The organism is Pseudoalteromonas sp. ATL1 (assembly GCF_058933015.1).
This window is the reverse complement of the sequence record NZ_JBZYXL010000001.1, coordinates 1-57,671: the sequence shown is the minus strand read 5'-3', so window position 1 is coordinate 57,671 and position 57,671 is coordinate 1. Positions and strand designations below refer to the sequence as shown.

Genomic DNA, 57,671 nt, shown 5'->3' with positions numbered 1-57,671 from the left:
TGATGAACGCGTTGCGATTGTGAAGGTGAAAATTGTCGAAGCGGGTAAACCGGATATCAAAATTGATTTTAAAGTTCGTCGTGACTCTGACAATGAGTGGCGCGCCTTCGACATGATTGCTGAAGGGATCAGTTTATTAGACGCAAAACAAAGTGAGTTGCATGGCATATTGCGCCAGCAAGGCATTGAACATGTGATTGAGTTATTGGATAAGAAAAGCCAACTTCCTATTCAGTTTAGGGGGGACGATGGCAGCAACTAAGCTTGAATTTGTTCGCCAAGATGAGCAGCTCATTTCCATTAAGGGTGAGTTGACAAGAAATAGCTTGGTGGATGAACGCCTTCTTAATCGACAGATAGAAAATGTGCAGTCAACACGCTATTTTGACCTTTCTGAGGTCTCAAGGGTTGACACGGCGGGCTTAGCTTGGTTAATTCACTCTTTAGGTCAATTACAGCATCAAGGTAAGCGCCTTGAGCTTAAAAATATCCCTGAGCAGCTCCATAATTTGATGGCGCTGGGCCAGGTATCCAATTTATTTGAGTGAGTCTAATGGAAACAAACCAAGTCGAAACTTTATTACGTGATGCACTATCACTTGAAGAAGTTATAGTAAAAGCGAATGGCAACCACTATGAAGTGATTGCAGTCGGAGAGTGTTTTGACGGTTTAAGTCGAGTGAAAAAGCAGCAGCTTGTGTACGGGCCATTAATGAACACTATTTCAGATGGCACAATTCACGCGGTGAGCATTAAAGCTTTTACACCGACAGAATGGCAGCGCGAGCGCAAATTTATTCTTCCACAATAATGGAGCCACGATGGATCAGTTTGTTATCCAAGGTGGCACCACTTTAGCCGGTGAAGTCACTATTTCAGGTGCCAAAAATGCGGCACTGCCTATTTTATTTGCCGCTTTGCTTGCTGATGGGCAAAGCCGCTTTTCTAACGTGCCGCAACTTCGCGATATTGGTACCACTGAAGCGCTTTTGAAAACGCTCGGTGCAGGTATTAAATGGCAAGGCGATGTATTAATAGTTGATGGTAGTACGGTTAATAAAGTGCTAGCACCATATGAGCTTGTTAAGCAGATGCGTGCTTCTGTATTGGCGCTAGGCCCGCTTTTAGCCAGATTTGGAGAAGCGCAGGTTTCTTTACCTGGTGGTTGTGCAATCGGTGCTCGCCCGGTTGATATTCATATTAGTGGACTTGAACGCATGGGCGCTCAGATCAGCGTAGATAACGGTTACATCAACGCACAAGTTGATGGCCGATTAAAAGGCGCAGAGATCTATATGGAAACGGTGAGTGTCGGCGCGACAGAAAACCTACTTATGGCAGCAACGCTTGCTGAGGGCACAACTGTACTAGAAAACGCTGCTCGAGAGCCGGAAATTATTAACTTAGCCGAGTGCTTGGTGGCAATGGGCGCAAAGATTTCGGGAGCAGGTACAAACCGGATTGAAGTGCAAGGCGTTGAAAAATTGATGGGGTGTGAGCATAAAATTCTACCCGATCGCATCGAGACGGGCACGTTCTTGGTAGCAGCTGCGATGACGCAGGGTGAAGTGTTGTGTAAAAACACCGATCACACAAGTCTTGAGCCTGTGTTAGATAAGCTTAGAGCGGCTAATGCCAAGCTGGAAGTTACCGAGGACAGTATCTATCTTGATATGCGAGGCCGTGAGCTTAAAGCCGTAAATATTAAGACGATGCCGCACCCAGGTTTTCCAACAGATATGCAAGCGCAATTTACGGCAATGAATGTGGTTGCGCAGGGTAGTGCAACAATCACAGAAACCATCTTTGAAAACCGCTTTATGCATGTCCCTGAGCTACAGCGTATGGGGGCAAACATTCGCTTGGAAGGTAATACCGCTATTTGTGGAGACACCGAAAAGCTAAGTGGTGCGCAAGTGATGGCAACGGACTTACGCGCGTCGGCCAGTTTGATCCTAACGGGGATTGTGGCCAGCGGTGAAACGGTTGTAGATCGTATTTATCATGTGGATCGTGGATATCAACGTATCGAAAACAAGCTCAGTCAGTTGGGCGCGAAAATAAAACGTAAGCATAACTAAGCAGCTGAAATATCGAAAAAGCGAGTAAGGTGTTTACTCGCTTTTTTTGTGTTCGGTTGGTTGAGTTTGGCAGGTCAATTTGCTCTGGTTTCAAGCTCTGCTACCACCAAGGTAAAAGTGCGCAGTTCATCCCCTCGATACACTTGGAATTCAAGGCGCGTTCCTGGTCTTGTATTACCAATAAACTTTAATGTGCGTTGTGGATTAGTCACAGGCTCACCCGCGACTTTGACTATAATATCTCCCTCTTGCATGCCCGCTTGCCAAGCTGGCCCTAATGGGTCTAAATCACTGATCCTCAAGCCGACAATACGGGTATATAAGTCTGTCACTTCTTTTCCTGTGTTATCAACGGCAGACCCTGTAAAGCCGAGATAGCCGCGCACAACGCGCCCATCTCGAATTAATTTTTCCATCACTTCCTTGGCGAGTTTATAAGGTACCGCAAATGAGATCCCTTGAATATCGATGTTATACCGCGTTCTGAATTGGGCCGAAGTGATACCAACAAGCACGCCGTTTGAATTGACCAGCGCGCCACCAGAGTTACCGACATTCACCGCGGCATCCATTTGCAACAAGTTATTATACGGGCTATCCGTGAGTGCTTGTTTGCCTGTTGCACTGATCACCCCTTGAGTAATTGTCTGACCTAAATTGAGTGGATTACCAATGGCAAGTACCACATCGCCCACACGAGGGCTGAATGTATCATCAATAGGAATAACGGGTAGGTGCTGCGCATCAATTTTCAGCAAGGCTAAATCCGAAATGGTGTCGTAACCAATCACCTGCACATCATCAAAGCGACGTCCATCAGTTAAGATCACCATGATCTGATCGGCATCATTCACCACGTGGTAGTTGGTCAGAATATAACCGTCATGCGTCATAATCACGCCTGAGCCGAGTTCCTGGGTCGTGTTGGCTCGCATGTAGCGTGGTACCGATGTGATACTTTCAGAAAAAATGGTTGCGACAGCGGGCGATGCTTTTTGCACCGCATCGGCAAAACTCATGTGCCGACTGGTGTAGTGGCTAGCAACATCCAACTTAGGTAAGACTGAGTTTTTCAAATTGGGGGTAAACCAAATGATCAAAAATGCGATAAAAAGGCCACCAATAAAAGGGGGTAATAGAAAACGAATTAGCTTAAACACGAGCGCAGTCTTTATGAATAAAAGTTTGTAGTTTTATGATGCACAAAGAAAAACACAGCGGCAAGGGGCCACTGTGTTTTTAATGTAAATTAATCTTACTGGATGAGTAAGAATACAGAGTCACGACCGCGTTTAATACCTAACACGATGTTACCCTGAATGTCTTCGATAAGATTACTCATATCACGAATACTATCGACGCGCTGACGGTTCACTTGCATGATCACGTCACCTTCTTCTAAACCAACGCGCGCAGCAGGTGAGCGAGGCTCTACCGAGGTGACAACAATGCCCTTATTGCCATTTCGTTCACCGCTTTCAAGAACTGCGCCACTTAGCATTGGATGTACTTTGTCAGCCGGTGCCTGTGCTTCACCTTGGCCTTTGAGGGTCACCTTAATCGTGCGCTCTTTACCATCGCGATATACGCCAAGTTTTACGGTGCGGCCTTCGCCAATGGTGGCTATTTTACTCGCCAGTTCCGCAAAGCTGTGAATTTCATCGCCATTCACACTCACAATGACATCATTTGCAAGAATACCCGCTTCTGACGCCGCAGAGTCATTAACAACGCGCGCAACATAGGCGCCCTGTTTCACATCAAACCCTTGGGCTTTCGCGATACCGGCATCTAATGTGCGGCCTTCAATACCTAAAGAACCTCGTCGAACTTGTCCAAACTCAACAATTTGGTCAACCAGATTCTTCATCATGTTAGATGGGATCGCAAATCCAATACCCACGTTGCCACCGGATGCACCTAAGATAGCCGTATTGATACCGATCAGTTCGCCTCGCAAGTTAACCAGCGCACCGCCTGAGTTGCCTTGGTTAATTGCCGCATCGGTTTGAATAAAGTCTTCATAACCTTCTATGTTTAATCCACTTCGACCTAACGCACTGATGATCCCTGAAGTTACAGTGTGGCTAAGGCCAAAAGGGTTACCAATTGCGACAGAGAAGTCACCCACGCGTAGCTTGTCAGAGTCGGCCAATTTCACTTCTGTTAGATCATCTCCGTCGATTTCAAGTAATGCAATATCAGATTCTTTGTCTGTACCAACAAGCTTGGCTTCAAACTCTCGGCCATCTTCCAAAGTCACAATGATTTTTTCAGCATCGGCAATAACGTGGTTGTTGGTAACGACATAGCCTTCATCTGCATCGATAATAACGCCTGAACCTAGACCACTAAATTGGCGCTTTTGGCTACGAGGTTGTGGATTGCCAAAGAAGTAATCAAACGGGTCAACGCGACGTCTTACTTCTTTTGCGCCTGATACTTGAATGCTCACAACGCCTGGTGTGACACGTTCAAGCATAGGTGCTAATGTTGGAAGACTTTGCCCATCTACAGCAACAGGCAGTTTTGCTAGCGCAACGTTAGAGCCTAGTAATAATGAAGTAGAAAGAATAGCTGCTGTTAATAACGAGTGTTTCAATTTCATAGTCAGTAAATACTCCGCAAAAGCGTTAATGCATTGAAAAGGCAGGCGTAACTAAAGTGAGCTACGCGCCATTTCGCTATTGTAAAAATCTATATTTACTGACTATGGGGTCAAAAAAAAGTTCATCAAGAGGCTTTTGATTGCTCAACGTTTAACCGCTCACCCGAAAATAAGCCACTTTCACCGTCTACATAATCGGTTGGCTGAGCAACGCCTTCATTGTTTCTGTCATTGCGACGGCGTTCAGGACGGCTTTTTAATGACGCGTGAAGTTGCTCAGTGGTTTCTTTTGAGAAAAAAGGCTCACTAGGATGGCTTGGTTTTTCAGTAAGCAACACCTGATTAGTTTCTTCAAAGTGATTCAGCAATTGGCTATAGCTGTCTTGCATCTTGTTCATCAGCTTTTTGGTACTGGCCAAATGATCGGCTACTTCTTGGCGATATTGCTCTAGTTCATGCTTTGCTTGCTGTGCTTGTTGCTCAAGTTCACCATGCTTGAACTGCTTTTTAGTCCACACAGAACCCAGGAAAAAAGCCGCTGCGGCAACGATGATGATAAGTCCTATCCAAGCTAATGAAGTCATATATTTCTCCTAAAAATCGCGAAGCGCTGTGAAATGCAGGGCGGGGATGCGATAAATTCCAAATTCAATTGATAACCTAAATATACGCCTAGAATCGATGCGTGTTAATATAGCAAGCAAATAAAAACGTAGAACTATGTAAATTGCTATGACACCGTGGGAAAAATATCAACAAGACTTGTTACGTGAAGACTTTCAATATGACGCAGCCCAAGAAAATGCTGTAAAACATTTACAGCGTTTATATGATGATTTAACTGCGCCTAGTATTAAGCCGAGCGGATTGTTTGCAAAGCTATTTGCAAAGCCAAAAGAAGTGAAGGTAAAAGGGCTGTACTTTTGGGGTGGTGTGGGTCGCGGCAAAACCTACTTAGTTGACACTTTTTATGAAGCCTTGCCTACTGAGCGTAAAATGCGTGTGCATTTTCATCGTTTTATGCATCGAGTACATGATGAACTTAAGTTGCTTAAAGACGTTAAAAACCCGCTAGAAACGGTTGCAGATAAATTTAAGCAAGAAACGGACATTATCTGTTTTGACGAATTTTTCGTCCAAGACATCACCGATGCCATGTTGCTTGGAGGCTTGATGCAAGCTTTGTTTGCTCGAGGCATTGTACTGGTTGCAACGTCTAATATCGTGCCAGATGAGTTATACCGAAATGGTTTACAGCGCGCTCGTTTCTTACCCGCTATAGAACTGGTTAAGGCCAATACGGAGGTTGTGAACGTTGACTCGGGCATTGATTACCGTTTGCGTACACTAGAGCAAGCTGAAATTTTTCATAGTCCATTAGATGCGCAAGCAGATAAAAACTTGTTTGAGTACTTTGATAAGCTTTCTCCTGAACCAGGCCGATTGGATGAAAAAATAGAAATAGAAGGGCGCCTGATCCAAACGCGTAAAGTGTCTGACTGTATCGTGATGTTTGATTTTACTCAGCTCTGTGAAACTGCGCGTTCACAAGTCGATTATATGGAAATTAGCCGCCTTTATAACACGGTGATTTTATCGAACGTTAAGCAATTGGGGCAACACAACGATGATGCCGCAAGACGATTTATTGCACTGGTAGATGAGTTTTATGAGCGTAATGTGACTCTCATTATTTCGGCTGCAGCACCTATTACCGAATTGTATAAGCAAGGTACACTCAATTTTGAGTTTAAGCGCTGTATTAGTCGCCTTCAAGAGATGCAATCACTCGAATATTTGGCTCGCGAACACCTTGCATAGTCGATAGCCAGTTAATAGATAAACACTTAACAATTAATTTGTAGAAAAAACAGTCTCGCGCTAGTCAAGCATAGATTGAGTTGCTATAATCCGCGACCTGCCACGTTGCGTTCTATTGCCCTCGTCGGCTTAGCCACTGACTTGAGCGGCAAAAAAGTCTTAAACTCGAAGGGGTTAAAGCACTCATATAGTAAGCGGTAATCATTCGATTACCTGTGGTTTTAAATAGAAAACATTGGATTTTTAAATGAAAACGTTTGTTGCTAAACCAGAAACTGTAAAACGTGACTGGTACGTAGTTGACGCTGAAGGTAAAACTTTAGGTCGCATCGCTACTGAAATCGCTCGTCGCCTTCGCGGTAAGCATAAAGCTGAGTACACTCCTCATGTAGATACTGGTGATTACATCATCGTTATCAACGCAGAAAAAGTTACTGTAACTGGTAACAAAGCGAAGGATAAAATGTACTACGCTCACACTGGCTTCCCTGGCGGTCTTAAGTCTGTGAACTTCGAGAAACTTCAAGCTAAAAAGCCTGAAATGATCATCGAAAAAGCGGTTAAAGGCATGTTACCTCGCGGTCCTCTAGGTCGTGAAATGTACCGTAAACTTAAAGTTTACGCAGGTAGCGAGCACAACCACGCGGCACAACAGCCGCAGGTTCTAGACATTTAAGGAGCACACTCATGGCAAATCAATACTACGGTACAGGTCGTCGTAAAAGTTCAAGTGCTCGCGTATTCTTACGCCCAGGCACTGGCAGCATCGTAATTAATCAGCGTTCTATCGAAGAATACTTCGGTCGTGAAACTTCTCGCATGGTTGTTCGTCAGCCTCTAGAGCTAGTTGAAATGACAGAGAAGTTTGACCTTTACATCACTGTTGAAGGTGGTGGTATGACTGGTCAAGCTGGCGCAATCCGCCACGGTATCACGCGTGCACTAATGGAATTCGACGAGTCACTTCGTCCAACTCTTCGTAAAGCTGGCTTTGTTACTCGCGACGCTCGTAAAGTTGAGCGTAAGAAAGTTGGTCTTAAGAAAGCACGTAAGAAGACACAGTTCTCAAAACGTTAATTTTTTACGTTTCAAGAATTCAAAAACCCAGCTTATGCTGGGTTTTTTGTTTTCTAGCTGTTTTTTAACGTTTTTAATTACAGTGAGAAATATTTCTCAGACTCTTCTTGCATTGCTCAATTAACCATCGTTTTTGCTAATCCTCAGATTTGCTGATAAAAAAAGTGCAATATTTAGCGTATTTAGTGCAAATGGGGCGATAACTCGGCGTATTTTTTTGCTACAATTGCAGGGCAAGTAAAGTGAGCGAGTTCAAACCTACTCATTTGATGGGTTCCAGCCTCAGTTGAGGTTGATCTTGGTCAGTATATTGTTTTTTAGATTAGCGTATCATATGCCATCGGCCTCATGCTCAAAGTAACCTAGCCAAGTTTTGGCTTGGGTTTATTAGGGCATGGGTCTGTAATAACCTTGTTTTAATCAAGGGATTTATTTATGATCGCTTCTATTTTGTAGTTTCTTAAAATTAACCTGCTGTAACTGATGTTCTCAATATAGCAAGTGTTGAGAATCATAGTGGAGATAAGTGGATGAGCAATGCGCCTGTAGACAATGGCCGACGTCGCTTTTTAACCATAGCTACCTCTGTTGTTGGTGGTGTTGGTGCGGCTGGGGCTGCTGTTCCTTTTATTGCGTCTTGGAATCCAAGTGAGCGAGCTAAATCTGCAGGTGCGCCTGTAGAAGTAGATATCAGCAAACTTGAACCTGGACAATTAATTCGTGTTGAGTGGCGAGGCAAACCGGTTTGGATTGTATCTCGTACGCCTAAGATGCTTGAGCAAATGAAAGCTCACGAAGACAAACTTCGTGACCCAGCGTCTGAAGAGCCTCAACAGCTGGATTCAGCGAAAAACCCATATCGTTCTAAGCGTCCAGAAATATTTGTGGCGGTTGGTATTTGTACTCACCTAGGATGTTCACCGGGCTTTTTACAAGGCGGATTCGGTGAGAAGGTTGAAGGCACTGATGATGGTTTCTTCTGCCCATGTCATGGCTCTAAGTTTGATATGGCTGGCCGTGTTTTCCAGTCGGTACCAGCACCATTGAACCTTGAAATTCCTCCGTATACCTTTATTGATGACACAACCATTATGGTTGGTGAAGAAGAAGGGGTTGCGTAATGTTTGGTACTATTATCAACTGGATCGATGAACGTATTCCAATGACTCGTGTTTGGAATATGCACATTGCTCAATATCCTGCGCCAAAAAACTTTAACTTTTGGTATTTATTTGGCTCTCTTGCCATCCTTGTTTTAGTTAACCAAATTTTAACTGGTATCTGGCTTACAATGAACTTCGTTCCTTCAGCGGAAGGTGCGTTTGCTTCAGTAGAATACATCATGCGTGATGTTGAATACGGCTGGTTACTTCGTTACTTGCATTCAACGGGTGCGTCAGCATTCTTTATCGTTGTTTACTTGCACATGTTCCGTGGCATGATCTACGGCTCTTACCAAAAACCACGTGAGCTATTGTGGTTATTCGGTATGTTTATCTTCTTAGCACTAATGGCTGAGGCATTCATGGGATATTTACTACCTTGGGGACAAATGTCATTCTGGGGTGCTCAGGTAATTATCTCACTATTCGGTGCTATTCCGGTAATTGGTGATGACTTAACGCTGTGGATCCGTGGTGACTATGTTATCTCAGGAGCTACACTTAACCGCTTCTTCGCACTGCATGTTATTGCACTACCATTAGTCTTAGTTATCTTAGTATTCTTACACATTGTGGCATTACACGAAGTGGGTTCAAACAACCCTGATGGTGTTGAGATCAAACGTAAGAAAGGCACGGTTGCTGAAGAAGACAAGCCTAAGTTCCAATTCCATGAGTATTACACCAGCAAGAAAGACATTGTTGATGCGATTCCATTCCATCCTTACTACACAGTAAAAGATATTTTAGGTGTAGCTGGTTTCTTAATTATCTTCTGTTGGATAGTGTTCTTTGCGCCAGAAATGAATGGTTTCTTCTTAGAAGCGCCAAATTTTGAAGCGGCTAACCCGCTGAAAACGCCAGAGCATATTTTCCCTGTTTGGTATTTCACGCCTTTCTATGCAATCTTACGCGCGATCCCTAATAAACTATTAGGTGTTGTGGCAATGGGTGCATCAATTGTTGTACTTGCGCTATTGCCTTGGATTGACCGTGGTAAAGTGAAGTCAATTCGTTATCGTTGTGGTTTGCACAAGCTTAATATCGCGCAGTTCGTAGTTACTTTCGTGATCTTAGGCTGGATCGGTGCGACGCCTCAAACAGACTTTAAAACGCTGTTGTCGCAAATTACCACAGTAACGTACTTCATGTTCTTCGTGTTACTATTCTTCTACTCGAAGAATGAGAACACTAAACCATTGCCAACGAGGTTGACGAAATGATGAAAAAGCTAATTATCGGTTTATTCGCATTGTTGCCAACGTTTGCGATGGCATCAGGCCCAACTGTACCACTTATGCATGCTGGTAATGATTTAACAGACAAAGCGTCGTTACAGCGTGGTGCCAAGTTGTTCATGAACTATTGCTTGGGTTGTCACCAGATGCAATATCAGCGTTATGAACGTACTTTCAGAGATATTGGTATTCCTACCGATATCGGCCTAGAGCAATTGATTTTTGACGGCTCAAAAGTGGGTAGTCATATCAAAAACTCGATTAAGAAAGATGATGCTGCTAAGTGGTTTGGTGCTGCGCCACCAGATCTAACATTGGTTGCACGTGTTCGCGGTGCTGACTGGATTTACACTTATCTTAAATCTTTCTATAAAGATGAGTCTCGTCCGTTCGGTGTCAATAACATTATCTTCCCTTCGGTAGGTATGCCTCACGTACTACAAGAGTTACAGGGTTTGCCAACGCCTATCACTGAAGAAGTGGAGGAGCATGGACATACTGTAACTAAAGTAGTGGGTACTGAAACAGATGGGTCAGGTGAGATGAGTACTGATGAATATGATCAAGCAGCTCGCGACCTAACTAACTTCTTGGCATATGTAGGTGAGCCATCTCGCCTTGAGTCAGAAGCTATCGGTATCAAGGTGCTAGGGTTCTTAGTGATCCTATTTATCTTGGCATTCTTATTGAAGAAAGAATACTGGAGAGATGTTCACTAAGCTGAGCAAATCTAAGGTAATTTTGTAATAGGGGCATTAGCCCCTATTGCTGTTTAAAGTGATTTATTACTTTTGTAATTATTAATGGAGGTAGGCATGGCCGTTGCTGCCAATAAGCGCCCTGTAATGACTCTTTTCTCTGGTGCAAACTGCATGTATAGCCACCAAGTACGTATCGTATTGGCTGAGAAAGGGGTAAGTGTTGATATTCACCTTGCGGAGAAGGATAATCTGCCAGAGGCTTTGCACGAGATTAACCCGTACGGCACAGTGCCAACGCTAATCGATCGTGAGCTGGGTCTATATGAAGCGAATATCATCAATGAGTACCTTGATGAGCGTTTCCCGCATCCACCACTTATGCCTGTCTACCCAGTAATGCGTGGCCGTAGCCGTCTGATGATGCACCGTATTGACACTGACTGGTATAGCCTTGCTGCGAAAATTATCGAAGGTGGCGCTGAAGAAGCACAAGCACGTAAAGAACTAACAGAAGCTTTACTTGCGGTTGCACCAATCTTTAATGAAGCACCTTACTTTATGAGCGAAGAATTCAGCTTAGTTGATTGCTACTTAGCTCCGTTACTATGGCGCTTACCTCAATTAGGTATTGAGCTAGCAGGTGCTGGTGCTAAAGAATTAAAAGACTACATGTTACGCCTTTTTGAGCGCGATTCATTCCAAGCTTCACTCACAGAAGCAGAACGCGAGATCCGTGCATAATGACACCAAACCGCCCATATTTACTGAGAGCCTTTTACGACTGGATTGTAGACAACGAGTGTACACCACATCTTGTTGTTAATGCTGAATACCCAGCGGTTCAAGTACCGACGCAGTTTGTGCAGGATGGGCAGATTGTGTTGAATATTAGCCCGTCTGCGGTTACACAGTTTGCGATGGATAATCACCAGCTTAGCTTTAATGCGCGCTTTAGTGGTCAGCCAATGCAGGTCTATGTACCAATCGGTGCGGTATTAGCGATTTATGCTCGTGAAAATGGTGAGGGTACGGTCTTTACTCAAGAAGAATTTCCTGAGGACGAGCAACACACACCAGAGATCGAAGAGGAAGCGCCATCGAGCGATGAACCTGAAAAGAAAAAGGGTTCTCATCTACGCGTAATTAAGTAAGTTTTAAACTTAGCTAAGAATAAAAAAACCTGCCAATTGGCAGGTTTTTTTATTTCATATTCTTTTACTAGAGGTATTCAAAGGCTTTTACGACTCGCGTAACACCATTGATATGGCGGGCAATCTCTACCGCTTTATTGGCCTCCTCTTTACTGACGAGGCCCATTAAAAACACTTCACTGTTTTCAGTTACCACTTTAATGTTATTGCCACTGACTTCCTCATTTGTGAGTAAGCGAGTCTTTACTTTTGATGTAAGCCATACATCATGAGTTTGCGTGGTAATACCGATATTGCTGCCGATGCGGATTTGATTGTGTATCTGACGAATGGCCGGTACTTGCTTGAGCGCACTTTGCGCCTTTTGGCGCATTTCTTCGTTGGCCACTTGCCCAACTAACAATACAATGCCATTCACACTGATCAAATTAATGTTGGCGTGATCTTTTAAGCGTTCAACGCCTCTAATGGCCATCATACCTTTAATTTCGATGTTGTTATCGTCAATTTGAGTGCCAATAGTACGGCGGTCATCGGCGGCTGAAATGGCGCCAGCCGTTCCAGCTACTACCGCTGCGGCACAGCCTTGGAGTAAAGAAACACATAACAGCAGCGCTACTGGTTTTATACTCATTACTGCTCCCCTTGTGGAAATAGAGTATTGTCGATTAATTGGCTTAAACAGTGGGTGATGAATAAGTGTGATTCTACAATGCGGCTTGGGCGTTTGCTTGGTACGCGTATCTCTACATCATTAGGACCCAGTAACCCGGTCAGTTCACCGCCATCATCGCCCACCAATGCTATCACTTTCATATCTTTGGTGAGGGCAGCTTCTGTGGCACTCACCACTTCTTTTTCGTTGCCGTTGACGGCTATGACCAGCAATAAGTCACCTTGCTGTGCAAAAGCCCTCACTTGACGAGCAAACCGATCACCATCATCAGAGTTTGTTTGTCCGCCTAATTGCACACTAGACTGAGTTAAGGCCACCGCTGGTAAGCACGGGCGTTCTGTTTCATAGAAGTTCACTAGTAAGCCAGCCATGTGCTGTGCCAGCATATGGCAGCTTTCAACACCACAGCACAGTAGTTTGTTGCCATTAATTAAACCTTGCACTATGGTGAGTGCAGCTGACTCTAGTGCATCGGGAAGTACTTCGCCAGCGGCGATCTGTGCTTGAATGCTTTCTGTAAAAATGCTTTTAATAGATTCTTGCATACTAAAAAACGCTCTTAATCCATTGTATATTTGGAGGATTTTGGCCCTCAATTGCGATAAAGTCTACGCGTAATGGCACATTATGCAACTTTTGCTCGGTGAGGTAATGATAAATACTGCGTTTCAGTCGCTGTTGCTTGGTATACCCCAGTGCTGATAAGACACCACCAAAGTGGTTGGATTGCCTGTATTTTACTTCAACAAAGACCCATAGCTCAGCGTCTTTCATAATCAAATCAATTTCACCAAATTTGCAATAATAATTACGTGCAATGCAACGTAGTCCGTGTTTTTTTAAGAAGGACTCTGCGAGTTGCTCATAATAGTTGCCTTTCTCTTTACTGTTATTGAATAATCCCTTAAACATTGGCGTCCTGCCTTAATCAAGTAATTGCTCCTTAGACAGCGTTTGTTTCATAAACAACGGTGTAGGAGGGGTTTCGTCTAAATTGACAAGACGGATCTGGTTCTTTTGATATCGAGCCCAACGAAGCTGTCTTGTTAATGTATTATTTTGCTTAATGCTTAGCTGGCCAGTTAGACCTTTAAACTCTTTACCTGGGATTTGGGCCAATTGCTTTATTTCAGGAATGAGTTTGAGCGCATCGTATGCCATTGCGAACAGACGCTGCTCAATATCAGCTTGCTCGGGCCAAAGTGACACATATTCGTCGCGTAGGGTTTTATTTTGCAGCGCTTCGGGTAGCATCCATGGCTGCTCGGTAAAATACAAACCTTCTAGGTCGCCCTTATCAGTGCTATCAATTCGACGACTATAGCTTCTCGAAGTAGCATACAGAGGAATGCGTGGCGCAAAAGTACTCACGTTGACATCTAAGTATGGTTTGAGCAAACGAGTTTCTATGGCGTCACCAAGAATGTATACCACATCAATATCGCCTCGAGAGCGAGTTTCACTTTCAACCTCTTGTGTGAAGAGTTGTTTAACCGTTTTGATTCGTTGTTTTGACTCGTCTACCTCTAGCAAGTCTGCGACAACTTCAGCCATATTTTTGCTATCGGTATATAAGCCAACTTCGGGCTGCACTTCACTATAACGTTGCCATTGCTGTTGAAAATGCGCGATCAGGCGATGCCCCGCATTGTTGTCGGGAGCGAGCAACATCGGCTTTTGATACTCTTTGGCAAGGAAGTGGATCAGTGCTTGCTCAACCTCATGTTCAGGGTTGAGCGCAAAAGAGTAATGTTCGCTCGCTTGAATCGTACTGCTTGGTGTATTTAAGAATATTGTAGGTAAGGCATTTAGTACGGCACTATGCGCCAGTTTATCAATATTGCTTTTTAACAATGGGCCTATTACAAAATCTGCATGATGCAAGGCAAGCGCTCGTTCTATTTCTTCGACACTTTGCATTTCGTCGATAAAAAACACCTCATCAACCGCGTTATTGTCCAATGCCGCCAAAAAGCCGTTTTTTAATGCGGTGCCAAAACGTTCACTGCTGCCTGATTGCGGTAGTAAAATAGCCAGCTTTTGGGCCTGATAAGGGACTAAACTGACGGAACTTGCCACTTGCTCTGGCAGCAAATAGCTTGCCGGGTGATTGATGAATCGACGTTGCCAGTTATTTAATGCTTGATGTAATTGTACGCCTGCACCCAAATAAATTTGCTGATATTTAGCCAGCTTAACCCACCCTTGCTGGATCACCGTCCCGGTATCAATGCGTTCGAGCGCATATGAGGAAAGTTGCTGTAAGGCATGCCATATATCGTCATTGAGGTTAGGAATATTCAAGTTATTTTGCGCGCTAATGTCTGCGGCATTAAAAAAGTATTGCAGAGCTTGACTTGGAAGCTGCTCATTGGCGTATATGCTGCCCGTAAGATACTGATGCCAAGCTTCGTGTTCTGGCAGGCTGAGCTGCGTTTCAATGGTGCTGAGAATGGCTAAAGCGGCACTCGCTCGCCCTTGCTCTTTTCTTGCGAGCGCGGCGTAAAGTTTGTTTTGAACGTGGTCAACACTGGCCTTACTTTCAAGCGCCAAACAAACTTGCTCAAGAATTTGCCAGTCTTTGTTTTTAATTGCCGCTTCTCGGGCCAAGTAGAGCAGCTGAATTTTATCAATGCCTTGTTTTAATAACGCTTTTTCATACAAGGCATGGGCGTTAGAGGTATCCAAGGTTTCCTGAACTTGTACTTTATTTAGCTTAGCATTTGTCATGGGGGCTTTTTCGGTTGTACTACAAGCCGATAACCCCGACAATATGGCAATTACAAGACTAATTTTTTTCAGTCGCACAATAACGCCCTAGTTGAATTATGTTCTGAGGGCTATCTTACCTGACTGAACTTGGAGAGCTCAATGATAAAAGCACAGAACCCGGATAAAATAGGCACACTCTATGTGGTCGCAACGCCCATTGGCAACCTTGCTGACATCAGCGAGCGTGCATTGAGCACCCTAGCAGAAGTAGACTTAATCGCCGCTGAAGATACGCGTCATACGGGTAAGTTGTTGAGCCACTTTAACATTAAGGCAAAGACCTTCGCTTTGCACGATCACAATGAAAAACAAAAAGCCCAGCAAGTTGTTGATTGGTTGAATGAAGGGTTAGACATTGCGCTGGTATCTGATGCGGGCACGCCGCTGATTAGCGATCCCGGCTATGCCGTGGTGAACTTATGCCGTGAGCAAGGTGCCAATGTTACACCTGTACCGGGCGCTTGTGCTGCGATCACCGCGCTCAGTTGTTCAGGGTTACCGACAGACCGTTTCCAGTTTATAGGCTTTACTCCTGCAAAAAGCCAAGCAAGACAGCAATTTTTCCTCGATGCGTATGAAAGTGGTATCACCAGTATTATGTACGAAAGTACCCACCGTATAATGGCTAGCCTCAATGATTTACAAACGGCACTCGGGGAAGAGCAACAGGTTGTTTTTGCAAAAGAACTGACTAAAACCTATGAGACTTTTTTTAGTGGTTCGGTTGCTCAGCTTATTACTTTTCTTACTGAAGAGCCCGAAAAACAACGTGGAGAGTTGGTGCTGATGCTACCGGGCAAGCCAAAGCAACAAGAAGAAATACCGGCCGATGCAAAGCGATTGTTGTCACTGCTAGAGCATGAAATGCCCCTCAAAAAAGCATGTGGCGTTGTAGCGGATTACTTTGATCTTAAGAAAAACGCGCTATATAAAGCGGCAATTGCAGAAAAAGACGCGTAAAAAGCGTGAGCTTTGCTCGATATTCCTGTATTATCGCCGCCCTGAGTCAGCCGGATAATCGCTGCCTGTGACGAAAATGATCAGGGGGAGGAAAGTCCGGGCTCCACAGGGCAGGGTGCCAGCTAACGGCTGGGGGGCGTGAGCCTACGACAAGTGCAGCAGAGAGGAGACCGCCAACTTTCGAGTTGGTAAGGGTGAAAGGGTGCGGTAAGAGCGCACCGGGCCACTGGTAACAGTTGGTTGCAAGGTAAACTCCACCCGGAGCAAGACCAAATAGGGTTCCTTATGGTGTGGCCCACATCGGAACCGGGTAGGTTGCTTGAGCCTAGGAGCGATCCTAGGCCTAGACGAATGATTATCGCTCGCAAGAGTACAGAACCCGGCTTATAGGCTGACTCAACAATTTTTAGCAGCCGCTTGCTTTACTGAGGTGAATCAAGCGGTTTTCTAAAACCTTTTGCTATCAAACCTCGAGTGCAAAAGTCACAATACTTCTTGAAAATCATTTCTCATTGAAACACTTATGGTGTCTATTACCCATATTACGTAAGTTGTGCCAAATATTTAGAGTAATTGCTTCCAAATGGCTTAGTTCATAACGCGCGATTTTATGAGATGCAGAATTAAAGTGGCGCGATAGACATCGCGGGTATGCACTGCGCCAACAACATATCGTCATTTCCTAGCTACACTTAGCCTTATCCTATGGGTTTTTCTCTCGCGTAATGTGGATCAAGCTATGGCAACAATTACATTTTATGGTGCCGCTCAGGAGGTAACTGGGTCATGCCACGTTATTCGTTCTACTGAGCTTGGCGATGTCATGCTAGATTGTGGAATGCATCAAGGGATGAGAGCCAAGCATTTGATTTCTCGTGAACAGTTTGCGTTTAATCCAGCTAGTATTGATGTGGTTATCCTATCCCATGTGCATTTAGACCATTCTGGCAGGTTACCTTCTTTACTCCATGACGGATTTTCCGGCCCGATTTATTGTACCGAAGCATCGGCACAACTATTGCCCATTATGTTGTTTGATGCTTTGAGCTTGTATGAAAACGATTTACGTCGCGAAAACCGCAAGCGAGCACGTAAGGGGCTTGCTGACATTGAAGCACAATATTCAAAAGAAGATGTACTTGATGTACTGGATTGTTTAAGACCCATCGCATATCAGCAGCGTGTGCAAATTGGGCCAGATGCATTTTTATGTTTTCATGATGCAGGGCATATATTGGGGTCTGCCATTGTCGAACTTGTTATGACTGACAATGGTAAACAGAAAAAGCTCGTTTTTTCAGGCGATCTGGGTAATACCGATACAGTGCTAATGAAAGACCCTGCCTATTTGGATGAGGCTGATATTGTGTTGATGGAAGGCACTTATGGCGATCGTGAACATCGCTCTTTAGGTGATACACAAACGCAACTTAAGGACGTGCTCCATGATGCCTTTGTTAAAGGTGGCAATGTGATGATCCCGGCATTTGCGCTAGGACGAGCTCAGGAACTCTTGCTCTATCTTGGCAAGTTACAGCAGACCGGCGATCTTGATAATTGGCAGGTTTTTTTAGATAGCCCAATGGCGATTGAGGTGACGGAGGTTTATGACCAATGGTTGCCAACGCTTGACTGTGAGGGCGTTAAAGCGTTGTGCTCAGGAGAGCAAACGCTACTCAAGAACTTTCTTTCGACTTTGCATTTGATGGTCGATGCAGAGGACTCTATGGCAATCAACAAGATCAGTCGTGGCGCTTTGATTATTGCTGGCAGTGGTATGTGTTCCGGGGGGCGTATCACTCATCACTTTAAACATCGAATTTGGGATAACCGAAATACCGTTATTTTTGTTGGTTATCAAGCCAATGGCACGCTGGGCCGATTATTGGTTGACGGTGCGCAACACATAAAACTATTTGGTGATGACATTATTGTCAAAGCGAATATCGAAACCTTGAATGGCTTTTCAGCGCATGCTGGGCAGGTTGCACTGATTAGTTGGATTAGCCACTTTAAAGGTCACCCTAAAGTTGTGTTGTTACACGGTGAACCGGATGCTTTAACTGCCTTGGCGGCAAAATTAGAGCAGTTGCATGGTATTAAAGCTGATATTCCGATCCTTGGCGATACTATTGAGTTTTAGTCAGTGGTTGTTTAGCTTAATTGCCCCTGCTATTGGCTGTTAGGCCTCAATAAAATAAGTGAGCGCAGTCAGACACTTTCTAACAGATTTATGAGGATTATTGCATTTTTGTTATGGTAGACTGTCCAAGTTAACTTGCTCTTGGTTTAAGAGCGCAGTATGGATAATGGAAGTCTTATGAATAAAAATTATAAATCTCTCTCATCAATTATTTGCTCTAGCACAATTCTTGGTTTGTCACTTGCATCGTCGCTTGTAAATGCCGATCCCATTGATGATCTCATCAAAAGTAAAATGAGTGAAAGGCATATCCCGGGTGTACAGCTTGTTGTTGTTAAAGACGATAAAGTGGTGAAGCAAGCTGAATATGGTTTTGCAGATCTGCAACATCAAGTGCCTGTCACGAAAAAAACGCTTTTCCCGATAAACTCAATGACCAAAGCCTTTACAGGTGTGGCAATTGTACAGTTGGCTGAAAAAGGTGTTTTGAAAATTGATGATGAAGTGGGCAAGCACCTGCCTGATTTACCTGAAACTTGGAAAGCGCTAAAAATTAATCAATTGATGGGGCATAGCACGGGCCTACCCTATATTTTAGAATCAAATTATCCAGTGGATACCATCATAGCCAATGATGCCGAAGCATCTTGGTTAGAAGTACAAAAACGGCCGTTTCAGTTTAAGCCAAATTCTCGTTTTGCATATAACCAAACAGGTTATGTGATCTTAGGTAAAATCATTGATAAATATGTGCCCGAAGGCTTTCCTAATTACATCACAAACATGCAGTTCAAACCTTCAAGCATGACACAGACTGCTCAGGCTGGGTTTGATAATCTAGAACTCATGGTACCGCATCAAGCTCGCCAATATATGCATCTCGGTGACGGCAAATATAAAAATGTCTACATAGAGTTCCCGTATATATTGAGAACCGCAGCAGGTATGAGTTCAACGGCAACTGAATTGGCAAATTACCTGACGACTTTACAACAAGCAAAGCTGGTCAAAAACCTCGATTCGTTATGGACCCCAGTTAAGTTAAATAGTGGTCGTACCGAAGGGTTTAACAATTTCGAAAATGGTTATGCCATGGGCTGGCAGGTAGTTCAACGTAAATATCATCCAGCGATTAGTGCCAGTGGCGCCAATGCGGCCACGATGATCACTTATCCGCAAGATAAGGTGTCAGTTGTTGTACTGACTAACTTGTTAGGCGGTATGCCTATTGAATTTGTTGATGAAATCGCAGCACACTATATTCCCGACTTTTCTTCTGAAGTTAAGAAAAAAGCCTACCAGCCAATGGATTACCTTAAAGAGTTGACGAAAAAGCAAGGCTTTGAACATTTTGCTCAGACGTTTGCGCAAGCGCAAGCCGATACTGGTGTGATGTACGACTTAGAAATGGTGGTTGGCTGGGGTAATCAATTGCTTGAAAAAGGTCAAGTTGATGATGCGATTGCCGTGTTTAAGGTGGCGCTTTCATTCAACGAAACGCAGCCTTATTTCCTTAGCAGCTTGGCCGAAGCTTATGAAATGAAAAAAGAATACGATGTGGCGCTCAACTATTATCAGCGTATTTTGAACATTAACCCCAACAGCAAGTACGCCAGTGAGCAAATTGCGAGAGTAAAAGGCCTTTTATAAGTTTTTAATCAGTGCCAATAAGTTGCTTATTGGCACTGGTTTGCTGGTGTGAATATGGCTTAAGCGAAGCTAACGGCTACCATAGTCACGGTTAATATTGCCAACCCTTATTCGATAACTTTCAAATAGTTGTGTTTTTCCTAGTTGTTGTGCCGTTTGATGCGCTTCAAACTCGCGCCACGTTTTGATGGCTTGCTCCGTTTGCCAAAACGATAAAGAAAGAAATTTGTCAGGGTCGGTTAAACTCTGAAACCGTTCAATACTAATAAAACCATCAATTTGCTCTAGTGCGCTTTTGAGTGAGTGTGCGAGTTGAAAATAGTCTGTTTTGCCTGTGGCCGTTGGTGTTACTTCAAAAATAACGGCAATCATTTTTTGGGCTCCGTCAGTTTTAAATAACTCTCTGGCAGCGCTCTTAAAAAAGAGCGTTTTTCGCTGATGATAAAACGAGCTTGCTTGGCGAAATCGAAGTTATTTGCACCCTGCGTAGATTGACGTAATGTTGTTCGATATTGCTCGTAATGGGCCAAAGAGTCGAAGCTGATCAATCCATAAGCGGTATCGTTAGTACCTTCATGGGGAAGAAAATAGCCCAATAGCTCACCGCCACATTGAGGAATGATCTGTCCCCAGTTTTTGGCATACTCTTCAAATTGCGCGATTTGAAAAGGATCGATTTGGTATTCAATAAAGCATGTGATTTTCATAATAGTTGTCTCTTGTGTTGTTTTACGTCAGTCTACGGAAAATCAAAATGCTTGCTTCGATGATGGTCGAAGTATGGAGTCAAAGTTGGAACCAAACATTGCTTTTGTTGCGAGCCTAATAGCCGATAACGCACGCGCTAAAATGCTGACTGCGCTGATGAGCGGTAAAGCCTTAACCGCCACTGAGTTAGCTTTGGAAGCGGATATAACCGCGCAAACGGCAAGCAGCCACTTATCAAAACTGTTGGATGGTGAACTACTTATCGTCAGAAAGCAGGGACGACACAAGTATTTTCAATTGAAGAATAGTCATGTCGCCGAGTTAATAGAAAAACTACTTAATGTCGGTGCAACGCTTGTAAATGAACGGGCGAAAACTGGGCCTCAAGACCCAAGCTTAAGAAAGGCGCGGGTATGTTATGACCACTTGGCGGGTGAAATGGGTGTCGCTTTATTTGACGCTTTGATTGCACGTGAAGTTTTACTCGAGCAAGATGAACAGATCATGGTGACGCAAAAAGGCGTGGATTTTTTTAGCCAGTTAGGTGCAGATTTTGATGAGATTTATAAGTCGCGTAGACCGGTTTGTAAGGCGTGTTTAGATTGGAGCGAACGCAGAAGTCATCTTGCTGGTAGTTTAGGTAAGTGGATCTTGGATGAAGTGTTACAACAACGATGGGCGTCACAAAACTTAGATTCTAGGGTCCTGGAATTTACGCCAAATGGCATACGGTCATTTTGTAACGCATTTGGGCTGACTCACAATGCATTCGTTAAGTAGTGGCTTGGTAACGAGTACCAAGCCAGCAAAATTAGCAATTAATTGCCTTGATTGAGTTGTGTGAGCTTATCACCCACAGGCTTAGAGAAGTTGTAGCCGTCAAATTTATCCCAGTTAATCGACCATGTCATTACACCACCAAAGTTCGGGTAGCGTTTACTAGGTACAATCGACGAGCAATTTGTACCTTTGATAAGACAGTCTAAAGCTGCCGTGATATTACCAATCGGTGCTTGCCCCGAGTTGGCCGATTTAGGGCCTGATGGTAGGCCAATAGCTACTTGGTCGTCACGCAGTGGCATAAAGCGTGAACCGTCAGCTAAGTCGAATCCTTCCACAAGCATTTTTGCATGGGCAACCATCATGTTGATAGAGCCTTCAGGCGCACTGCCTGACTCATAAGGGTTCGGTAAACCGCCGTTGTTGTAAAGCTGAACATGCAATAGATCTAGGGTGTCTCTCAGTTCGTTGATCAGAGGAATGTAAGCGCCCCAAATTCCTGAATAAGCAATCATGCCACCGTGTACATAAGGATGCTCAGGTGCCATGGTGAGGACCATATCACCGCCAATGTTTTGTTCAATTTGTTTTAATGCGCGAGGTAAACGAGCCTGTATTTGCGAACCATGGACCATGTTTGAACCGCTTTCAAGGTCGATGTCTAGGCCGTCAAATCCCCACTCTTTAATGATGTCAGTTAGGCTAGCCACAAAGTTGGCTTCGTCACTGTCCGTGTTAAGTGTAATAGTACCTTCGGCACCGCCTAAGCTCAGTACAAACACCTTACCTTGTGCTTGCAAGTTCTTCATATCTTGCTTGAATTGCGCTGGATCGACTGGCGGACAGTTTGAGTGAATGTCTTTTTCAAACAGGTTGAAGTGCACCGTACCATTAGAATTTCTGTCGTTGTCGGCAAAGGCAATATCAATAATGTCCCATGCATCGGAAATTTGGTTTAGTGGAATAGGGCAACCGGCTGGATTGACAAAGTTGTGCCAATAGCCAATCAACTTGTGGGTTTTACCCAGAGGTTTATCGATAACTTTAATGCTCACGCCTTCGCTCTGCGCTGTGTTGCCTAGGTTATCTTTAGCAGTTGCTATAATCGTCTTGCTACCCAAGCTAGCTGGTGTGTATGTGGCTGCATAAGGCGCACTGGTATCCGTCGAAATAACGACACCGTCCACAGCAAAGCTCACCTGCGTTACCTGTCCAAGCAAGGCTGAAGCATCGGCTTTTATCTGCACCGTATTGCCTAAAGTCAGCTGGCTGCCTGCGCTTGGTGAGGTAATAGAAGTAACAAGCGGTTTATCCGTTACGATGACAGTTTGTGCCTTGTTTGTGCTGTTTCCTTCGTTGTCTGTTGCAATGGCTTTTAGCGAAATGGCACCGAGTTGTTGTGCCTGCCAAGTAACGGTGTAGGGTGCCTGTGTGAGGCTGGCGAGTAAGGTGTCATTGGCGTATAGCTCAACTTGACTGACTTGTCCGTCGGCATCTAGTGCTTGTACGGTAACATCGTATTGATTGCCTTTGAGTAAGGTGCTGTTTGGTGCGGGTGTTACAAAGCTGACTTCTGGTGCAATGGCGCAAATACCTTGGTCGGTCCATGCATCTTGCCAGTATTGTCCAACTCCTGGTTCATACGCCCATAATGCGGATGAGCTACACCACGGGCCTATATCACAAAGGTACTTATGATTGTTATGCGATACCAGATCGCCCGCACTGTAGTTGCCGCCTGCTTGATAAGCAGGAATATTGACACAACCACCAGAGCTTGGCTCTGTCACATTTACTGAAACGATCGCGCTGGCAGTAGCGCCTTTATCATCGGTGGCAACGGCTTTGATTTGTTGTTTACCCACAGTGGCTTGCCAATCATATTCATAAGGCGTCAGCGTATCGGTGGCGAGCAATGTGTTGTTGAGCCAAAATTCAACAGACTTCACTTCACCATCACGGTCTTTGGCATCGGCACTAATGCGCACAGACTCACCTTTTTTAAATTGCGCATTGTTCGCTGGGCTTAGCAGTTCCACAGTGGGTGGCAGGTTTTCCATGCCATTGCGAACTGTCAGCTGTGCTAGGGCGCTGCTTGTTGTCGCCCCTTTATCATCGGTTGCAACTGCGCTCACCACATATTGTCCTGCAACGGTTTGCCATGTGACCTTGTACGGTGTTTGTATCGCGACACCGAGGGATTGTGAGTCTAGAAAGAACTCTACTTGGGCAACTTGACCGTCCGGGTCACTCGCTTGCGCACTAAAAACAGCGCTGTCATTTTCGGATAAAACAGAACCATCCGCAGGGCTTGTTAGGTTAACAACGGGAGCTTGGTTGCCGCCACAAGTGCCTAAATTTTTCCAGACAGAGTAAGGGGCAGAGTTATCTGATGGCAGTTCGTTCAAAGTCCACCACTGTGCTTCGAATGCCTCATTGTTTTGTTTTACTTGATGGCCCTTAAGATAGACTGTACTACTTGACCAAGCCGTTAACCCATCGCAGTTATACGCGAGTGCTTGAATTGGCAACATACTGGCACCCAGCATGGCGTTCACTAGTATCGTTTTTTTAGATATATTCATGATGTTTCCTTTACAGTTGTATTATTTTTGCACAAGGCAGATTTCAGCATATAACCTAGGTACATGTTAATCAATTGTGATTTGGTTATAAGCGTCCATGTTTTGGGCATAATGCGCCGTGGTGCAACAGCGATAGGGAGATCATGATCTATCTGTTATACTCTCTAATCTTGTTCGTACAAAACGCGGTTGTTTTGCTGCGGAATAAGCGCAGTTGGCTTAATAGAAACCCCTGTGTTCTATTAGGGCTTATGCCTACTGTAGTTGTCCTATCTTTTTGTTGACGATAAGCCCCAACACACGAGAGTTTAAATGACATTTTCTGACTTGGGATTATCACCCTCTATCGTTCAATGTATTACAGAAAAAGGCTATACAGAGCCAACACCTATCCAAGCAAAAGGTATTCCCGCGGTTTTGACTGGCCGTGACGTAATGGCTGCTGCACAAACTGGTACGGGTAAAACAGCAGCATTTACTTTACCGATTATTGAGCAATTACTGCATCATGAGCGCCCTAGAGCGAACCAAGCATTGGCTTTAGTACTCGCTCCAACTAGAGAGTTGGCGTTACAAATAGCTGAAAACGTCGAAGCGTACAGCCAAGGTACGCGCTTGCGTTCTGCTGTGGTGTATGGCGGGGTTAAAATTAACCCACAAATGATGCAATTGCGCAAAGGTGTAGATATTCTAATTGCGACTCCGGGCCGTTTATTAGACTTGTTCAACCAAAACGCGGTTAAGTTTAATCAGTTGACGACTTTGGTGTTAGATGAAGCCGACCGTATGCTGGATATGGGTTTTATCCATGACATTAAAAAGATCATCAAGCTATTGCCTAAGAAGCGTCAAAATTTGCTGTTTTCAGCAACTTTTTCTGATCCGATCCAAGAGCTTGCCAAAGGTTTGATTGTTGATCCACTTGAAGTGTCGGTCACACCGAAAAATGCGGCGTCTAAAACAGTGACTCAGTTTGCCTATGGTGTAGATAAATCGAGTAAAACCAAATTACTTAGCCATTTGATTCGCAGTAAAAAGTGGCAGCAAGTTTTGGTCTTTTGCCGCACCAAACACGGCGCAAACCGATTAGTGACGCAGTTGGAGAGAGACAAAATCTCTGGCGCGGCCATCCATGGTAATAAGTCACAAGCCGCTCGTGTAAAAGCGTTAAATGGTTTTAAATCGGGCGAGATTTCGGTGCTGGTTGCAACCGATATTGTGGCGCGAGGCCTGGATATTGCGGAACTCCCTTATGTGGTTAACTATGACTTACCGAATGTTTACGAAGACTATGTGCACCGGATTGGCCGAACAGGGCGTGCGGGCAGTGATGGCTTGGCTGTGTCATTTGTAACCAGTGATGATGCTAATGATCTTTACGGTATTGAACGTTTTATTGGCGCTTTGATCCCAAGAGCACATGAAGCGGGCTTTGAGCCGACTCATCCGGTTCCAGAAAAAGAACTGGACACACGGCCGGTTAAAGCGAAAAAGCCAAAGAAACCGAAAAAGCCGAATGAAAATCATGATCACCAAGCCGTGGATCACACTAAACGTCAGCAAAACCCGGCGGCAAAACGTGCTAAACCAAGCAACAACAAGGATAAACAATCGCAGCGTGTGCAAAACGCGATTGATAATCCAACCAATGCTAAACCTAAGCGTCGCCGTTTTAGGCCTAAAGCAAAAGTGTAAATAAGGACTGCATCTTCACAACTAGTTCGTGCTAGAGTAGCTAAATCGCCGTGGATAAATCACGGCTTTTTCTTATGATGCAACTCAGACAAGCAAAGGAACATCATGACGGACTATGCACTGGCCTGTATTGGTATTGCGATTTTTGTTTACTCAATTAGCGTTCGACAACTAAAACGTGCTGAGCTGACAGGGCCCATCTGGTTTGTTTCACTGGGTGGCCTGCTTGGCTGGTGGTTTAATGGCTCGTTATATTTTCAAATTCACGACAGCGACTTAGTCCTCCCTGTCATTGAAATTACATTGGCGATTGTTTTGTTCAGCGATGCTGCAAAAACACGCCTGCGTGTGTTACTTCATTCGTTTCAACTTCCCCTACTTTTGTTGGTGGTGGCATTGCCGCTCACCATGCTACTCGGCACTTTGTTTGCTCATTGGATCTTGGGGTTATCTTGGCTATATGCCGCGTTGCTCGCGGTGATCATCACGCCCACGGATGCCGCATTATGTAAAGGTTTTATCACACAGAAAAAGGTCCCAGAGAAGCTCAGAGAAGCAATTAATATTGAGAGTGGTCTCAATGATGGTCTGTGTATTCCCATTTTTATTTTTGTTCTAGCGGTGATCATGGGCAATGCGCAAGCAAGCTGGTTGGAACTCGTGGGGTTATTTAGCAAAGAAGTAGGCGTGGCTTTGGTTGTGAGTGGCTCGATGACATTTGCCGCGATAAAGCTCATTGAAGTGGCGCACGCAAAGCATCTGTTTGCCCTTAATTCCAGTCCATTTTTATTTGTCGGTATTGCCATCGCCATTTTTTCTTTAACGCAGACATTGCATGGCAGTGGTTTTATCGCCGTTTTTGTCAGTGGGTTATTATTTGATAGGTTTTATCAACATACCTTCAAAGATCAGCTGATTGAAGACAGTGAACACATTGCCGATTTCGCTACTTTTTTAATTTGGGTGCTCTTCGGTATGGTGGTCAGCCAGATCATTTTATTGAGTGATAGCTGGTTACCTTGGTTGTATGCCATGCTTGCAATGTCTGTGACTCGCATCATACCTGTGTTGCTCAGTCTAGTAACAACGCGACTAAGCTTCAGTGAAAAATTGACTTTGGCTTGGTTTGGGCCCAAAGGATTGGCATCGGTTATTTTGACTTTGATGTTATTGCAAGCGGGTATTGATGGTACTCAATTGATAGCCGAAGTGGCAGCATACACCATTTTATTAAGCGTATTTTTACATGGTGTGAGTACACGGCCTATTGCGTTGCGTTTTTTCCAAAATTAAATTTTCAGTATTTTATTTATTCCAATTTAAGGGATAAATTAGTGAGTCACAAATAGGTTAACTTTCTGAAATAAAAAGTAATAATTCTAGTTGGTAGAATGGGTGGTTTTTAGAGTTTGCACTCAAACTGTCATCTAGCTGAAATTAAAAAGTCATAATACCGCCCTAAACTGTGCCGCGTTTGGTCAGTTGCGATTTTAGCAACTGAAAGTTCACGTTACAGGAAATTAACCATGAATAAGAAGTTGCTGGCTGTTGCCGTATCTGCTGTTTTACTATCAGCATGTAATGATGATGACACTAAAACCGTTCAAGTCATTAAAGAAGTAGAAGTTGTAAAAGAAGTTGAAGTACCTGCCAAGCCAGTGACTTCAGTGAAAAATGTGATCTTAATGATCGGTGATGGTATGGGCGCTCAGCAAGTAGGCTTGCTTGAAGAATACGCACGTCGCGCACCAAACTCGACTTACAACGCTCGCGGCAATCAAACTTCACTGTCTAAGTTAGCAAATGCAGGCCATTTAGGTTTGTCATTAAACGCACCTTTTGGCCCTAATGGCAGCTTGGTGACTGACTCGGCATGTTCAGCTACTCAGCTAGCAACAGGTAAAGCCGCTGGCTCTGAGATGATTGGTTTGGACGACCAAGGTTATATTGTTGAAACAATCTTAGAAAAAGCGAAAAAAGCAGGAAAAGCAACGGGGCTAGTATCGGATACGCGTATTACGCATGCAACGCCTGCAGCATTTGCAGCACACCAACCGCACCGTTCATATGAGCCTGAAATTGCAGAGCAATTAATTGAAGGTGGTATGGTTGATGTTCTGTTATCTGGCGGTGCACGTGTGTTTATGCCTTCAGATATAAAGACGGATGAAGCAGATAGAAAAGTTATGGCTGATTTGGGTGCACCGTCTAGCGTGTATAAAAAATCGAAACGTAGCGATGACCGTAACTTAGTTGTAGAAGCAAAGGAACAGCATGGTTATTCATTGGCATTTGACAAATCTCAACTAGCTAGCAGTGACGCGACTAAACTTCTGGGTTTATTTGCTAACTCTGGTATGGCCGATGGTATTGCCTATAAAGCATGTAAAGCAGCTAACAGTTGTACACAACCTTCGTTAAAAGAAATGACAGTGAAAGCGTTAGATATCTTGTCAAAAGATGAAGATGGTTTCTTCTTGATGATTGAAGGTGGTCAAATCGACTGGGCAGGTCACGCAAACGATGCCGGCTGGATGCTAAACGAGTTATTAAAGTTTGATGAAGCGGTTGAAGCGGTATATGAGTGGGTTAAAGATCGTAACGATACACTTGTTGTTGTGACAGCAGACCACGAGACTGGTAGCTTTGGTTTCAGTTACTCTCGTAAGAACTATCCAAAAGAGGGTGAGCAGCTTCCTGGTGATGGTATGAACGGCAAGTTGTACAAGCCAAACTTTAACTTCGGTTCACTGAGTCATTTAGATAAGTTATATAACCAATCAGGCACATTCTTCGATATGATGGATGCGGCGAATGCAGCTTGGGATTTTGAAGTTGCACAGCCAAAAGATTGGATGGATGCAGTTAATAAGTACAGTTTATACAAAGTAAACATGGATCAAGCAACCGAGATCAGTGCGCGTGAAGATAATGAATATTATGATTCAGAACATTCGTATCAAAGTGCAGAAAGAGTACCGCGCTTTAATGATTTCAAAGAGTTCTATGTTTACGCGGATGAAGACTACACAGGCAAGATCGCTCGTGCTCTAGCTGCTGACCAAAATGTTGTTTGGGGTACTGGTACCCACACCGCGGCGCCGGTTCCTGTCTATGCATTTGGTCCTGAGGGTGTAACTAAGCAGTTTTCAACGATGCAGCATCACGTAGAAATCGGTCAGAAAATGATGAAAGCACTTGGCGTGGCTGAAGAGTAATTGATTTAGTAAGTAAAGTCCCCCAGACTTTCTTTTCCAAGCCACCTTCGGGTGGCTTTTTTAGTTGTCTAACAGCGTTAAAAATTCATCTTTCGGCATGGGTTTGGCGTAAAAATAGCCTTGACCGAAATCGCAACCGGCTTGTTTCAATATTTGATGTTGTACTTCTGTTTCAATCCCTTCCGCGATCACTTGCAACCCCAATTGGTGGGCCATCATGATCATAGCTTCGCATAACGCGAGATCGTCACGGCTGTGGGCAATGCCATCCACAAAACGCTTATCGATTTTGATGTAATCCGTATCCATCTGCTTTAAATAAGCCAGTGATGAGTAGCCAGTACCAAAATCGTCCAGTGCCAAAGAAAAACCCTGCTCAGTCAGCGCTTGCAGTCTTTTTTGCGTTCTGGACTGGGCATTCATCATCAAACCTTCAGTGATCTCAATGACGATATGCTCTGGTGAAAGTTGATAATTTTGTATTGTTTTTTGCCAGCGGCTGACATGGCATTGCTTAGAAGTAAACTGCACGGGTGACACGTTGATACTAAGCTGAACATGTTTGCCTAATGCATGTACATCAAGGAGTGTTTTACAGGCACTATCAAAGATAAAGTCGCCAATTTTATGAATGAGCTGCGTTTCTTCCGCCAGAGGAATAAAGTTATCTGGGCGGATCATGCCTTTTGTTGGATGTAGCCAGCGGATAAGCGCTTCGGCTTTCACCACCTTTTTATCTTGTAAACACACGATAGGTTGGTAATACAGACTAAATTGCTTTTGTTGCACCGCGATACGCAAATCTTTAAGTAAATTCATCCGAATTTCAGCTTGCTCGCGCATTTCACTGCTAAAGAACGCGTAACCACTGCGACCTTGTTGCTTTGCCAAATACATGGCCTGATCGGCTGCTTTAAGTAAGAGTTCACTACTCGTGCCGTCTTTTGGAGAGCGTGATATGCCAATGCTCGCACTAATGTGGCATTGTTCGTTATCCAGCTCAATGGCAGGTTGTAAGTAAGCCAATACTTTATCTGCTAACTCTCCTAGCGCATCATCACAGGTATAGCTGTCGGTAACGAGTACAAACTCATCACCACCAATTCGAGAGATCAGGCTGCATTCGTCACTTAATCTATTTAAGCGCGTAGCCACTTCGCTCAACAATTGATCGCCGTAGTAATGACCTAAGGTGTCATTAATATCTTTAAAGTGATCAAGATCGAGGAGCAAAATTGCGATCGGGTGATGCGTTTCTTCAAGCCTACTTTGCAAGTGACCTTTTAATTGATTACGGTTAGCCAGCTCCGTGAGTTGGTCAAAATGGGCTTGATGCCAGATCAACTCATCTTGTTTTTTCTTTTCCGTGATGTCAGTAAAAATGGCCACTCGGCGATAGGCATCGCCATTGGCATCATACACGCTATTGATTGTGAGCCATTCTGTGTAAAGCTCACCACTTTTGCGGCGATTTATAATTTCCCCCTGCCATTTTCCAACGGTTTCGAGTTGATGCCACATATTTTTGTAAAAGGCCTGCTCATGTTTACCTGAGCCAAGTAGGGCGGTGGTTTTACCTATCACTTCCGCACGTTTATAACCTGTTACATGACTGAAAGCAGGGTTAGTATCAAGGATGTAGCCATTTGCATCGGTGATCACCATGCCTTCGCTGCTGTTGTTGTAAACAAGTGCCGCGAGATTAATCGCTTCTTCTTGTTTTTTACGCTGGCTAATATCTCGAATAACCAGTATCGCTTGCTGGTGGCGAGCAATAGGACTGAGTCGACACTCGAATACGCGTCGCAAATCGTTTTCAATAATTGAAAACTCAAACTGGCAATGTGACTTTTCATCTAGCGTATTGAGTAATTTCGCTAGGCGTTTAAAGGTATGCTCAGGAAATAAATCGGATAGTGAATTAGCTCTTAATGCAAAATCGCCATGTCGAGTCAAAATGTTACCTTGTTTGTCGATCCTCAGGTAACTGTCAGGAAGAGAACTCAGTAGTGCGCTTAGTTCTGCATGTTTGTGAGCAAGCGCTGACTCCACGCTCAATCGAATGTTCGCCATTTGTTCAAATTGAGCGGCAATGGCTTTAAATTCAGGTGTCTGAGAATGTGCGGACCAACTCACCGGTTGTCCTTGGGAAAGCGCATTAATGGCGTCAACTAAGCGCTCCAGCGGCTTTAAAATGATCCTTTGTAAATTCCACTGTGCTTGCCATATCAACACCGCAATGGCCAACACAAATAGCGCGAGTATGATCGCGACCTCTTGGTTCGCATAGTTAATGGCGTGCTCAAAGGGCAACGAGATAAAGATGGTCAATGTATTTTGTTGATTATCCATCTCAAGTGGTAGTGAATAATAAAACCGCCTTTCGTTTTTTTGATCAGGCAATATATGTATTGTATTTGGTGATATTTCTGGCCAACTTTGATTACTCGGTGTACCCAGTAGGCCGGGATGGTAAGGTGAATGCGCAATAATGTTATTATCGATATCGCTGAGCATCACTTGGCTTCCCTTAGGTAAATTCAACTCGTCGAGTGTTTTACTCCAATGATCAAGCGGCTTAACAGCGACTAACACAGATTTAAGGCTATTACCGTCATCAAAAACAGGCATTGCGAAGTTGACCGTTGTGCGATGTACCGAGCGATCGGTTTGAAATTGGCCTATTGTGAACTGCTGAGTTTCAAGTACAGTTTGGAAGTACTTTCGATCGTTAATATTGATATTATTTTGATGATTACTCAACGTGCAGAGAACTCTGCCATCTAACGCGACAATACCGATATTCGCGATATCTTCAGACAATAAGCGAGCGTGACTTAGCAAGGCGGGGCAAGGGCCATCGCTAAAGTGAACGATATCTTGCTGTAATGCCAATTTGCTCAGTTGTTTTTTGGTGTGCTCAATATCTGCCAGTTGCACTGATGCAACCTGTTTCGCTAATAAGAGGGCGTGATGTTCGCTTTGCTCTAAGATTTCAGATCGCTCATCTAACAGCTGGATCAAGATCACGATCAAGCCAGGAAGACAAAGAAGAAAAAGCAAACGGTAGAATCGTTGCGGTATTGATAAATTAGAAATAACCACACCCAAGCGCGTAAAATGAAAAGCATCATATAATACTAAACAGTGAGCTGTACCTACAAGTATTTGGGAGTTTTTTCGTAAATTTAACGCGTGTTCGTGACGAATTTATCTTCACTTTCTTGCGCCTGAATTTGGAATTTTTTATTTTATGGTCTGCTAAATTCCTGTAATTTTTTTGTTAGTTGGTATCAAATTTTTTGCCTTCCCACTTTTTTCCACCTAATTCATAGACTTTGCGTAAAGCCGCATTTTTTCTGGCTTTAAAAGCCATATCCATGTCCATATTTGCTTGACAAAAAGTGCTGTCAAGCCCTAGACTGTACTATTGTGGTAAAAAGTGGTTTTTAGTGGATCAAATTGGATCTTGAGCGCTAGATGGAGTAAAGGTTGGTTTTTTAATGTTCAAAGGTGCAAGCTCGCTGAGCTTAGATGACAAAGGGCGTTTTGCGGTACCAACCAAGTACCGTCAGCAACTGCTGTCTGAAGAACAGGGCGCACTGATCTGCACTATTGCTATTAATGAACCATGCTTGTGGTTGTACCCAATGAGCGAATGGTACGAAATCGAAGCTCGCTTACAAAAACTATCCAATATGAACCCGAGGGCAAGGCGGTTACAACGTATGCTTTTGGGCCACGCGACTGAATATCAATTAGACAAAAATGGCCGCATTTTATTAGCACCATCGTTACGCACCCATGCTGGGCTGAGTAAAAAGATCATGCTAGTGGGGCTGTTAAACAAATTTGAGATCTGGGATGAAGATCGTTGGCATCAACAAATGCAGCTTGATACAGAGCTGGAGCGTAGTGGTGACTTTGAATCGTCTGAAGAACTCGATAATTTTTCGTTGTAGTAAAAGAAAAGGCTAATTTTGAGCATGACTGCACAATTTCAACATGTGTCAGTGCTGATGGCAGAAACGTTAGACGCACTCGCCATTAATGAGCAAGGCATATACATAGATGGCACATTTGGTCGGGGTGGTCACTCAGGGCAGATCTTATCGCGTTTAGGCGAAGCGGGTCGTTTGCAGGCAATAGATCAGGACCCACAAGCAATTGAAGCGGCTAAAAAGTTCGCCGATGACAAACGCTTTTCGATTGCGCATTCTCGCTTTTCAAATATCAAAGAGGTGGCAATCCAAGCTGGTTTGCTAGGCAAAGTAGACGGTATTTTGCTGGATATTGGTGTGTCATCTCCTCAGCTGGATGATGCGCAGCGTGGTTTTAGTTTTATGCACGATGGTCCATTGGATATGCGTATGGACCCAACGTCTGGGCGCAGTGCGGCCGATTGGCTAGCTGAAGCGGATTTGGAAGATATTACCTTTGTGATAAAAAAATACGGTGAAGAAAAATTTGGCCGTCGTATTGCACACAAAATTATTGAAACGCGAGCGCACACGCCTATTACGACAACTAAACAGTTGGCTGATTTAGTGGATGAAGCTGTGCCCGTAAAGGATAAGCACAAGCATCCTGCTACGCGTACTTTTCAGGCAATTCGTATTTATATCAATAGCGAATTAGAAGAAATTCAAACAGCGTTACAAGCATCACTGGAGGTACTTAAACCCGGTGGTCGTTTAGTGGTGATCTCGTTTCACTCTTTAGAAGATAGAATAGTGAAGCAGTTCATCAAAAAACAGAGTAAGGGAGAGGCGATACCCAGAGGTCTGCCTTTAACGGACGCACAACTTAAACAAAATCTGACGTTAAAGGCAGTGGGTAAAGCCATAAAACCCAGTGCTGAAGAAATCGCGGCAAATCCAAGAGCAAGAAGCTCGGTACTTAGGGTGGCGCAAAAACTCTGATGAATAAGCCCATAGATCGACAACCCAAACTCTTTTTTGAAATTTTACAAGGTTTGTTTGCCAATAAACTGACCTTGTTTTTGTTGTTGTTGATTTTTGGTTCAGCGTTATCGGTTGTGCAAGTAACGCACTTAACCAGGCAGCAATTAATTGCGCAAGATGAATTACTGCAGCAGCGTGATGAGCTTGATCTCGAGTGGCGATACTTGTTGGTGGAAGAAGAGTTTTACTCACAGCATTCACGCATAGAAGAAATAGCAAAAACGCAATTAAATATGAAACGTACAACCAGCAAAGATGAACAAGTAGTGGTGGTGCCATGAATAAGGCAAAAACAGTAACTAGCTTAATAACTTGGCGCTTTGCACTGGTATGTACGTTATTGGTGATGGTATTCGTCACTTTAATGGCCAGAGCCGCCTATTTACAGGTGATTGAACCTGATAAAGCGCGTGAAGAAAACGCAAAACGCACCGTGCGGGTAGAAAAGCTTAAGGTTCAGCGAGGCATGATCTTTGATCGTAATGGTAAAGAGTTAGCCGTCAGTGTGCCTGTGGTCAGTGTTTATGCTGATCCGTTGGCTTTAGACAAATCGATTGGCAAAAAAGTTATCAAAGCGGCCCGTAAAAACGGTGAAGATTATAAAGCGTTGGAACTAAACGAATCGGAAATGATCCGTCGCAAGCAAGTTTGGTACGACAACGAATTGCGTTGGCGCGAGCTTGCCGATGTGTTGCAAATAAAAAATGAAGAAGTTGATTCGCGTTTACGAGATGACACTACGCGGCGCTTTGTGTATTTAAAACGACAAGTCACGCCTGCGGTTGCAAATTATATTCGTCAGTTACGTTTGCCCGGTATTCATTTGTTAGATGAATCAAAGCGCTTTTATCCTAGTGGTGAAGTCACAGCGCATATTCTCGGTTTTACCAATATTGATGGTCAAGGTATTGAAGGCGTTGAAAGGTTATTTGATAAAGCACTGACAGGCACCGAAGGTAAACGTACCATCCGTAAAGATGCGCAAGGCCGTGAAATCCAAGTGTTATCAGAAGAGCAGCGTGTTGAACCTGAAAATATCGAGCTGAGCATAGATTTACGTATTCAGGCGATTGCTTATAAAGCGTTGAAAAGTGCGGTACTCAGTTATAAAGCCACATCGGGCTCGGCCATGGTGGTTGATGTCAAAACAGGTGAAGTACTGGCTATGGTCAATAGCCCAAGTTTTAACCCAAACGATATGAGTGATGCGGCACCCTACAAACGCAGAAATCGTGCCATTACCGACCTATTTGAACCGGGATCAACATTAAAACCATTAGCTGTTTTAGCTGGGCTTGATTATGGCGCTATCAAGGCTGATGACACAGTTGATACGTACCCCGGTTGGATGCGTTTGGGAGGCAGTTTAGTGCAAGATACGCGTAACCATGGCGAAATGACCTTACGAGAGATCTTAAAGGTTTCTAGTAACATGGGCGTGGCTAAAATCAGCCAAATGCTGCCAAAAGATTACATGGTTGGGCTCTATCAGAAAGTTGGATTTGGAGAAGAAACGGGCACTATGATGGTGGGAGAAAGTAGTGGTTTGTTTTATCCTAACCGTCGCTGGTCAGACTTTGAAATTGCGACGCTTGCCTATGGGTATGCCGTTTCTGCAAGTACTGCACAAATAGCTCGATTTTATGCGACATTGGGGTCTGGTGGCGTACAGCGGCCATTGACGATTTTAAAGCAAAAATCAGTGCCTGAGGGTGAGCGTGTCTTCAAAGAAGAAGATGTTCGTGCCGTGGTTGAAATGATGGAGTCGGTATTTGAAAAAGGTGGTACAGCAGACAATGTTAAAGTCGATGGCTATCGCGCGGCGGGTAAAACAGGCACCTCAAAAAAAGCAGTGGCAGGTGGCTATGGTGATGAATATGTGGGTTATTTTGCAGGTATAGCGCCGACTTATGACCCACGCCTTGCGGTTGTTGTTATGGTCAATGAACCTGGGGAAGATGTGTATTATGGCGGTCAAACATCGGGCCCAGCTTTTGCTGAAATAATGTCAAACGCGCTACGTATTTTAAACGTTGCGCCAGATACAAGCCGCGTTGCGTATATCTCGGAGAATAGTAATGACTCGTGATATTGGCCAAGTACTGGGAAAATTTGGTGTAGCTTGCGCACCTTTAGCGGTATCACACTTACGTTTAGACAGCCGAGCTGTACAGCCGGGTGACGCGTTTATTGCGTTACAAGGGCATGCACAAAACGGTGAACAGTTTATTTCGAACACAGTGCAGCAAGGTGCAACCTGTGTTTTAGTCGATGCTACTAGCACTGTTCAACTCGATTCAGTGACCCTAATAAAAGTGCCCGAGTTAAAGCAAAATATTGCAGCTATTGCGAGTGACTTTTACCAGCAGCCGAGTGAAAAATTATCAGTAATTGGTGTGACTGGCACCAATGGTAAATCGACGACCACCTCTATGATTGCCAATCTTGCACAGTTATGTGGCGCACCTTCTGCAGTCATTGGCACATTGGGCTATGGCCAGCCAGAGCGGTTGACGCCACTTGCTAATACCACGCCTTCTAATGTGGATCTACAAAGGATCTTAGCTGAACTTGCGAGTAATAATGAGCTAGTGGCGATGGAAGTGTCGTCGCACGGTCTGGTGCAAGGTCGTTTGGACAACACTGATTTTCGTGTTGGAGTCTTCACTAATTTGTCTCGTGATCACCTTGATTATCATGGTGATATGACCCAGTACGCACAGGCTAAATTAAAGCTGTTTACTGAGCACAAGCCTGAATTTAGCGTGCTTAATGCGGATGATGAAGTTGTTCAACAATGGCTACAGCAACACGAGTTTGGCGGGCTAGTCGTGTATGGACAAAAACCAAGTTCACATAGTTTCAATCACTATGTTTGGTTTGATGAGGTGCACTTTGACGCGCAAGGTATACACGCAAAGATAATATCCAGCAGGGGCGAGGGGGAGCTTCACGCACCACTGTATGGGCTGTTCAACCTCTATAATATCGCAGCTGCATTAGCAACTTTGCTAACACAAGGCTACGCCTTCGCACACTTACTCGAGGCTGTGGACCAACTTCAACCTGTTGCGGGGCGCATGCAGGCTTTCAACGCACCCAATTTACCAACGTGTATCGTGGATTATGCACATACGCCTGAAGCGCTAGAGCTTGCTTTACAAGCCTTGCAACAGCACGTTCCTGGTAATGTGGTTTGTGTATTTGGCTGCGGCGGAGATCGAGATAAAGGTAAGCGCCCATTAATGGCACAAGCGGCGGAGCAAAATGCCGACACACTTGTTATTACCAGTGACAATCCCCGTAGTGAAGATCCGCAAACAATTATTGATGACGTTAAGGCTGGACTCAGCAACCCTGAGTATGCTGTATGCCAAATTGATAGAGCCGATGCTATTCGTTATGCCATTGAACATGCACCTAAAAATGGGGTGGTGCTCATTGCTGGCAAAGGGCACGAAGACTATCAAATTATCGGAGATAAACGTTTACCTTTTTGCGATAGGCAATGGGTTGAAAAAATTTTGCAGGAGAAAAGTGCATGATCAAAGTGGATTTAGCTTGGCTTGCAGCGGTACTTGATACTCCTCTAAATGGGAGAAATTTGGCAGTAGCCAATATCAACACCGACACCCGAACAATAAAAAATAACGAGGTGTTTTTGGCGTTGAGAGGACCTAATTTTAACGGTCATGAGTTTGTAGAGCAGGCTAAAGAAAAGGGTGCTATTGCGGCGATCGTCGATACACCTGTCGCGTGTGATATCACACAATTTGTGGTGAAAGATACCCGTTTGGCGCTTGGCAATCTGGGCAAAGCCGTGATGGATACAGTCGCCCCAAAAACCATCGCCATCACCGGCAGCGTGGGTAAAACCACGGTAAAAGAGATGTGTGCCGCAATTTTAGCGCGCAAAGGCAAAGTGCTGGCAACAAACGGTAATTTCAACAATGATATTGGCGTGCCGCTGACGTTACTACGTTTGGCCGAAGACGATGAATATGCGGTTATTGAGTTGGGTGCAAATCACATCGGAGAAATTGCCTATACCACGTCTCTGACTAGCCCTGATGTAGCCGTAGTGTGTAATGTGGCGCCCGCTCACATTGAAGGGTTTGGTTCAATTGAAGGGGTAGGTCAAGCCAAAGGGGAGATCTTCTCTGGTTTAAAAAGCGGTGGTGTCGCAGTACTGAACTGTGATTGCGAGTTTGTCGATATGTGGCGAACGAGTTTGCATGATGTGCGCAGTAAGTGCTTTTCAATGTCGTCAAAACTCGATGTGTGGGCTGAAGATATTCGTTTAAATGAGACTGCGCATGCAAGCTTTACATTATGCACTGCCAAAGAGCGAGTATCAGTTAAGCTTGCCCAGCCCGGAGAGCATAATGTCACCAATGCGGTTATTGCAGCTGCGTTGACTACAGAACTTGGCGCATCATTACAAGATGTAGCGATAGCCTTAGAAAACATGACCCCGGTTAAAGGTCGAGTGAATCTTGTCAAAGTGAACGCGCATCTAAATGTCATCGATGATACCTACAATGCCAATGTACGCTCTGTTAAAGCGGGCATTGACTTATTAACCAACATGCCAGGTTATCGAATTTTGGCATTAGGTGATATGGGGGAGCTGGGCGAGCAGGCGAGAAAGTATCATGTCGAAGTGGGTGAATATGCCAAACAAAGGGGTATAGATACGTTGTTTTCTCTCGGTGTATTGAGCCGATATGCCAGTGATGTGTTTGAGCAAGCGAATAGACACTTTTCAACACGTGAACACCTATTGAATGAATTACAGCAAGTGATTAAAGCACAGAACGGGGTATGTACTGTGTTAGTGAAGGGCTCTCGTAGCTCACGTATGGAATTAATCGTTCAAGATCTAGTAAGCAGTGACCAGAGTTTAGGCACTGATGAGGCCTCAGCATGTTAGTTTGGTTAGCGGAATACTTAACACAGTACTATAGCGGCTTTAATGTTTTTTCGTATCTCACGCTGAGAGCGATACTCGGCATACTGACGGCACTGTTTATTTCTTTATATTTTGGTCCTAAATTAATTCTGGCGTTACAACGCATGCAAATAGGGCAAACAGTACGTGACGATGGGCCACAGTCGCATTTGTCCAAGTCGGGCACGCCTACCATGGGTGGCTTATTGATTTTGGCATCGATTTTCACCAGCACGCTCATGTGGGGCGACCTTGATAATAAATATGTTTGGGTGACCTTGTTCGTTATTGGCAGCCTAGGGATCGTCGGTTTTGTAGATGATTACCGTAAGGTTATCCGCAAAGATAGTAAGGGCCTTATCGCAAGATGGAAGTACTTTTGGCAGTCAGTGATTGCAATCGCGGTGGCGAGCTTTATGTACTTTACTTCTCATTCTGCCGCTGAAACAACGCTTGTGGTGCCATTTCTAAAAGATGTTTTACCGCAATTGGGCTTGTTTTACTTAGTCATGTGTTATTTCGTGATAGTGGGTACATCGAACGCGGTTAACTTAACCGATGGCCTTGATGGACTAGCGATTGTGCCGACTATTCTAGTGGCTTCGGCTCTGGCAATTATTGCTTATCTAACGGGTAACGTGAACTTTTCTAGTTACTTACATATTCCGCATTTACCGCTGGCTAGTGAGTTAGTCGTAGTTTGTACCGCGATTGTTGGTGCAGGACTTGGCTTCTTGTGGTTTAACACCTATCCAGCGCAAGTTTTTATGGGGGATGTTGGTTCGCTCGCATTAGGTGGCGCGCTTGGCATCATCGCTATTCTTGTTCGCCAAGAGCTGGTGTTGCTGATCATGGGCGGGGTTTTTGTGATGGAAGCTTTATCAGTGATCTTGCAAGTTGGTTCTTACAAATTACGTGGGCAGCGTATTTTTAGAATGGCGCCTATTCATCATCACTATGAACTAAAAGGTTGGCCAGAGCCACGCGTTATTGTGCGTTTTTGGATTATCTCAATTGTCTTGGTGTTGGCAGGACTTGCGACTTTGAAGATCAGATAAATGCGGTATTTGAATACGCTTAAAGATAAAAAAATCACAGTGCTTGGACTTGGAGTAACCGGTCTGGGCATTGTGCGTTTTTTACTGTCGCATAATATCGTGCCACGCGTGGTTGATAGTCGTGTTGCACCACCCGGAGCCCAATGGTTAGCCGACAATGAGCCAAATTGTGAAGCTGTTTTTGGTCCGCTTGCCGAAGCAAGTTTATCTAGCGCAGACATGATCATCATCAGCCCAGGTATAGCGCTATATGAAGTAACGGTTGCTAAAGCTATCGCGGATGGTGTTGAAGTTATCGGCGACATTGAGTTATTTGCACGGTTAACCAACAAACCGATTGTGGCAGTGACGGGCTCAAATGGTAAGTCGACCGTGGTCACTTTAACGGCCAACGTGTTACGTGAAGCGGGTATGAAGGTTGGTCTTGGTGGTAATATTGGTACGGCTGCGTTAGATTTGCTGGACCAAGACTATGATGTGTTTGTACTCGAACTATCTAGTTTTCAATTAGAGACCACTCACAGCTTACATTGTACCAGTGCAATGATCCTTAATGTGACTGAAGATCATATGGATAGATACCCTGATTTTGCAGCTTACTGTGCGGCAAAGCAGCGTATTTATCGCCATACCGAGCACTTGGTTTATAACGCACAAGACGAAAACACCTTTCATGGTGATAAAAAAGGCGTGAGTGTGGCGTTGAATAACGCAGATTTTCAGTTATTGACTCGTGAAGGTGAGCTGTATTTCTCTGCCTATGGCGCGCCACGAGTGCCAGTATCTTGTATGAAGTTACAAGGCACGCATAACCAGTTTAATGCACTCGCAGTGATGGCGTTATTGGAGCCATTTGCTATTACAGATGCAGTTTTTAAATCTGCTTTTGAGCGATTTTCAGGTCTGGAACATCGCTGTCAACTTGTTGCTGACTATCAAGGCATCAAATATTTTAATGACTCAAAAGCGACCAATGTGGGCGCAACCGTAGCTGCGTTAGAAAGTCTTGCGACGACATCGGGTAAAATTATTCTTATCGTAGGCGGTGACGCTAAAGGGGCTGATTTAACACCATTGACAGAACCAATGCGTAAATATTGCAAAGCAATATATGGCTTTGGTCGAGATGGGTCGCTGTTTTTATCGCTGCACCGTAATAGCCACTTAGTTGCCACTTTGGAAGATGCTGTTAAGCAAGCGCAAGCCGTTGCTGATAATGGCGATTGCATTTTGTTAGCTCCAGCGTGTGCCAGTATCGACATGTATCCTAATTATATGGCCCGTGGTGAAGAGTTTTGCCGCTTAGTAAATGAGGTAACGCAGTAATGTCTTTATCTCAGCTTCGCTTCAACTTTCGACTAGAACAATCAAATGCTTTGTATGATGTGCCTTTGTTGTATGCGATGTTGTGTTTGATGGGGGTAGGGTTTGTCATGGTGACAAGCGCTTCAATGCCGGTCGCGGAGCGTTTATTTAATAACCCGTACCATATCAGTATTCGCCATGCGGCCTTTTTATGTATGGGGGTTGTGCTTTTTTGGATAAGCACCAGTGCCCCCATGGCTTGGTGGAAGCGTTGTAACCCCTACTTGTTGCTGCTTGGACTTGGTTTATTGGTGCTCGTTCTGATCATTGGTCGCGAGGTGAATGGCTCTAAACGTTGGATCCCAGTCGGGCCAGTAGGCATTCAAGCAGCAGAGTTAGCAAAGTTGTTTTTCTTCAGCTATATCGCGGGTTATTTAGTGCGAAAGCGAGAAGAAGTACAAGAAAATCTAAAAGGGTTTGCTAAGCCTATCGCGGTGTTTGCCGTGTATGCCTTTTTAATTTTAATGCAGCCCGACCTAGGTACTGTGGTGGTGATGTTTGTCACCACTGTGGGCTTGTTATTTCTGGCTGGTGCGAAGCTTTGGCAGTTTTTTGCGTTGATCTTGACCGGGGTTTTGTTAGTCGTTTTATTGATCATTTTTGAGCCGTACCGGATGGCGCGGGTTGTTGGCTTTTTGGAGCCTTGGGATGATCCATTTGGCAAAGGTTATCAGCTCGTTCAATCACTGATGGCCTATGGGCAAGGTGGATGGTTTGGTCAAGGTCTTGGGAATAGCGTGCAAAAATTACAATACCTACCCGAAGCGCACAATGATTTTATTTTTGCCGTGATCGCTGAAGAACTCGGTTTTATAGGTGTTGTGAGTATCATCGCGCTGTTAGCTACTTTGGTATTTAGGGCGTTATTGATTGGCCAAAAAGCACTCAAACAGGGCAAGGAATACGAAGGATATTTTGCGTTAGCGATTGGTATTTGGTTTGCGTTTCAGACCATGGTTAACATTGGTGCTAGTGCTGGCATATTGCCAACGAAAGGCCTGACACTTCCATTTGTATCTTATGGTGGTTCAAGTTTGTTGGTTATGGTTGTCGCAGCAGGAGTCTTACAGAGAGTTGATTTTGAAACGAAAATGGCAACTAAACAAGCAACATCGAGAGGTAGTAAGCGATGAGTAAGCGGTTACTTGTGGTTGCTGGAGGGACTGGTGGGCATATCTTTCCAGGCATTGCGGTAGCCAATGAGCTACAAGCGCAAGGTTGGCAAGTGTCATGGGTTGGTACGGCTGACCGTATGGAAGCACAGGTTGTGCCCAAGCATGGCATTGAAATTGATTTTATCAATGTACAAGGTGTACGAGGCAATGGCATAAAGCGTTTGCTCAAAGCGCCTTTTATGGTAGTTAAAGCCATTTTAGATGCCAAAAAGGTGATAAAACAAAGACAACCCAATGTGGTACTAGCGATGGGCGGGTATGTAACTGGCCCGGTCGGTATTGCTGCGAAGTTGCTGCGTGTGCCTTTGGTGATCCATGAACAAAATGCAGTTGCTGGTTTAAGTAATAAACTACTGGCTAAAATTGCCAATCGTGTGTTGGCGGCATTCCCCAGTGCGTTTGACGATGAAAAAGCAGAAGTTGTTGGTAACCCTATCAGGCACTCGGTTGCTGGTATTTTGCCAAAAGAAGCGACACAAACCATCAATTGCTTAGTGGTTGGTGGGTCGTTAGGCGCTAAAGTGCTCAATGACACTTTGCCTAGTACAGTTGCTAAATTGGCGCAAGATGCTGCACTACCACTGATGGTTAAACATCAAAGTGGTAAAGGTCAAAGTGCGGCTGTGCAAGCGAGTTATCAGCAACAAGGGATCGCCGCTGAGGTGTCGGAATTTATTGATGATATGGATGCCGCTTATGATTGGGCAGATATAGTGATTTGCAGAGCTGGCGCGCTGACGGTCAGTGAAATTGCGGCTGCGGGTAAAATGGCGCTATTCGTGCCTTACCCACACGCGGTGGATGATCACCAAACTGCCAATGCCGCCTATTTGGTAGACGGGAATGCTGCGCTTTTACTAGCGCAAGACGATTTTAATGAGCGCCGCATTTGTGAACAGTTACTCCCTTACTTACAGCAGCCATCGCTTATTAAAGCCCTTGCTGAACGAGCCAAACAAAAGGCAAAACTAGATGCCACGTCGGAAGTGGCGAAAGTGTGTGAGCAATTGTGTTCGCCAATATGAATTTGAAAGATGAAAGAGTCGCGTGTGAAAGAAACCAATAACCGTCGAGCCATGAGAAGAATAAACACCATTCACTTTGTTGGAATCGGTGGCGCTGGTATGGGCGGTATCGCTGAAGTTCTAGCATTTGAAGGCTATCGCATTACGGGGTCTGACATTGCACAAAATGCGATGACAGAGCGCTTACTAAAAGCGGGCGCAGAAGTATTTATTGGTCATCATGAAAATAACATCAAAGATGCCAATGTGGTTGTCGTGTCTAGTGCCATTGATGACCAAAATCCAGAAATAAAAGCGGCAAAAGCAGCGCGTATTCCCATAGTTCGCCGTGCCGAGATGCTGGCTGAGTTAATGCGTTTTAGACATGGTATTGCTATCGCTGGCACCCATGGAAAAACCACAACAACGAGCTTGATAGCGAGCATTTTTGCGCAAGCGAATTTAGATCCTACTTTTGTGATTGGCGGCCTTTTGAATAGTGCAGGCACGAATGCCAAGCTAGGTACCGGTGATGTACTGATTGCAGAAGCTGATGAAAGTGATGCGTCATTTTTGCATTTGCAGCCGATGGTTTCGGTAGTAACCAATATTGAAGCGGACCATATGGATACGTATGGCGGTGACTTTGAAAAGATGAAAGACACCTATGTTGATTTTATCCATAACTTACCCTTTTACGGTCTGGCGGTGGTGTGTATTGATTCGCCTGTTGCTGCAGAGTTGATCCCGCGATTCGCGCGTCCAACAATCACTTATGGGGAATCTGAACTCGCTGATTACCGACTGCAATATTTCAAACAGACTGTAAACAGCAGTGAATTTACCGTGGTGCATAAGTCAGGTGAAGCGATTGACGTTAAACTCAATATGCCCGGCAAACATAATGCCTTAAATGCCACTGCTGCAATTGCGGTCGCAAAGGATCATGATATTGATAATGCCTCAATTTTAGCTGCGTTAGCGCAATTTGAAGGGATTGGTCGACGCTTTCAACATTACGGCGAATTTGAAAATGAACGCGGCAGTGTAATGTTAGTGGATGACTATGGTCATCACCCGTCTGAAGTGGCGGTCACCATTCAAGCGGCTCGTTCTGGTTGGCAAGATAAACGTCTCGTCATGATATATCAGCCACACCGATATACCCGAACACGCGATTTGTATGAAGATTTCATTAAAGTACTCGCGGAAGTTGATCAACTTATTCTGCTAGATGTCTACAGTGCGGGTGAAGCGCCCATTGTGGGCGCTGATAGCAAGAGCTTATGTCGCAGTTTGAGAAAAAGAGGTATTGAACCTATTCATGTAGCCAATAATGATGAGTTATCGGCTGCGTTAGCAGAAACTCTGCAAGACAACGATTTAGTTATAACCCAAGGCGCTGGCAATATTGGGCAAATTGTTAAACAACTGGCTGCAACGAAAATGTCGATAGCAGCTTTGCAACAAGGTGGCGTATGAGCACGTTTGGAAAAGTAGCAGTTTTACTTGGTGGCAGCTCTGCTGAGCGGGAAGTATCACTCAAATCGGGTGCAGCTGTACTGCAAGGGTTATTGAAAGCGGGTGTTGATGCGATAGCTTTTGATCCTGCAGAACGCAACTTGTGGGAATTGAAGAGCTTAAATGTAGAGCGTGTCTTTATCGCTTTGCATGGGCGTGGTGGTGAAGATGGTACTGTTCAGGGTGCACTTGAATATATGGGCCTGCCATACACGGGCAGTGGCGTTTTAGGTAGTGCCTTGGCGATGGATAAGGTGCGTTGTAAGCATTTATTCCAAAGTGCAAAACTCAGTACGGCGGCTTATGCTGTCGTGAATGCCCATGTAGGTTTTGATGCCCACGCCATAATCAGTGAACTTGGTAATGTGATGGTCAAACCCTCTCATGAAGGCTCGAGCATTGGTATGGCAAAGGCAACAAATGCACAAGAGCTGACAGAAGCGCTCAACGAGGCGTTTAAATTTGACGACCAAGTGCTAGTTGAACAGTGGATCACGGGACGAGAATTTACTGTTGCAATGTTGGGTGATGAAGCTCTACCTGTCATAGAGATGAAAACGCCGCGTGGGTTTTATGACTATGAGGCTAAGTACCAAGTAAACAGTACACAGTATTTTTGTCCTGCGGATATTTCAGCCGCGTACACCGAACAGCTACAAGTGATGGCGAAACATGCGTTTGAGTTAGTGGGTGCCAAAGGTTGGGGTCGCGTAGATGCAATGCAGGATGAAAATGGTCAATTCTATTTACTAGAAGTCAATACTGTACCTGGCATGACGGAAAAATCCTTAGTGCCCATGGCCGCCAAAGCAAAAGGCATAAGTTTTGAACAATTAGTTGTTCGCATTTTGGAGCAAACCCTTTAATATGCGTGCATTTTTTGAAAAGACTCAACAATTAAATCGGCGTCTTAATTGGTCGCTGATTTTAGGTGTGAGTTTTTTCATCGGTGTTGTGCTGTCGTTAGTTAAAGGCACGTTTTGGGTAAGTGACTGGCTTGTTGAGCATAAAGATGCGCAAATTAAGCAATTAACTGTGCTGGGTAAGCCTTATTACACCAAAGAAGCAGATATTATTGCGGCCATTAAAAAGGTGGACTTGAGCAGCTATTTTGAACTAGATGTGAAGTCGGTTCATGAAAAAGTATTCGATTTACCATGGGTTGCACATGTTTCAGTACGCAAGCAATGGCCTGATCAATTACAGGTTTATGTAGTAGAGCACCAACCGGTAGCAATTTGGAACAGTGATCTATTGCTGAACCAGCAAGGTGATGTTTTTCAAGCACAAAGTGAGCGTTTACCTGAAGGTCTACCGCAATTATACGGTCCAGAAGGCAGTGAACGAGAGGCTTGGCAAACATTTTTGCAGTTTAAAGACATGCTGGGTGTGAATCACTTTAATTTAGTGAGTTTGGCATTGTCGGAACGTTTTGCCTGGCAGCTTTGGCTGGATAATGGAATTCGGCTTAACTTAGGCCGAGCCAAAATAGGCAAGCGAGTACAGAGATTTATTGATGTTTATCCAAAAATGGTGCGCCCTGAAGGCGCTGTCATTGATGTGATAGATCTGCGCTATGATACTGGCCTTGCGGTGAGTTGGAAGCAGCCGCAAGAACAAGAACAAAAAAGTAAGAGTGAAGCATGACTAAGTCAGTAGAAAGAAATTTAGTGATTGGATTAGATGTCGGCACCTCAAAAGTTGTGGCGACTGTCGGTGAAATCACCGCAGATAATCAGCTGAGTATTGTAGGTGTGGGTAATCAAGTCTCTCATGGCATGGATAAAGGCGGTGTAAATGATCTGAATCTTGTTTCTGAGTCGATTCGCCGCGCGATTGATGAGGCCGAGTTGATGGCTGACTGCCGTATTAGCTCGGTTTACTTGGGCATTTCAGGTAAACATATTCAATGTCAAAACGAAAGTGGTGTTGTCGCGATTAATAATGCAGAAGTCAGTGATGACGACATTGCTAACGTGATCCATATTGCCCGTTCAGTGCCAATTTCAGCAGAACGTAAAATGTTGCACTCATTGCCTCAAGAATACAGCATAGACATGCAAGAAGGGATCAAGAACCCGCTAGGCATGAGTGGCGTTCGTATGGAAGCTAAGGCACACATTATTACTTGCTCAAATGACATGGCAAAAAACATAGAAAAGTGTGTTGAACGTTGCGGTCTGCAAGTCGATCAACTGACTTTTAGCGCACTTGCATCTTGCTACTCGGTACTGACAGAAGACGAAAAAGAGCTGGGTGTTGCTGTGTTAGATATTGGTGGTGGTACAATGGACATCGCTATTTATCTGAATGGTGCGCTGCGTCATTCGGCGGTAATTCCGGTAGCTGGCAACCAAGTAACGGGAGACATCGCAAAAATTTTTAGAACGCCTATCTCGCATGCTGAATCGCTCAAGGTACAGTACGCGTGCGCGAGTAGCCAAATGGCCAGTAATGAAGAAACAATCGAAGTGCCAAGCGTTGGTGGCCGCCCTGCGCGACTGATGTCACGCCATACTTTGTCTGAAGTAGTTGAGCCGCGCTTTAGAGAATTATTAGAGTTAGCGCTTGAAGAGATCCGTCGTTCGGGTTTTGAAGATCAAATTGCAGCCGGTCTTGTTATTACCGGCGGTAGCGCGAAAATGACAGGTGCTTTAGAAGTCGCTGAAGATATTTGTCAAATGCCTGTACGCATTGGTAAACCCATTGGTGTGACAGGTTTAACTGATTATGTTGACGATCCTGCATATGCAACGGCAGTAGGTTTGTTACAATATGGCCGAACTTTGCAATCGATGAATGCACAGAAGTCGAAAGCGGAGTCGGAAGGAAGTTGGTGGAGCCGAGTAACAAAATGGTTCCAAGGTGAGTTTTAAGCTCAAGTCGGAGAGTGAAGATGTTTGATATTATGGAACAACACAGCGAAGAAGCTGTAATTAAAGTTATCGGTGTTGGTGGCGGTGGTGGCAACGCCGTTGAACACATGGTGAAACAAGAAATCGAGGGTGTACGCTTTATTGCAGCAAACACCGATGCACAGGCATTACGTAAATCATCAGCTAATGTCACGGTGCAACTCGGTACACAAATTACCTCTGGTTTAGGTGCGGGTGCTAACCCGGAAGTGGGCCGTAAATCAGCTGAAGAAGATATTGAAACCATTAAAGCTGCACTTGATGGTGCTGATATGGTGTTTATCGCTGCTGGCATGGGTGGTGGTACTGGTACTGGTGCCGCACCTGTAGTTGCACGTGTTGCAAAAGAGCTTGGTATTTTGACTGTTGCTGTTGTAACACGCCCATTTGATCTTGAAGGCAAAAAGCGTATGGCGGCGGCCGATCAAGGGATCAGCGAATTGTCAGAAATTGTAGATTCACTTATTACGATTCCTAACAACAAATTACTTAAAGTTTTAGGCAAGGGGACTACACTGTTAGACGCATTCGCTAAAGCGAATGATGTGCTTTATGGTGCCGTACAAGGGATTGCAGAATTGATCACGCGTTCTGGTTTGATCAACGTTGACTTTGCTGACGTAAGAACGGTTATGTCAGCAATGGGTACAGCGATGATGGGAACAGCATCGGCGTCAGGCCCGGATAGAGCGCAAGAAGCTGCGGAAGCCGCTATTTCTAGCCCATTGTTGGAAGATGTTGATTTAACTGGTGCAAAGGGTATTTTGGTTAATATCACTGCCGGTATGGACATTACCATCGAAGAATTCGAAATCGTTGGTAACCATGTGAAGGCATTGGCATCAGAAAATGCAACTGTGGTAGTGGGTGCGGTAATTGACCCTGAAATGAGCGATGAGCTGCGTGTTACCGTGGTAGCAACAGGGCTTGGTGGAGAACGCCGTCCACAGTTTGGTATTGTTGATAACGGCTTTAAAAAAGTAGTTGGTTCAGATACGGGCGCAACTTCGAGCGCAAGCTCAGCGCAATCATCAGGTATGTTTGTGCCGAGTTTTACGCAACCACAAGCAGATAGTGTTGCGCAAGAGCCTGCAAACACGCAAACATCAGCAGCAAGTAGCCATAATACAGCTGGTGAGAGTGCAAAAACGACGAGTAAAGATGCGGATAAAGAGAAAGACAATTATTTCGATATCCCGGCGTTTTTGCGTAAACAGTCAGACTAATACTGACTAGAAAATAAACGATTGGCAGGTGGTCGTATCTGTGATACAATCCGCCGTCTATGTGTAATAAAAGTGGGCGAAGCTATGATTAGACAACGTACAATTGCCGAAGTTGTAAAAGCAACCGGTGTTGGGCTTCATAAAGGTGAAAAGGTCACAATCACTCTCCGACCAGCGAGTGAAAACACAGGTGTTGTGTTTCGTCGAGTGGATCTTGAGCCTGTAGTTGATTTTGAAACTACACCAGAAGCTGTGGGTGATACCCAATTATGTACGTGTTTAACAAATAAAGACGGTATACGTTTATCGACTACTGAGCACTTAATTGCAGCGGTTGCTGCGATGGGTATTGATAACTTAATTGTTGAGTTAGACAGTGCCGAAGTGCCTATTATGGATGGGAGTGCATTACCATTCATTTATTTATTACAAAAAGGCGGTATTAAAGAGCAAAACGTTGCTAAACGCTTTATTCGTATCAAAGAAAAAGTACGTGTTGAAGATGGTGACAAATGGGCTGAAATAGAGCCTTATGATGGTTTTCATATCGACTTTGAAATTGCTTTTGATCACCCTGCAATCAATGATAGTCGCCAGCGTATTGGTTTGGATATTACTGCTCAAAGCTTTACTGAAGAGATCAGCCGTGCGCGTACTTTTGGGTTTATGAAAGACATTGAGTACATGCATGCCAATAACCTAGCTTTAGGTGGTAGCATGGACAACGCGGTTGTTTTAGATGATTACAAAGTACTGAATCCTAATGGTTTGCGTTATGATGATGAGTTTGTAAAACACAAAATTCTTGACTGTGTTGGTGATATGTTTATGGCGGGCCACAATATATTGGGCAAGATCACTTGCTACAAATCAGGTCACGGTTTAAACAATAAGCTACTTCGTCAAATCATGGCGACCGAGTCAGCATGGGAATGGGCAACATTTGATGAACCTGTTTCGATGCCTGCACCAGGTATGGCTGTTGCTACAGCTTGAGAGAAAGAAAATAAGAAGAAATGACGCATTTAGGCGTCATTTTTTTTGTCTGTAGTTTGTGCGTGAGTGGCCAGTTTGAGTAGCTTGGCCTGTAAACTTGGCGGTGCATTTTTGGCAAGCTCTTGCAGCTGTTGTGCAGTTTGAGAACTCATTTGGCGTTTATTACCAGATGCACTTTCTTTTTTATTCAATACGCTAGGTGGTGTTAGTCGTTGTTGCGCATCAGGGGTCGTTGTAATTTTAACTTGTGCGCAGTCAACCATGCCCGCTTGTCTAAACTGAGATAATATCTCCATTTTTAAATAATTTAATCGTGTTGCGAGTGTGGCTGAAGCGGTTTCGATCACAAGTGTGCCATGTCTATAATTGGCAACGCGCGACTTTTTACTCAAAACTGGCCCGATGGCATTTTCTAAACACTGCTGTAGCTTGGCCATTTCTTGTGACTTTTCACCGTAAGCATTGAGTTTATCTGACCATTTACCCATTAACTCATTAATCTGTTTCGGGTCATAACGGTTTTTTGCCATAAATTCTCGAACCTAAGTTGGATGACTTCTGTCATTATAGCGCTGTGGTTAATACAACAGAAGTTTTATCACATCTATTGAAATTATCGCGACAGCACCCATATCTAGTGTTAGCTTAGTACCCGCTAAAGGAAAGTGTGTTCTGTTCAGAAGCCATCAATGTAGCAATAAATGCTTACGCTAGGTGCTTAATTGACAGTAAAAACTGGTTGATTTCACTTCAATGGTTTGCACGCTCGCTGAGTCTGGTATGATAGGGCATTATTTTAAATTTAGGCATTTAACAAACGCACATTCGCGATTGTTGCCAACAGGAAGCAGTGCGACCTCAACAGCCAATGATAACAATATGGACGTGGTGAAGGTCAGCCATCACTAGAGTGAAACGGTTTTAACATGATAGCTAATTTATTTACCAAGATTTTTGGTAGTCGCAACGACCGCACTATTAAAAACTTAAGAAAGACGGTCGCCTTAATCAATGCCCTAGAAGAACAATTTAGTGCACTTTCTGATGAAGATTTAAAAGCCAAAACAGCTGAATTTAGACAGCGTTTTGAGCAAGGTACTAGCCTAGATGATATTTTGCCAGAAGCGTTTGCAACTGTGCGCGAAGCGTCTAAGCGTGTATACAACATGCGCCATTTCGATGTGCAAATGATCGGTGGTATCGTATTGCATGATGGCCGTATCTCAGAAATGCGTACCGGTGAAGGTAAAACTTTAACAGCGACACTGCCAGCATATCTAAATGGTTTAACCGGGAAAGGCGTACACGTTATTACCGTGAACGATTACCTTGCTAAACGCGATGCTGAAACCAACCGTCCATTATTTGAGTTCCTTGGCCTAACAGTGGGTTGTAACGTACCTGGTATGATGCCACAGCAAAAGAAAGAAGCGTACGCTGCGGATATCACCTACGGTACTAATAACGAATTTGGTTTTGACTACCTGCGTGACAACATGGCATTTAGTATTGAAGAGCGTGTGCAGCGTCCTCTTTACTATGCGGTTGTGGATGAAGTTGACTCGATCCTCATCGATGAAGCACGTACACCTTTGATCATCTCTGGTCCAGCTGAAGATAGCTCTGAGTTGTATACAAAAGTTAATACACTTGTCCCTTCTCTCATTCAACAAGAAAAAGAGGATGAAGAAGGCGTTGAGGGTGATGGCGATTTCACGGTAGATGAAAAATCAAAACAAGTTCACCTTACCGAGCGTGGCCAATTAAAAGTAGAAGAGCTATTAATTGAACAAGGTTTAATAGACGAAGGCGATTCGCTGTACTCTGCAGGTAACATTACGTTGCTAAGTCATGTGTACGCGGCACTTCGTGCTCATAAGTTGTATCAGAAAGATGTTGATTACGTAGTTAAAGACAATGAAGTTATCATTGTTGATGAACATACCGGTCGTACGATGGAAGGTCGTCGTTGGTCAGAAGGTTTACACCAAGCTGTCGAAGCAAAAGAAGGTGTACGTATTCAAAATGAAAACCAAACATTAGCATCAATCACATTCCAGAATTACTTCCGTTTATACGACAAATTAGCAGGTATGACGGGTACTGCCGATACAGAAGCGTTTGAATTCCAGTCAATTTATGGTTTAGATACGGTTGTTATCCCAACTAATAAACCGATGATCCGTGATGACCGTGCTGATTTAGTTTACCTAACGCAAGAAGAAAAATTCGAAGCTATCTTGGAAGACATTCGTGATTGTCAGAAACGTGGTCAACCTGTACTCGTAGGTACAATCTCGATTGAAAGCTCTGAGTATTTATCGCAATTTTTACGTAAAGAAAAAATTGAACACAATGTACTAAATGCGAAGTTCCACGCGCAAGAAGCGGACATTGTTGCTGATGCAGGTTTACCGGGTAAAGTCACTATTGCAACTAACATGGCTGGTCGTGGTACCGATATCGTATTAGGTGGCAACTGGCAATCAGATGTTGCTAAGTTAGATAATCCAACTGAAGAGCAGATTGCTGAGATAAAGGCAAACTGGAAAAAAGTACACGATGATGTAATTGCCGCGGGCGGTTTACATATTATTGGTACTGAGCGTCATGAGTCTCGCCGTATTGATAACCAACTACGTGGACGTTCTGGTCGTCAAGGTGATGCGGGTTCAAGCCGTTTTTATCTATCGATGGATGACGCGCTAATGCGTATCTTCGCAGGCGAGCGTATGACGAACATGATGCGCAAGCTAGGCATGCAGCGTGGCGAAGCAATTGAGCACCCATGGGTTAACCGTGCAATTGAAAACGCCCAGCGTAAAGTAGAAGCGCGCAACTTCGATATTCGTAAGCAACTACTTGAGTATGATGACGTGGCAAATGACCAGCGTCGCGTTGTGTATGAGCAGCGTAATGAGTTGCTAGAAGAAGGGGATATTTCAGAAACCATCAGTGCTATCCGCAGTGATGTGTTAAATGGCATGATTGATCAATATATCCCACCACAGAGCTTAGCTGAAATGTGGGATATTCCAGGCCTTGAAGAGCGAATTAAAGCGGACTTCTTACTTGAACTTCCAATTGCTAAGTGGCTAGAAGAAGATAACAAATTGTATGAAGAAAAGTTACGTGATCGCATCAACGAGGAAGTGGAGTCGGCTTACAAACAGAAAGAGCTGATGGTAGGTCCAGATGTACTACGCCAATTTGAAAAAGCGGTTATGTTACAAAGCTTAGATCAGCATTGGAAAGACCATTTGGCTGCGATGGACCACCTTCGTCAGGGCATTCATTTACGTGGCTATGCGCAGAAGAACCCGAAACAAGAGTATAAGCGTGAGTCTTTCGAACTGTTCTCTGAAATGCTAGAGAATCTAAAAGCAGACGTTGTTGGTGTGCTTAGCAAAGTACAAGTGCGTGCGGAAGAAGATGTTGAAAAAGTAGAACAACAACACCGTCGCAGTGAGCAAGCACCTCGCGAATATCAACACGCTGAAGCTGAGCATGTTGGTGGTGAAGTACCTGAAGGTGTTGCGGTAGCTGCACGTTCTGAACAAAAAGTGGGTCGTAATGAGGCATGCCCATGTCAGTCAGGTAAAAAGTTCAAGCAGTGTTGTGGTAAGTTAAAATAACGACAGCACAGTGAAGTATTCAAAAAAGCGACCTGTGGTCGCTTTTTTTTCGGGAGTAGGTATGGATAAAAAAATTGTCAGGGTTGCAGTTGGCGTCATAAAAAAAGAGCGCGACATTTTTGTTAGTAAGCGCAACGCCCAGCAGCACCAAGGGGGGCTTTGGGAGTTCCCAGGTGGAAAAGTTGAAACGAATGAAAGTGTGCTCGATGCTCTGAAAAGAGAATTGCAAGAAGAAGTCAACATTGCGGCAAATACTGCGCAAGAGATAATGCGCATTGAGCATGATTACGGTGATAAACGGGTGTGCTTGGAAATTTATCTCGTTGACGATTTTGTCGGTGAAGCCAAGGGCCTAGAAGGGCAACCTTGCCAGTGGGTGAACATTGATACGCTGCACGAGTTAGCGTTCCCCGAAGCAAATAAAGAAATCGTCAGTTTTTTACAATCCACATTTTAATGTATCAGACATCATTTGTTACTATTCTTCGTCATTTATTAAACTGGGAAATTTGTTTTTAGGGGACAAGCCAGTTTAAGATGCTTAGGGTCAATATTATGGGAAATACCAATGAATAAAATTACTTTAGCTGCTGCCAGTGTTGCTATGACACTGGGTTTAATTGGGTGTAGCGAGCCAAGCAATACACAATCGGTAGAATCACAAGTTACTGCGCCGGTGGTTTTAGCGTCGGGTATCGACTTGAACAATATCGACCGCACAGTTAAAGCGCAGGATGATTTTTATTATCACGTAAACGGTAAATGGTTAGAGAAAACAAAGATCCCTGCTGATAAATCTAATTATGGTTCATTCACGCAGTTGTATGAGCAATCACAAAAGGCACTCAAAGAAGTGCTAGAGTCTGCTAAAAATAATAACACAGCAAAAGCGGGCAGTGATGAATATAAGCTCGGTGCATTTTACGCCAGTTATATGGATGAAACGGCTCGTGAAGAGCTAGGTTTAGCGCCATTAAAACCGTATCTTGATGAGCTGAATGCATTGAAGAGTAAAGCTGACTTACCAGCAGCAATGGCTAGCATGATCACCAAAGGTGGGACAAGCCCACTGGCATGGTATGTCAACAACGATGCGAAAAACTCAAGCGTGAACGCGCTTTACCTCTACCAAGCAGGTTTAGGTTTACCTGATAGAGATTATTACTTAAGTGATTCAGAGAAATTCACAAAAATACGCGAGCAGTATGCTGATTATATCGAACTAGTATTTACGCGCCTAGGTGACAAAGATGCGAAGCAGGCCGCTGCAAATGTTGTTGCCTTAGAAACGGCGATTGCAGGTGCACAATGGACGCGTGTAGACAGTCGTGATGCAACAAAAACTTATAACAAGATGAGCTTAGAGCAAGCAAATAAACTGATGCCTGATTTTGACTTAGCAGCTTATTTCACTGCGCTTGGTATTGATTTAGAAGAACTTATCATAAGTCAGCCTTCTTTCTTTGAAGAGTTATCTAAAGTATTCGCAGAGACAAGCTTAGAAGCTTGGCAGCAATACATGACTTTGCATTTTGTGACCAATCATGCAGGTTTGTTAAACAAGGACATGGTTACGCTTAAGTTTAACTTCTTTGGTAAGACGTTAAAGGGGCTTGAAGAGCAAGCGCCTACATGGAAGAAAGCGGTAGACTCAAGCAATGATGTATTGGGTGAGTTACTGGGCAAAATTTACGTGAAACAGTATTTCCCACCTGAAGCCAAAGAAAAAATGAGTCACTTAGTTGATAACTTGATCAAAGGCTTTGAACAGGCTATTGATGGCTTAGAGTGGATGAGCGCAGAAACGAAGGTTGCAGCAAAAGAAAAGCTAAGCAAGTTTACACCTAAGATCGGCTATCCAGATAAGTGGAAAGATTATTCTGCACTAGAGATCAAGCGTGATGACTTACTTGGCAACTATGTTCGTTACAATCAATGGGCATACCAAGATATGGCTGATAAAATTGGCAAGCCAGTTGATCGTTCAGAGTGGTTCATGACGCCGCAAACGGTGAATGCTTACTACAATCCGGTCAATAACGAAATTGTGTTCCCTGCTGCGATTCTCCAGCCGCCTTTCTTCGACCTATCTGCAGATGATGCAGTTAACTACGGTGCGATTGGCGCCGTGATTGGTCACGAGCTAGGGCATGGTTTTGATGACCAAGGCGCGAAGTACGATGGTGATGGTAACTTACGTAATTGGTGGAGTGAGTCTGACTTAGCGCAATTTGAAGCGCGCGGTAAGAAGTTGGTTGAACAATTCGATCAGTTCAAACCATTTGAAGATGCCAATGTAAATGGCCAATTTACTCTGGGTGAAAACATTGGTGATTTAGGTGGTTTAACCGTTGCTTATAAAGCATATCAATTATCGCTAGGTGAGCAGAAAGCGCCCGTGATTGATGGCTATACTGGCGAGCAACGTTTCTTCATGGGGTGGGCGCAAATATGGCGCAGAAAGTACCGCGATGAAGAGTTACGAAACCGCCTTGTGACTGATCCTCATGCACCAAGCCACTATCGCGTTATTGGTGTGTTGCCAAATATGCCAGAATTCTATAAGGCATTTGACGTCAAAGAAGGTGATAAAATGTATCTATCACCAGAGCAGCGTGTAAAAATTTGGTAAGTTACCAAAAAATGACAAAAGCCCGCCATTGAGCGGGCTTTTTGTTGTGTTCAGCTCAAATTTAATGAATATGAAAAAATAGTGATAGCGCTGTCATTTTTGTTTTTATATGATGAAAAGGAACAAATAAGCTATTAATTACACAATTCGCACCAATAAAAACAGCCATTAAGCGAATACAAAGCCGCTTTATTAAGGAGCCTCGGATGAACTTTAAGCACACCTTATTAGCCACAGCCCTGCTCGCTGCGCCGCTGATCGCCAATGCATCTTTTTCTAAACCGCAGTTACAGCAGTTTACTAAAGGCACAAAATTGACCTTTGCGGTTGAAGATAACTTTCATCAAGGTGCTGGGCGCTTTGTTGCTTCGATGACACTAAAAAATGACTCAGGTGTTGCGTTGCCAAAAGGGCAGAGTGATTGGCAAATATATATACACTCGGTACGTAAAATTCATACTTCCTCTGTATTAGGCTTGAAAATTGAACACGTGAATGGGGATTTGCATCGCTTTACTCCAACGAATGAATTTTCAGGGCTTGAAAATGGCGAAAGTTTAAAACTAGAGTTTGAAGCGGGTGCTTGGATCTCTGCGTATAGTGATTTTATGCCCCGTGCTTTTATGACGGTCGGCAATCAGGAACCTGCGATATTCGCCAATACGGACACCGAGGACTTCAGTCAATTTATCGCCCCAATAGAAAGAGAAAATCAGCTAAAGCGCTATAACGAGCCAAAAGACTACACCAAGATCGCAACCGCAGCACTTCGCTATGAGCGTAATGCAGAATTGGGGAATGTCGCTAAAGAAGAAGCCCTAAAGCGTATTATTCCAAAGCCGCTTAAAGTGGATTTCAATCGTGGTAGTGCAACTATCAATAATGATTGGCAAATTCGTTTCGCTGGTCGACTTAAATCAGAAGTTGAGGTGTTTCAAAAAGACCTAGCTGCATTCGGGATCGAACTAGACGCGCAACCAGATCATATCGATGCGGGTAAAAAGCCAACCATTCAACTAAAAGTGGATGACTCAGTTTTGGACGCTAAGGCGCAAAGTTATCGACTTGAAATTGATGACGATAAAATCCAAATAACCGGCACGGATAACGCTGGCGTCTTTTATGGCTTGCAAAGCTTATTGGCTTTATTCCCGGTTGATACTAAAAATACTGTTACAGTTCAAAATGTAGAAATAGAAGAT

Annotated in this window: 51 protein-coding genes and 1 other RNA gene (1 of these 52 running past the window's edge); 40 read left to right on the top strand and 12 right to left on the bottom strand. The window is 44.2% G+C overall.

From position 1 onward, the window contains the following. The 4 genes in view from AC5FX4_RS00260 to murA are tightly spaced (at most 10 nt apart) and all read left to right on the top strand, a layout consistent with a single transcriptional unit that may run on beyond the window. Window positions 1–262 carry the end of an MlaC/ttg2D family ABC transporter substrate-binding protein gene (locus AC5FX4_RS00260; protein ID WP_493607744.1) on the top strand. Its footprint begins 413 nt before the window's first position, so the window shows 262 of its 675 coding nt (coding positions 414–675); its start codon lies beyond the left edge, outside the window; the stop codon is at window positions 260–262. Further along, window positions 249–548: an STAS domain-containing protein gene (locus AC5FX4_RS00255; protein WP_493604567.1), complete on the top strand. Its 300-nt coding sequence runs from the start codon at window positions 249–251 to the stop codon at window positions 546–548. Before AC5FX4_RS00260 ends, AC5FX4_RS00255 begins: the two co-directional genes overlap by 14 nt. 5 nt (window positions 549–553) lie before the next feature. After that, window positions 554–811, top strand: a complete 258-nt coding sequence (ibaG, locus tag AC5FX4_RS00250) for a BolA family iron metabolism protein IbaG (protein ID WP_493604566.1) — start codon at window positions 554–556, stop codon at window positions 809–811. 10 nt (window positions 812–821) lie between these two features. Next, a complete protein-coding gene (gene murA, locus AC5FX4_RS00245; protein WP_493604565.1) occupies window positions 822–2,081 on the top strand; it encodes a UDP-N-acetylglucosamine 1-carboxyvinyltransferase in 1,260 nt (419 codons plus the stop codon). A gap of 74 nt (window positions 2,082–2,155) precedes the next feature. On the opposite strand, the gene AC5FX4_RS00240 is transcribed toward murA, so the two are convergent. The 3 genes from AC5FX4_RS00240 to AC5FX4_RS00230 form a co-directional block, all read right to left on the bottom strand. Beyond that, entirely contained in the window at window positions 2,156–3,241 is a 1,086-nt protein-coding gene (locus tag AC5FX4_RS00240) for a trypsin-like peptidase domain-containing protein (RefSeq protein ID WP_493604564.1), read from the bottom strand. A 95-nt stretch (window positions 3,242–3,336) separates the two neighbouring features. Beyond that, window positions 3,337–4,689, bottom strand: coding sequence for a DegQ family serine endoprotease (locus AC5FX4_RS00235; RefSeq protein ID WP_493604563.1), 1,353 nt, complete (start codon window positions 4,687–4,689; stop codon window positions 3,337–3,339). A gap of 125 nt (window positions 4,690–4,814) precedes the next feature. Beyond that, window positions 4,815–5,273 (bottom strand): Z-ring associated ZapG family protein, encoded by a 459-nt coding sequence (locus AC5FX4_RS00230; protein ID WP_493604562.1) that lies wholly within the window; start codon window positions 5,271–5,273, stop codon window positions 4,815–4,817. 148 nt (window positions 5,274–5,421) lie between these two features. On the opposite strand from AC5FX4_RS00230, the gene zapE reads away from it, so the two are divergent. The 8 genes from zapE (at window position 5,422) to AC5FX4_RS00190 (ending at window position 11,840) form a co-directional block, all read left to right on the top strand. Then, complete coding sequence (gene zapE / locus AC5FX4_RS00225; protein ID WP_493604561.1) at window positions 5,422–6,510, top strand: cell division protein ZapE; 1,089 nt, start codon at window positions 5,422–5,424, stop codon at window positions 6,508–6,510. A gap of 247 nt (window positions 6,511–6,757) precedes the next feature. Beyond that, the gene (gene rplM / locus AC5FX4_RS00220) at window positions 6,758–7,186 is read left to right on the top strand and encodes a 50S ribosomal protein L13 (protein ID WP_493604560.1); all 429 of its coding nucleotides are present in this window, start codon (window positions 6,758–6,760) and stop codon (window positions 7,184–7,186) included. 11 nt (window positions 7,187–7,197) lie between these two features. Further along, window positions 7,198–7,587 (top strand): 30S ribosomal protein S9, encoded by a 390-nt coding sequence (gene rpsI, locus AC5FX4_RS00215; protein ID WP_070983178.1) that lies wholly within the window; start codon window positions 7,198–7,200, stop codon window positions 7,585–7,587. 530 nt (window positions 7,588–8,117) lie between these two features. Continuing rightward, window positions 8,118–8,708, top strand: a complete 591-nt coding sequence (gene petA / locus AC5FX4_RS00210) for a ubiquinol-cytochrome c reductase iron-sulfur subunit (RefSeq protein ID WP_493604559.1) — start codon at window positions 8,118–8,120, stop codon at window positions 8,706–8,708. Continuing rightward, window positions 8,708–9,973 carry a cytochrome b gene (locus tag AC5FX4_RS00205; RefSeq protein WP_493604558.1) on the top strand — a complete coding sequence of 422 codons (1,266 nt, stop codon included), beginning with the start codon at window positions 8,708–8,710 and terminating at the stop codon, window positions 9,971–9,973. Before petA ends, AC5FX4_RS00205 begins: the two co-directional genes overlap by 1 nt. Further along, complete coding sequence (locus tag AC5FX4_RS00200; RefSeq protein ID WP_493604557.1) at window positions 9,970–10,707, top strand: cytochrome c1; 738 nt, start codon at window positions 9,970–9,972, stop codon at window positions 10,705–10,707. Before AC5FX4_RS00205 ends, AC5FX4_RS00200 begins: the two co-directional genes overlap by 4 nt. A gap of 96 nt (window positions 10,708–10,803) precedes the next feature. Continuing rightward, on the top strand, window positions 10,804–11,430 hold the full coding sequence (gene sspA, locus AC5FX4_RS00195) for a stringent starvation protein SspA (RefSeq protein WP_493604556.1): 627 nt from the start codon (window positions 10,804–10,806) through the stop codon (window positions 11,428–11,430). Then, a complete protein-coding gene (locus AC5FX4_RS00190; RefSeq protein ID WP_493604555.1) occupies window positions 11,430–11,840 on the top strand; it encodes a ClpXP protease specificity-enhancing factor in 411 nt (136 codons plus the stop codon). Before sspA ends, AC5FX4_RS00190 begins: the two co-directional genes overlap by 1 nt. A 67-nt stretch (window positions 11,841–11,907) precedes the next feature. On the opposite strand, the gene dolP is transcribed toward AC5FX4_RS00190, so the two are convergent. The 4 genes from dolP to AC5FX4_RS00170 are packed head-to-tail and all read right to left on the bottom strand — an operon-like array spanning window position 11,908 to window position 15,324. Further along, window positions 11,908–12,474: a division/outer membrane stress-associated lipid-binding lipoprotein gene (gene dolP, locus AC5FX4_RS00185; protein WP_493604554.1), complete on the bottom strand. Its 567-nt coding sequence runs from the start codon at window positions 12,472–12,474 to the stop codon at window positions 11,908–11,910. After that, window positions 12,474–13,061 carry an SIS domain-containing protein gene (locus tag AC5FX4_RS00180; RefSeq protein WP_493604553.1) on the bottom strand — a complete coding sequence of 196 codons (588 nt, stop codon included), beginning with the start codon at window positions 13,059–13,061 and terminating at the stop codon, window positions 12,474–12,476. The genes dolP and AC5FX4_RS00180 overlap by 1 nt, the downstream gene beginning before the upstream one ends. Window position 13,062: 1 nt before the next feature. Continuing rightward, on the bottom strand, window positions 13,063–13,428 hold the full coding sequence (locus AC5FX4_RS00175; RefSeq protein ID WP_493604552.1) for a YraN family protein: 366 nt from the start codon (window positions 13,426–13,428) through the stop codon (window positions 13,063–13,065). A gap of 12 nt (window positions 13,429–13,440) precedes the next feature. Next, the gene (locus tag AC5FX4_RS00170; RefSeq protein WP_493604551.1) at window positions 13,441–15,324 is read right to left on the bottom strand and encodes a penicillin-binding protein activator; all 1,884 of its coding nucleotides are present in this window, start codon (window positions 15,322–15,324) and stop codon (window positions 13,441–13,443) included. Between the two features lie 63 nt (window positions 15,325–15,387). Here AC5FX4_RS00170 and rsmI point away from each other — a divergent pair, with 63 nt between their 5' ends. The 4 genes from rsmI (at window position 15,388) to AC5FX4_RS00150 (ending at window position 20,041) form a co-directional block, all read left to right on the top strand. Continuing rightward, the gene (gene rsmI, locus AC5FX4_RS00165) at window positions 15,388–16,248 is read left to right on the top strand and encodes a 16S rRNA (cytidine(1402)-2'-O)-methyltransferase (protein ID WP_493604550.1); all 861 of its coding nucleotides are present in this window, start codon (window positions 15,388–15,390) and stop codon (window positions 16,246–16,248) included. 42 nt (window positions 16,249–16,290) lie between these two features. Then, window positions 16,291–16,651, top strand: an RNA gene (rnpB, locus tag AC5FX4_RS00160) — RNase P RNA component class A. Between the two features lie 336 nt (window positions 16,652–16,987). After that, window positions 16,988–18,391, top strand: coding sequence for an MBL fold metallo-hydrolase RNA specificity domain-containing protein (locus tag AC5FX4_RS00155; RefSeq protein WP_493604549.1), 1,404 nt, complete (start codon window positions 16,988–16,990; stop codon window positions 18,389–18,391). A 177-nt stretch (window positions 18,392–18,568) separates the two neighbouring features. Next, window positions 18,569–20,041 (top strand): serine hydrolase domain-containing protein, encoded by a 1,473-nt coding sequence (locus AC5FX4_RS00150; protein ID WP_493604548.1) that lies wholly within the window; start codon window positions 18,569–18,571, stop codon window positions 20,039–20,041. A gap of 69 nt (window positions 20,042–20,110) precedes the next feature. Here the strand turns inward: AC5FX4_RS00150 and AC5FX4_RS00145 are convergent, their stop codons facing one another. Beyond that, window positions 20,111–20,413 carry an antibiotic biosynthesis monooxygenase family protein gene (locus tag AC5FX4_RS00145; protein ID WP_493604547.1) on the bottom strand — a complete coding sequence of 101 codons (303 nt, stop codon included), beginning with the start codon at window positions 20,411–20,413 and terminating at the stop codon, window positions 20,111–20,113. After that, on the bottom strand, window positions 20,410–20,748 hold the full coding sequence (locus tag AC5FX4_RS00140) for an NIPSNAP family protein (protein ID WP_493604546.1): 339 nt from the start codon (window positions 20,746–20,748) through the stop codon (window positions 20,410–20,412). Before AC5FX4_RS00140 ends, AC5FX4_RS00145 begins: the two co-directional genes overlap by 4 nt. 73 nt (window positions 20,749–20,821) lie before the next feature. Between AC5FX4_RS00140 and AC5FX4_RS00135 the strand changes: the two genes are divergently transcribed. After that, window positions 20,822–21,529 carry an ArsR/SmtB family transcription factor gene (locus AC5FX4_RS00135; protein WP_493604545.1) on the top strand — a complete coding sequence of 236 codons (708 nt, stop codon included), beginning with the start codon at window positions 20,822–20,824 and terminating at the stop codon, window positions 21,527–21,529. 38 nt (window positions 21,530–21,567) lie between these two features. Here AC5FX4_RS00135 and AC5FX4_RS00130 read toward each other — a convergent pair whose 3' ends face one another. After that, window positions 21,568–24,114, bottom strand: a complete 2,547-nt coding sequence (locus tag AC5FX4_RS00130; protein WP_493604544.1) for an Ig-like domain-containing protein — start codon at window positions 24,112–24,114, stop codon at window positions 21,568–21,570. A 312-nt stretch (window positions 24,115–24,426) separates the two neighbouring features. Here AC5FX4_RS00130 and AC5FX4_RS00125 point away from each other — a divergent pair, with 312 nt between their 5' ends. From AC5FX4_RS00125 to AC5FX4_RS00115, 3 genes are all read left to right on the top strand, one after another. Next, on the top strand, window positions 24,427–25,809 hold the full coding sequence (locus AC5FX4_RS00125) for a DEAD/DEAH box helicase (protein WP_493604543.1): 1,383 nt from the start codon (window positions 24,427–24,429) through the stop codon (window positions 25,807–25,809). A gap of 105 nt (window positions 25,810–25,914) precedes the next feature. Then, window positions 25,915–27,102, top strand: a complete 1,188-nt coding sequence (locus tag AC5FX4_RS00120) for a cation:proton antiporter (RefSeq protein WP_493604542.1) — start codon at window positions 25,915–25,917, stop codon at window positions 27,100–27,102. A gap of 233 nt (window positions 27,103–27,335) precedes the next feature. Further along, entirely contained in the window at window positions 27,336–29,027 is a 1,692-nt protein-coding gene (locus tag AC5FX4_RS00115) for an alkaline phosphatase (RefSeq protein WP_493604541.1), read from the top strand. 60 nt (window positions 29,028–29,087) lie between these two features. Here the strand turns inward: AC5FX4_RS00115 and AC5FX4_RS00110 are convergent, their stop codons facing one another. Further along, window positions 29,088–32,057, bottom strand: a complete 2,970-nt coding sequence (locus AC5FX4_RS00110) for a bifunctional diguanylate cyclase/phosphodiesterase (protein WP_493604540.1) — start codon at window positions 32,055–32,057, stop codon at window positions 29,088–29,090. 473 nt (window positions 32,058–32,530) lie between these two features. Between AC5FX4_RS00110 and mraZ the strand changes: the two genes are divergently transcribed. The 16 genes from mraZ to lpxC all read left to right on the top strand — a co-directional run bounded on the left by mraZ (window position 32,531) and on the right by lpxC (window position 50,202). Next, the gene (gene mraZ, locus AC5FX4_RS00105) at window positions 32,531–32,989 is read left to right on the top strand and encodes a division/cell wall cluster transcriptional repressor MraZ (RefSeq protein WP_476292724.1); all 459 of its coding nucleotides are present in this window, start codon (window positions 32,531–32,533) and stop codon (window positions 32,987–32,989) included. Window positions 32,990–33,013: 24 nt separating this feature from the next. After that, complete coding sequence (gene rsmH, locus AC5FX4_RS00100; protein WP_493604539.1) at window positions 33,014–33,949, top strand: 16S rRNA (cytosine(1402)-N(4))-methyltransferase RsmH; 936 nt, start codon at window positions 33,014–33,016, stop codon at window positions 33,947–33,949. Continuing rightward, on the top strand, window positions 33,949–34,272 hold the full coding sequence (gene ftsL, locus AC5FX4_RS00095) for a cell division protein FtsL (RefSeq protein ID WP_493604538.1): 324 nt from the start codon (window positions 33,949–33,951) through the stop codon (window positions 34,270–34,272). Before rsmH ends, ftsL begins: the two co-directional genes overlap by 1 nt. Then, complete coding sequence (locus AC5FX4_RS00090) at window positions 34,269–36,080, top strand: peptidoglycan D,D-transpeptidase FtsI family protein (protein WP_493604537.1); 1,812 nt, start codon at window positions 34,269–34,271, stop codon at window positions 36,078–36,080. Before ftsL ends, AC5FX4_RS00090 begins: the two co-directional genes overlap by 4 nt. Further along, window positions 36,070–37,536: a UDP-N-acetylmuramoyl-L-alanyl-D-glutamate--2,6-diaminopimelate ligase gene (gene murE, locus AC5FX4_RS00085; RefSeq protein ID WP_493604536.1), complete on the top strand. Its 1,467-nt coding sequence runs from the start codon at window positions 36,070–36,072 to the stop codon at window positions 37,534–37,536. Before AC5FX4_RS00090 ends, murE begins: the two co-directional genes overlap by 11 nt. Continuing rightward, complete coding sequence (locus AC5FX4_RS00080) at window positions 37,533–38,924, top strand: UDP-N-acetylmuramoyl-tripeptide--D-alanyl-D-alanine ligase (RefSeq protein WP_493604535.1); 1,392 nt, start codon at window positions 37,533–37,535, stop codon at window positions 38,922–38,924. Before murE ends, AC5FX4_RS00080 begins: the two co-directional genes overlap by 4 nt. Next, entirely contained in the window at window positions 38,918–40,000 is a 1,083-nt protein-coding gene (gene mraY / locus AC5FX4_RS00075) for a phospho-N-acetylmuramoyl-pentapeptide-transferase (RefSeq protein WP_493604534.1), read from the top strand. Before AC5FX4_RS00080 ends, mraY begins: the two co-directional genes overlap by 7 nt. Next, on the top strand, window positions 40,001–41,326 hold the full coding sequence (gene murD / locus AC5FX4_RS00070; protein WP_493604533.1) for a UDP-N-acetylmuramoyl-L-alanine--D-glutamate ligase: 1,326 nt from the start codon (window positions 40,001–40,003) through the stop codon (window positions 41,324–41,326). Beyond that, entirely contained in the window at window positions 41,326–42,498 is a 1,173-nt protein-coding gene (gene ftsW / locus AC5FX4_RS00065; protein ID WP_493604532.1) for a cell division protein FtsW, read from the top strand. Before murD ends, ftsW begins: the two co-directional genes overlap by 1 nt. Beyond that, window positions 42,495–43,565 (top strand): undecaprenyldiphospho-muramoylpentapeptide beta-N-acetylglucosaminyltransferase, encoded by a 1,071-nt coding sequence (gene murG, locus AC5FX4_RS00060; RefSeq protein WP_493604531.1) that lies wholly within the window; start codon window positions 42,495–42,497, stop codon window positions 43,563–43,565. Before ftsW ends, murG begins: the two co-directional genes overlap by 4 nt. A gap of 9 nt (window positions 43,566–43,574) precedes the next feature. After that, entirely contained in the window at window positions 43,575–45,026 is a 1,452-nt protein-coding gene (gene murC, locus AC5FX4_RS00055; RefSeq protein ID WP_493604530.1) for a UDP-N-acetylmuramate--L-alanine ligase, read from the top strand. Further along, complete coding sequence (locus AC5FX4_RS00050) at window positions 45,023–45,931, top strand: D-alanine--D-alanine ligase (protein ID WP_493604529.1); 909 nt, start codon at window positions 45,023–45,025, stop codon at window positions 45,929–45,931. Before murC ends, AC5FX4_RS00050 begins: the two co-directional genes overlap by 4 nt. Before the next feature lies 1 nt (window position 45,932). Then, window positions 45,933–46,712, top strand: a complete 780-nt coding sequence (locus tag AC5FX4_RS00045; RefSeq protein ID WP_493604528.1) for a cell division protein FtsQ/DivIB — start codon at window positions 45,933–45,935, stop codon at window positions 46,710–46,712. Then, window positions 46,709–47,941, top strand: a complete 1,233-nt coding sequence (gene ftsA / locus AC5FX4_RS00040) for a cell division protein FtsA (RefSeq protein WP_493604527.1) — start codon at window positions 46,709–46,711, stop codon at window positions 47,939–47,941. Before AC5FX4_RS00045 ends, ftsA begins: the two co-directional genes overlap by 4 nt. Window positions 47,942–47,961: 20 nt before the next feature. Next, a complete protein-coding gene (gene ftsZ / locus AC5FX4_RS00035) occupies window positions 47,962–49,206 on the top strand; it encodes a cell division protein FtsZ (protein ID WP_493604526.1) in 1,245 nt (414 codons plus the stop codon). Window positions 49,207–49,290: 84 nt separating this feature from the next. After that, window positions 49,291–50,202, top strand: a complete 912-nt coding sequence (lpxC, locus tag AC5FX4_RS00030; protein ID WP_493604525.1) for a UDP-3-O-acyl-N-acetylglucosamine deacetylase — start codon at window positions 49,291–49,293, stop codon at window positions 50,200–50,202. Between the two features lie 29 nt (window positions 50,203–50,231). Here the strand turns inward: lpxC and AC5FX4_RS00025 are convergent, their stop codons facing one another. Then, on the bottom strand, window positions 50,232–50,732 hold the full coding sequence (locus tag AC5FX4_RS00025) for a DUF721 domain-containing protein (protein WP_493604524.1): 501 nt from the start codon (window positions 50,730–50,732) through the stop codon (window positions 50,232–50,234). 396 nt (window positions 50,733–51,128) lie between these two features. On the opposite strand from AC5FX4_RS00025, the gene secA reads away from it, so the two are divergent. The 4 genes from secA to AC5FX4_RS00005 form a co-directional block, all read left to right on the top strand. Next, window positions 51,129–53,837, top strand: a complete 2,709-nt coding sequence (gene secA, locus AC5FX4_RS00020; RefSeq protein WP_493604523.1) for a preprotein translocase subunit SecA — start codon at window positions 51,129–51,131, stop codon at window positions 53,835–53,837. Window positions 53,838–53,898: 61 nt separating this feature from the next. Next, on the top strand, window positions 53,899–54,294 hold the full coding sequence (gene mutT / locus AC5FX4_RS00015; RefSeq protein WP_493604522.1) for an 8-oxo-dGTP diphosphatase MutT: 396 nt from the start codon (window positions 53,899–53,901) through the stop codon (window positions 54,292–54,294). A 111-nt stretch (window positions 54,295–54,405) separates the two neighbouring features. After that, window positions 54,406–56,469 carry a M13 family metallopeptidase gene (locus AC5FX4_RS00010; protein ID WP_493604521.1) on the top strand — a complete coding sequence of 688 codons (2,064 nt, stop codon included), beginning with the start codon at window positions 54,406–54,408 and terminating at the stop codon, window positions 56,467–56,469. Window positions 56,470–56,675: 206 nt separating this feature from the next. After that, window positions 56,676–57,671 (top strand): carbohydate-binding domain-containing protein (locus AC5FX4_RS00005; protein WP_493604520.1); only part of this gene is annotated, 996 nt, incomplete at its 3' end.

Bases quoted from the DNA above. Each gene is read 5' to 3' on its own strand.
- AC5FX4_RS00255 (WP_493604567.1), top strand. From the start codon at position 249: ATGGCAGCAACTAAGCTTGAATTTGTTCGCCAAGATGAGCAGCTCATT.
- ibaG (WP_493604566.1), top strand. From the start codon at position 554: ATGGAAACAAACCAAGTCGAAACTTTATTACGTGATGCACTATCACTT.
- murA (WP_493604565.1), top strand. From the start codon at position 822: ATGGATCAGTTTGTTATCCAAGGTGGCACCACTTTAGCCGGTGAAGTC.
- AC5FX4_RS00235 (WP_493604563.1), bottom strand. From the start codon at position 4,689: ATGAAATTGAAACACTCGTTATTAACAGCAGCTATTCTTTCTACTTCA.
- AC5FX4_RS00230 (WP_493604562.1), bottom strand. From the start codon at position 5,273: ATGACTTCATTAGCTTGGATAGGACTTATCATCATCGTTGCCGCAGCG.
- zapE (WP_493604561.1), top strand. From the start codon at position 5,422: ATGACACCGTGGGAAAAATATCAACAAGACTTGTTACGTGAAGACTTT.
- rplM (WP_493604560.1), top strand. From the start codon at position 6,758: ATGAAAACGTTTGTTGCTAAACCAGAAACTGTAAAACGTGACTGGTAC.
- rpsI (WP_070983178.1), top strand. From the start codon at position 7,198: ATGGCAAATCAATACTACGGTACAGGTCGTCGTAAAAGTTCAAGTGCT.
- petA (WP_493604559.1), top strand. From the start codon at position 8,118: ATGAGCAATGCGCCTGTAGACAATGGCCGACGTCGCTTTTTAACCATA.
- AC5FX4_RS00205 (WP_493604558.1), top strand. From the start codon at position 8,708: ATGTTTGGTACTATTATCAACTGGATCGATGAACGTATTCCAATGACT.
- AC5FX4_RS00200 (WP_493604557.1), top strand. From the start codon at position 9,970: ATGATGAAAAAGCTAATTATCGGTTTATTCGCATTGTTGCCAACGTTT.
- sspA (WP_493604556.1), top strand. From the start codon at position 10,804: ATGGCCGTTGCTGCCAATAAGCGCCCTGTAATGACTCTTTTCTCTGGT.
- AC5FX4_RS00190 (WP_493604555.1), top strand. From the start codon at position 11,430: ATGACACCAAACCGCCCATATTTACTGAGAGCCTTTTACGACTGGATT.
- dolP (WP_493604554.1), bottom strand. From the start codon at position 12,474: ATGAGTATAAAACCAGTAGCGCTGCTGTTATGTGTTTCTTTACTCCAA.
- AC5FX4_RS00180 (WP_493604553.1), bottom strand. From the start codon at position 13,061: ATGCAAGAATCTATTAAAAGCATTTTTACAGAAAGCATTCAAGCACAG.
- AC5FX4_RS00175 (WP_493604552.1), bottom strand. From the start codon at position 13,428: ATGTTTAAGGGATTATTCAATAACAGTAAAGAGAAAGGCAACTATTAT.
- rsmI (WP_493604550.1), top strand. From the start codon at position 15,388: ATGATAAAAGCACAGAACCCGGATAAAATAGGCACACTCTATGTGGTC.
- AC5FX4_RS00155 (WP_493604549.1), top strand. From the start codon at position 16,988: ATGGCAACAATTACATTTTATGGTGCCGCTCAGGAGGTAACTGGGTCA.
- AC5FX4_RS00150 (WP_493604548.1), top strand. From the start codon at position 18,569: ATGAATAAAAATTATAAATCTCTCTCATCAATTATTTGCTCTAGCACA.
- AC5FX4_RS00145 (WP_493604547.1), bottom strand. From the start codon at position 20,413: ATGATTGCCGTTATTTTTGAAGTAACACCAACGGCCACAGGCAAAACA.
- AC5FX4_RS00140 (WP_493604546.1), bottom strand. From the start codon at position 20,748: ATGAAAATCACATGCTTTATTGAATACCAAATCGATCCTTTTCAAATC.
- AC5FX4_RS00135 (WP_493604545.1), top strand. From the start codon at position 20,822: ATGGAGTCAAAGTTGGAACCAAACATTGCTTTTGTTGCGAGCCTAATA.
- AC5FX4_RS00130 (WP_493604544.1), bottom strand. From the start codon at position 24,114: ATGAATATATCTAAAAAAACGATACTAGTGAACGCCATGCTGGGTGCC.
- AC5FX4_RS00125 (WP_493604543.1), top strand. From the start codon at position 24,427: ATGACATTTTCTGACTTGGGATTATCACCCTCTATCGTTCAATGTATT.
- AC5FX4_RS00120 (WP_493604542.1), top strand. From the start codon at position 25,915: ATGACGGACTATGCACTGGCCTGTATTGGTATTGCGATTTTTGTTTAC.
- AC5FX4_RS00115 (WP_493604541.1), top strand. From the start codon at position 27,336: ATGAATAAGAAGTTGCTGGCTGTTGCCGTATCTGCTGTTTTACTATCA.
- mraZ (WP_476292724.1), top strand. From the start codon at position 32,531: ATGTTCAAAGGTGCAAGCTCGCTGAGCTTAGATGACAAAGGGCGTTTT.
- rsmH (WP_493604539.1), top strand. From the start codon at position 33,014: ATGACTGCACAATTTCAACATGTGTCAGTGCTGATGGCAGAAACGTTA.
- ftsL (WP_493604538.1), top strand. From the start codon at position 33,949: ATGAATAAGCCCATAGATCGACAACCCAAACTCTTTTTTGAAATTTTA.
- AC5FX4_RS00090 (WP_493604537.1), top strand. From the start codon at position 34,269: ATGAATAAGGCAAAAACAGTAACTAGCTTAATAACTTGGCGCTTTGCA.
- murE (WP_493604536.1), top strand. From the start codon at position 36,070: ATGACTCGTGATATTGGCCAAGTACTGGGAAAATTTGGTGTAGCTTGC.
- AC5FX4_RS00080 (WP_493604535.1), top strand. From the start codon at position 37,533: ATGATCAAAGTGGATTTAGCTTGGCTTGCAGCGGTACTTGATACTCCT.
- mraY (WP_493604534.1), top strand. From the start codon at position 38,918: ATGTTAGTTTGGTTAGCGGAATACTTAACACAGTACTATAGCGGCTTT.
- murD (WP_493604533.1), top strand. From the start codon at position 40,001: ATGCGGTATTTGAATACGCTTAAAGATAAAAAAATCACAGTGCTTGGA.
- ftsW (WP_493604532.1), top strand. From the start codon at position 41,326: ATGTCTTTATCTCAGCTTCGCTTCAACTTTCGACTAGAACAATCAAAT.
- murG (WP_493604531.1), top strand. From the start codon at position 42,495: ATGAGTAAGCGGTTACTTGTGGTTGCTGGAGGGACTGGTGGGCATATC.
- murC (WP_493604530.1), top strand. From the start codon at position 43,575: ATGAAAGAGTCGCGTGTGAAAGAAACCAATAACCGTCGAGCCATGAGA.
- AC5FX4_RS00050 (WP_493604529.1), top strand. From the start codon at position 45,023: ATGAGCACGTTTGGAAAAGTAGCAGTTTTACTTGGTGGCAGCTCTGCT.
- AC5FX4_RS00045 (WP_493604528.1), top strand. From the start codon at position 45,933: ATGCGTGCATTTTTTGAAAAGACTCAACAATTAAATCGGCGTCTTAAT.
- ftsA (WP_493604527.1), top strand. From the start codon at position 46,709: ATGACTAAGTCAGTAGAAAGAAATTTAGTGATTGGATTAGATGTCGGC.
- ftsZ (WP_493604526.1), top strand. From the start codon at position 47,962: ATGTTTGATATTATGGAACAACACAGCGAAGAAGCTGTAATTAAAGTT.
- lpxC (WP_493604525.1), top strand. From the start codon at position 49,291: ATGATTAGACAACGTACAATTGCCGAAGTTGTAAAAGCAACCGGTGTT.
- AC5FX4_RS00025 (WP_493604524.1), bottom strand. From the start codon at position 50,732: ATGGCAAAAAACCGTTATGACCCGAAACAGATTAATGAGTTAATGGGT.
- secA (WP_493604523.1), top strand. From the start codon at position 51,129: ATGATAGCTAATTTATTTACCAAGATTTTTGGTAGTCGCAACGACCGC.
- mutT (WP_493604522.1), top strand. From the start codon at position 53,899: ATGGATAAAAAAATTGTCAGGGTTGCAGTTGGCGTCATAAAAAAAGAG.
- AC5FX4_RS00010 (WP_493604521.1), top strand. From the start codon at position 54,406: ATGAATAAAATTACTTTAGCTGCTGCCAGTGTTGCTATGACACTGGGT.